At 71.1% G+C, this 55,828-nt stretch carries 53 protein-coding genes and 5 pseudogenes; 16 read left to right on the forward strand and 42 right to left on the reverse strand.

Annotated elements, in window-relative coordinates:
• A partial coding sequence (locus tag B277_RS04710; RefSeq protein ID WP_007925728.1) for a helix-turn-helix domain-containing protein occupies window positions 1-360 on the reverse strand: 360 nt, incomplete at its 3' end.
• 40 nt (window positions 361-400) lie between these two features.
• Window positions 401-1,003 (reverse strand): hypothetical protein, encoded by a 603-nt coding sequence (locus B277_RS04715; protein ID WP_128277054.1) that lies wholly within the window; start codon window positions 1,001-1,003, stop codon window positions 401-403.
• 85 nt (window positions 1,004-1,088) lie between these two features.
• On the opposite strand from B277_RS04715, the gene B277_RS04720 reads away from it, so the two are divergent.
• On the forward strand, window positions 1,089-1,481 hold the full coding sequence (locus B277_RS04720) for a hypothetical protein (protein WP_156811732.1): 393 nt from the start codon (window positions 1,089-1,091) through the stop codon (window positions 1,479-1,481).
• Window positions 1,482-1,502: 21 nt separating this feature from the next.
• Window positions 1,503-2,102 (forward strand): hypothetical protein, encoded by a 600-nt coding sequence (locus B277_RS04725; RefSeq protein ID WP_007925731.1) that lies wholly within the window; start codon window positions 1,503-1,505, stop codon window positions 2,100-2,102.
• Between the two features lie 363 nt (window positions 2,103-2,465).
• Here B277_RS04725 and B277_RS04730 read toward each other — a convergent pair whose 3' ends face one another.
• The 3 genes from B277_RS04730 to B277_RS15815 form a co-directional block, all read right to left on the reverse strand.
• A complete protein-coding gene (locus B277_RS04730) occupies window positions 2,466-2,810 on the reverse strand; it encodes an abortive infection family protein (protein WP_202948412.1) in 345 nt (114 codons plus the stop codon).
• Window positions 2,800-3,651 carry a hypothetical protein gene (locus B277_RS15810; RefSeq protein ID WP_156811733.1) on the reverse strand — a complete coding sequence of 284 codons (852 nt, stop codon included), beginning with the start codon at window positions 3,649-3,651 and terminating at the stop codon, window positions 2,800-2,802. The genes B277_RS04730 and B277_RS15810 overlap by 11 nt, the downstream gene beginning before the upstream one ends.
• 591 nt (window positions 3,652-4,242) lie before the next feature.
• A complete protein-coding gene (locus B277_RS15815) occupies window positions 4,243-5,544 on the reverse strand; it encodes a TniB family NTP-binding protein (protein ID WP_083853641.1) in 1,302 nt (433 codons plus the stop codon).
• Between the two features lie 1,097 nt (window positions 5,545-6,641).
• Between B277_RS15815 and B277_RS18815 the strand changes: the two genes are divergently transcribed.
• A complete protein-coding gene (locus tag B277_RS18815) occupies window positions 6,642-7,004 on the forward strand; it encodes a hypothetical protein (protein ID WP_007925741.1) in 363 nt (120 codons plus the stop codon).
• A 664-nt stretch (window positions 7,005-7,668) separates the two neighbouring features.
• On the opposite strand, the gene B277_RS04750 is transcribed toward B277_RS18815, so the two are convergent.
• The 3 genes from B277_RS04750 to B277_RS04760 form a co-directional block, all read right to left on the reverse strand.
• Complete coding sequence (locus B277_RS04750) at window positions 7,669-8,340, reverse strand: TnsA-like heteromeric transposase endonuclease subunit (RefSeq protein ID WP_420795264.1); 672 nt, start codon at window positions 8,338-8,340, stop codon at window positions 7,669-7,671.
• A gap of 277 nt (window positions 8,341-8,617) precedes the next feature.
• On the reverse strand, window positions 8,618-11,233 hold the full coding sequence (gene dnaB, locus B277_RS04755) for a replicative DNA helicase (RefSeq protein WP_007925744.1): 2,616 nt from the start codon (window positions 11,231-11,233) through the stop codon (window positions 8,618-8,620).
• 360 nt (window positions 11,234-11,593) lie between these two features.
• Window positions 11,594-11,869, reverse strand: a complete 276-nt coding sequence (locus B277_RS04760) for a DUF2277 domain-containing protein (protein WP_007925745.1) — start codon at window positions 11,867-11,869, stop codon at window positions 11,594-11,596.
• A 94-nt stretch (window positions 11,870-11,963) separates the two neighbouring features.
• Between B277_RS04760 and B277_RS18300 the strand changes: the two genes are divergently transcribed.
• Both B277_RS18300 and B277_RS18305 read left to right on the forward strand, forming a co-directional pair.
• Window positions 11,964-12,629, forward strand: coding sequence for an MFS transporter (locus B277_RS18300; protein WP_202865226.1), 666 nt, complete (start codon window positions 11,964-11,966; stop codon window positions 12,627-12,629).
• A gap of 84 nt (window positions 12,630-12,713) precedes the next feature.
• Entirely contained in the window at window positions 12,714-13,412 is a 699-nt protein-coding gene (locus B277_RS18305; RefSeq protein ID WP_337590130.1) for an MFS transporter, read from the forward strand.
• A 27-nt stretch (window positions 13,413-13,439) separates the two neighbouring features.
• Here B277_RS18305 and B277_RS04770 read toward each other — a convergent pair whose 3' ends face one another.
• The 3 genes from B277_RS04770 to B277_RS04780 are packed head-to-tail and all read right to left on the reverse strand — an operon-like array spanning window position 13,440 to window position 16,357.
• Complete coding sequence (locus tag B277_RS04770) at window positions 13,440-14,657, reverse strand: MFS transporter (protein ID WP_007925746.1); 1,218 nt, start codon at window positions 14,655-14,657, stop codon at window positions 13,440-13,442.
• Window positions 14,654-15,697, reverse strand: coding sequence for a LacI family DNA-binding transcriptional regulator (locus tag B277_RS04775; RefSeq protein ID WP_007925747.1), 1,044 nt, complete (start codon window positions 15,695-15,697; stop codon window positions 14,654-14,656). The genes B277_RS04770 and B277_RS04775 overlap by 4 nt, the downstream gene beginning before the upstream one ends.
• Window positions 15,698-16,357, reverse strand: coding sequence for a lysoplasmalogenase family protein (locus B277_RS04780; RefSeq protein ID WP_007925748.1), 660 nt, complete (start codon window positions 16,355-16,357; stop codon window positions 15,698-15,700).
• Between the two features lie 447 nt (window positions 16,358-16,804).
• On the opposite strand from B277_RS04780, the pseudogene B277_RS04785 reads away from it, so the two are divergent.
• Window positions 16,805-17,245, forward strand: a pseudogene (locus B277_RS04785) (glutathione peroxidase); the annotation flags it as partial.
• Window positions 17,246-17,386 (forward strand): annotated as a pseudogene (locus tag B277_RS19745) (sulfurtransferase TusA family protein); the annotation flags it as partial. It lies immediately after the preceding pseudogene.
• Between the two features lie 239 nt (window positions 17,387-17,625).
• Here the strand turns inward: B277_RS19745 and B277_RS04790 are convergent.
• The 3 genes from B277_RS04790 to cmtR form a co-directional block, all read right to left on the reverse strand.
• A complete protein-coding gene (locus B277_RS04790; protein ID WP_007925751.1) occupies window positions 17,626-19,068 on the reverse strand; it encodes an alkaline phosphatase PhoX in 1,443 nt (480 codons plus the stop codon).
• A gap of 383 nt (window positions 19,069-19,451) precedes the next feature.
• On the reverse strand, window positions 19,452-20,054 hold the full coding sequence (locus B277_RS04795; RefSeq protein WP_007925754.1) for a cadmium resistance transporter: 603 nt from the start codon (window positions 20,052-20,054) through the stop codon (window positions 19,452-19,454).
• Window positions 20,051-20,410: a Cd(II)/Pb(II)-sensing metalloregulatory transcriptional regulator CmtR gene (gene cmtR / locus B277_RS16555; protein ID WP_083853642.1), complete on the reverse strand. Its 360-nt coding sequence runs from the start codon at window positions 20,408-20,410 to the stop codon at window positions 20,051-20,053. The genes B277_RS04795 and cmtR overlap by 4 nt, the downstream gene beginning before the upstream one ends.
• Before the next feature lie 119 nt (window positions 20,411-20,529).
• Here cmtR and B277_RS16560 point away from each other — a divergent pair.
• A pseudogene (locus tag B277_RS16560) lies at window positions 20,530-20,922 on the forward strand (TniB family NTP-binding protein); the annotation flags it as partial.
• Window positions 20,923-20,960: 38 nt separating this feature from the next.
• On the opposite strand, the pseudogene B277_RS16565 reads toward B277_RS16560, so the two are convergent.
• The 4 genes and pseudogenes from B277_RS16565 to B277_RS04815 all read right to left on the reverse strand — a co-directional run.
• A pseudogene (locus B277_RS16565) lies at window positions 20,961-21,371 on the reverse strand (SRPBCC family protein); the annotation flags it as partial.
• Window positions 21,368-21,610: a helix-turn-helix domain-containing protein gene (locus tag B277_RS04805; RefSeq protein WP_337590128.1), complete on the reverse strand. Its 243-nt coding sequence runs from the start codon at window positions 21,608-21,610 to the stop codon at window positions 21,368-21,370. The gene B277_RS04805 and the pseudogene B277_RS16565, both read right to left, overlap by 4 nt.
• A 100-nt stretch (window positions 21,611-21,710) precedes the next feature.
• Window positions 21,711-22,997, reverse strand: coding sequence for an RNA polymerase sigma factor (locus B277_RS04810; RefSeq protein ID WP_007925764.1), 1,287 nt, complete (start codon window positions 22,995-22,997; stop codon window positions 21,711-21,713).
• Window positions 22,994-23,386: a YciI family protein gene (locus B277_RS04815; protein WP_007925766.1), complete on the reverse strand. Its 393-nt coding sequence runs from the start codon at window positions 23,384-23,386 to the stop codon at window positions 22,994-22,996. Before B277_RS04815 ends, B277_RS04810 begins: the two co-directional genes overlap by 4 nt.
• Window positions 23,387-23,518: 132 nt before the next feature.
• Between B277_RS04815 and B277_RS04820 the strand changes: the two genes are divergently transcribed.
• Window positions 23,519-24,133, forward strand: coding sequence for a DUF5701 family protein (locus tag B277_RS04820; RefSeq protein ID WP_007925767.1), 615 nt, complete (start codon window positions 23,519-23,521; stop codon window positions 24,131-24,133).
• Between the two features lie 277 nt (window positions 24,134-24,410).
• Window positions 24,411-24,491, forward strand: coding sequence for a multicopper oxidase domain-containing protein (locus B277_RS20225; protein WP_202865229.1), 81 nt, complete (start codon window positions 24,411-24,413; stop codon window positions 24,489-24,491).
• 9 nt (window positions 24,492-24,500) lie between these two features.
• Here the strand turns inward: B277_RS20225 and B277_RS04825 are convergent, their stop codons facing one another.
• Window positions 24,501-24,713, reverse strand: a complete 213-nt coding sequence (locus B277_RS04825; RefSeq protein WP_007925768.1) for a type II toxin-antitoxin system VapC family toxin — start codon at window positions 24,711-24,713, stop codon at window positions 24,501-24,503.
• Between the two features lie 204 nt (window positions 24,714-24,917).
• On the opposite strand from B277_RS04825, the gene B277_RS04830 reads away from it, so the two are divergent.
• Genes B277_RS04830 through B277_RS04840 form a run of 3 tightly spaced genes read left to right on the forward strand, consistent with a single transcriptional unit; the run spans window position 24,918 to window position 27,762 of the window.
• The gene (locus B277_RS04830; protein WP_007925769.1) at window positions 24,918-25,955 is read left to right on the forward strand and encodes a phytanoyl-CoA dioxygenase family protein; all 1,038 of its coding nucleotides are present in this window, start codon (window positions 24,918-24,920) and stop codon (window positions 25,953-25,955) included.
• Window positions 25,956-25,964: 9 nt separating this feature from the next.
• Entirely contained in the window at window positions 25,965-26,735 is a 771-nt protein-coding gene (locus tag B277_RS04835; RefSeq protein ID WP_007925770.1) for an SDR family oxidoreductase, read from the forward strand.
• Window position 26,736: 1 nt separating this feature from the next.
• Window positions 26,737-27,762: a Gfo/Idh/MocA family protein gene (locus B277_RS04840; protein ID WP_007925771.1), complete on the forward strand. Its 1,026-nt coding sequence runs from the start codon at window positions 26,737-26,739 to the stop codon at window positions 27,760-27,762.
• 21 nt (window positions 27,763-27,783) lie between these two features.
• Here B277_RS04840 and B277_RS04845 read toward each other — a convergent pair whose 3' ends face one another.
• Entirely contained in the window at window positions 27,784-29,007 is a 1,224-nt protein-coding gene (locus B277_RS04845) for an NAD(P)/FAD-dependent oxidoreductase (protein ID WP_007925773.1), read from the reverse strand.
• Window positions 29,008-29,195: 188 nt separating this feature from the next.
• Between B277_RS04845 and B277_RS04850 the strand changes: the two genes are divergently transcribed.
• Complete coding sequence (locus B277_RS04850; protein WP_007925775.1) at window positions 29,196-30,005, forward strand: alpha/beta hydrolase; 810 nt, start codon at window positions 29,196-29,198, stop codon at window positions 30,003-30,005.
• Between the two features lie 170 nt (window positions 30,006-30,175).
• On the opposite strand, the gene B277_RS04855 is transcribed toward B277_RS04850, so the two are convergent.
• The 11 genes and pseudogenes from B277_RS04855 to B277_RS04905 form a co-directional block, all read right to left on the reverse strand.
• Window positions 30,176-31,684 (reverse strand): CoA-acylating methylmalonate-semialdehyde dehydrogenase, encoded by a 1,509-nt coding sequence (locus B277_RS04855; protein ID WP_007925777.1) that lies wholly within the window; start codon window positions 31,682-31,684, stop codon window positions 30,176-30,178.
• 96 nt (window positions 31,685-31,780) lie between these two features.
• The gene (locus B277_RS04860; RefSeq protein WP_007925778.1) at window positions 31,781-32,794 is read right to left on the reverse strand and encodes a Gfo/Idh/MocA family protein; all 1,014 of its coding nucleotides are present in this window, start codon (window positions 32,792-32,794) and stop codon (window positions 31,781-31,783) included.
• A 98-nt stretch (window positions 32,795-32,892) separates the two neighbouring features.
• Window positions 32,893-33,780, reverse strand: coding sequence for an ATP-binding cassette domain-containing protein (locus B277_RS04865; protein WP_007925779.1), 888 nt, complete (start codon window positions 33,778-33,780; stop codon window positions 32,893-32,895).
• Complete coding sequence (locus B277_RS04870) at window positions 33,777-34,817, reverse strand: ABC transporter permease (protein ID WP_007925780.1); 1,041 nt, start codon at window positions 34,815-34,817, stop codon at window positions 33,777-33,779. The genes B277_RS04865 and B277_RS04870 overlap by 4 nt, the downstream gene beginning before the upstream one ends.
• Before the next feature lie 7 nt (window positions 34,818-34,824).
• Window positions 34,825-35,793, reverse strand: coding sequence for a substrate-binding domain-containing protein (locus B277_RS04875; RefSeq protein WP_040880840.1), 969 nt, complete (start codon window positions 35,791-35,793; stop codon window positions 34,825-34,827).
• A 72-nt stretch (window positions 35,794-35,865) separates the two neighbouring features.
• Window positions 35,866-37,831 (reverse strand): annotated as a pseudogene (gene iolD / locus B277_RS04880) (3D-(3,5/4)-trihydroxycyclohexane-1,2-dione acylhydrolase (decyclizing)).
• Between the two features lie 294 nt (window positions 37,832-38,125).
• Entirely contained in the window at window positions 38,126-39,094 is a 969-nt protein-coding gene (gene iolB / locus B277_RS04885) for a 5-deoxy-glucuronate isomerase (protein WP_007925784.1), read from the reverse strand.
• Window positions 39,091-39,990 (reverse strand): Cgl0159 family (beta/alpha)8-fold protein, encoded by a 900-nt coding sequence (locus B277_RS04890; protein WP_040880852.1) that lies wholly within the window; start codon window positions 39,988-39,990, stop codon window positions 39,091-39,093. Before B277_RS04890 ends, iolB begins: the two co-directional genes overlap by 4 nt.
• Entirely contained in the window at window positions 39,987-40,949 is a 963-nt protein-coding gene (gene iolC, locus B277_RS04895) for a 5-dehydro-2-deoxygluconokinase (protein WP_007925786.1), read from the reverse strand. The genes B277_RS04890 and iolC overlap by 4 nt, the downstream gene beginning before the upstream one ends.
• Window positions 40,949-41,869 (reverse strand): TIM barrel protein, encoded by a 921-nt coding sequence (locus tag B277_RS04900; RefSeq protein ID WP_083853643.1) that lies wholly within the window; start codon window positions 41,867-41,869, stop codon window positions 40,949-40,951. Before B277_RS04900 ends, iolC begins: the two co-directional genes overlap by 1 nt.
• 2 nt (window positions 41,870-41,871) lie before the next feature.
• The gene (locus tag B277_RS04905; RefSeq protein ID WP_007925790.1) at window positions 41,872-42,888 is read right to left on the reverse strand and encodes a Gfo/Idh/MocA family protein; all 1,017 of its coding nucleotides are present in this window, start codon (window positions 42,886-42,888) and stop codon (window positions 41,872-41,874) included.
• A 137-nt stretch (window positions 42,889-43,025) separates the two neighbouring features.
• On the opposite strand from B277_RS04905, the gene B277_RS04910 reads away from it, so the two are divergent.
• Window positions 43,026-43,766, forward strand: a complete 741-nt coding sequence (locus tag B277_RS04910) for a GntR family transcriptional regulator (RefSeq protein WP_040880854.1) — start codon at window positions 43,026-43,028, stop codon at window positions 43,764-43,766.
• 12 nt (window positions 43,767-43,778) lie between these two features.
• On the opposite strand, the gene B277_RS15825 is transcribed toward B277_RS04910, so the two are convergent.
• From B277_RS15825 to B277_RS04945, 7 genes are all read right to left on the reverse strand, one after another.
• Entirely contained in the window at window positions 43,779-44,525 is a 747-nt protein-coding gene (locus B277_RS15825; RefSeq protein WP_156811734.1) for a hypothetical protein, read from the reverse strand.
• Window positions 44,522-45,493 carry a vWA domain-containing protein gene (locus B277_RS04920; RefSeq protein ID WP_007925796.1) on the reverse strand — a complete coding sequence of 324 codons (972 nt, stop codon included), beginning with the start codon at window positions 45,491-45,493 and terminating at the stop codon, window positions 44,522-44,524. The genes B277_RS15825 and B277_RS04920 overlap by 4 nt, the downstream gene beginning before the upstream one ends.
• Window positions 45,490-46,473 (reverse strand): VWA domain-containing protein, encoded by a 984-nt coding sequence (locus tag B277_RS04925; RefSeq protein ID WP_040880857.1) that lies wholly within the window; start codon window positions 46,471-46,473, stop codon window positions 45,490-45,492. Before B277_RS04925 ends, B277_RS04920 begins: the two co-directional genes overlap by 4 nt.
• Window positions 46,473-46,946 (reverse strand): hypothetical protein, encoded by a 474-nt coding sequence (locus B277_RS04930; RefSeq protein ID WP_007925800.1) that lies wholly within the window; start codon window positions 46,944-46,946, stop codon window positions 46,473-46,475. Before B277_RS04930 ends, B277_RS04925 begins: the two co-directional genes overlap by 1 nt.
• Window positions 46,936-47,817 carry a DUF58 domain-containing protein gene (locus B277_RS04935; RefSeq protein WP_007925802.1) on the reverse strand — a complete coding sequence of 294 codons (882 nt, stop codon included), beginning with the start codon at window positions 47,815-47,817 and terminating at the stop codon, window positions 46,936-46,938. Before B277_RS04935 ends, B277_RS04930 begins: the two co-directional genes overlap by 11 nt.
• Before the next feature lie 7 nt (window positions 47,818-47,824).
• Window positions 47,825-48,784: an AAA family ATPase gene (locus tag B277_RS04940; protein ID WP_007925804.1), complete on the reverse strand. Its 960-nt coding sequence runs from the start codon at window positions 48,782-48,784 to the stop codon at window positions 47,825-47,827.
• A 145-nt stretch (window positions 48,785-48,929) separates the two neighbouring features.
• Window positions 48,930-51,005, reverse strand: coding sequence for a discoidin domain-containing protein (locus B277_RS04945; protein WP_051987881.1), 2,076 nt, complete (start codon window positions 51,003-51,005; stop codon window positions 48,930-48,932).
• A gap of 108 nt (window positions 51,006-51,113) precedes the next feature.
• On the opposite strand from B277_RS04945, the gene B277_RS04950 reads away from it, so the two are divergent.
• Entirely contained in the window at window positions 51,114-52,457 is a 1,344-nt protein-coding gene (locus tag B277_RS04950; RefSeq protein WP_007925807.1) for an MATE family efflux transporter, read from the forward strand.
• Window positions 52,458-52,539: 82 nt separating this feature from the next.
• Here B277_RS04950 and B277_RS04955 read toward each other — a convergent pair whose 3' ends face one another.
• The 4 genes from B277_RS04955 to rpsR form a co-directional block, all read right to left on the reverse strand.
• Window positions 52,540-53,175 (reverse strand): hypothetical protein, encoded by a 636-nt coding sequence (locus B277_RS04955; protein ID WP_007925808.1) that lies wholly within the window; start codon window positions 53,173-53,175, stop codon window positions 52,540-52,542.
• A 161-nt stretch (window positions 53,176-53,336) separates the two neighbouring features.
• Complete coding sequence (locus B277_RS04960; protein WP_007925809.1) at window positions 53,337-54,917, reverse strand: DUF3352 domain-containing protein; 1,581 nt, start codon at window positions 54,915-54,917, stop codon at window positions 53,337-53,339.
• A 182-nt stretch (window positions 54,918-55,099) separates the two neighbouring features.
• Entirely contained in the window at window positions 55,100-55,546 is a 447-nt protein-coding gene (gene rplI, locus B277_RS04965) for a 50S ribosomal protein L9 (RefSeq protein ID WP_007925812.1), read from the reverse strand.
• A 30-nt stretch (window positions 55,547-55,576) separates the two neighbouring features.
• Window positions 55,577-55,813 (reverse strand): 30S ribosomal protein S18, encoded by a 237-nt coding sequence (gene rpsR / locus B277_RS04970; protein ID WP_007925814.1) that lies wholly within the window; start codon window positions 55,811-55,813, stop codon window positions 55,577-55,579.
• Between the last annotated feature and the right edge of the window lie 15 nt (window positions 55,814-55,828).

Genomic DNA, 55,828 nt, shown 5'->3' on the forward strand with positions numbered 1-55,828 from the left:
CAGGGACTCGGGGTAGAAGGCCAGACCGAGCGCTTCCGAAGTCCCTGTGTGCTTGGCAGTCTCAGTGTCGGAGACGTACTTGTCCACAGTGCGCTTCGGTGCGTCTGCATAGGCACGTAGCCACGGGCGCGTGGACACCGGCTCGGCCCGCAACCCGGTCAGGTAGTCGGTCGTGCATGCCAGCGCGTTGGCGACGCGGTCGAGGGCGCCGGCTTCCAAGCTCTGGCGGCCGTGCTCGACCATGGACACCACGCCGGCGGGGATGCCGGCGTGGTCGGCCAGGTCGGCTTGGCTCAGCCCGTTGGCGTGGCGCAGCCGCTGGACACGCTGACCGATGTCGGCGGGGTTCGGGTTGATCACGTGGTGCGTACTCCTTGGTGACGTACTGGCATGGTGGTGCTCACACCGCGCCTGCTGCCCCGATGCCGTCCTCATCGTCCTCGTCGAACATGGGCAGACCCTCATCGGTGGGCTGGAACCCGCCACCCGAGGGGGGCGCACCCTCCAGGTGGTACTCAGGACCCAGGACGAGCTCGCCGGGGTTCCCCTCTCGACGGTCGATGATTGGGGCGACGAAGAGGTCGTCGACCTGGTTGTCGGCAGTAAGGGTGTAGGCCAGCACCCACGACTCCTGGGGCAGAAAGTTGTCGGTGTCGACGGAGAGGATCGCGTCACTACTGCTGAGGATGCGGAAGTGGTTCTCTTCGTCCTTGTGGGCCGACAGCACCCGGTATCGACGATCGCACCCCCGGTCAAAGCTCTGCACCGTGCGGACGCCTCCGTCGCCTGTCAGAAGTCCCAAGCCGACCCGACTGGTGGCGACGGTGACGGCCGCTTGCATCAGCGACCTCGCCAACCCAGATCGTGCCCGCTCTCCCTCCCGAAAAGCGGGATCCTGATCTAGGGCGGTCGTGATGTTGTGTCCCCGGGCGCTGAATTCATCGCGGATCCAGAAGGCCAGTCCGTCGAGACGGTTGCGCTCTTCAGGGGAGAGGTGTGACATACCCATGAGGATATTCCGTCGGATGTCACAGCGCAAGCGTGGTGTCTCGCGCGTGCCTTGAACCCTTGGGTCCTCATGGACGAACGTGATCCACGTCGGTGCGGAAGCACCGTGTCAGACTCCTGCTCCTGGCGATCGTGGTGGTGTGATGGAGCGGTTTGGACGTGAGGCGCTACGTCTGTGGAAGTTGAACACTCCGCAGGCTTTCGATGCCTTGCGCGACCCGGCCGCCTACTTCGCGCACATCGACGCTCACTACGTGGTCGTCCCCGAGCAGTTGGCGCGCGAAGACGCTGATCGTCACGGCGATCGACGCGAGTTGCGGTTCTGGATCGAGCAGCGCAGCCAGTCGCTGATGGAGACGACGCCGCTGCCCCCTGTCGAGGACACCTTCCTCGACGACCTCGGTGACGAGGTCGTCGATCCCCGGCGGCGGTTCCTGCACGACGGCATGCCCCACCGGCCGCACCGGCTGTGAGAGCTGCTGGAGGATCTCACCGTGCCTGCAGCGACCTTCCAGTACCACCTTCAGGCGTCGTACCAGACCCTCCCGCGGGCGGCTTGGGTCGAGCACGCTGGTCCGCGGCGTGACGTGTTCGCGCCTGAGGGTTCCGGCGATCGGGTCCGGGAGAGCAACGGCGGCCAGCCCGAGATCCGCTGCAGGCCCGAAGCGACCGTGCTCACCTTCCCGATGTCTGGCGTTGAGGACGCGTTCCAGGTCCTGGTACAGGCGACTGCCGGCGGGCGGGCATGGGCCAGCGGTGGCTTTATCGACCGTTCCGAGCGTGCCTTGGTGCTGCCCCCGTGGCGTGACGACGGGTCGGACCCCGACCCTGATGCGCTGGCCCTGATGGTGAGTGAGTGCGGCCAGCTGCAGCGGGGCACGGACTTCGTCGTGACAGATCACCGACCCCGCGTCGTGGACTTCCATACCGTCACCTGGATGGCCCACGCCTCGTCCCGGGAGCGAGCGGTCAAACCGTGGCTGCTACTCGACGTCGATGGGGTGCTGCTGCCGTACGGCACCACGACAGACATGATCAGCACCAGTCTGTTGCGCGAACTGGATCTGCTCGCCCAGTCGTACGACTTGGCGTAGGCGACCTCGTGGGGCGCCAGCGCCAACACGCTCCTGCGCGAGACCGGACGTTCACCGTGGCCGGTCGTGCACGGCCTACCCCGCCTGGGAGGAGACCCCGACGGGTACGACACACCCCGGGTGGCCCCCGGTGTTGGACTTCGTCGGCGACCGGCCTTTCGCGTGGGTCGAGGACGAGCTGAGCCGTCACGACGCCGCGGCGCTGGCAGCCGACCACGAGTGCTTGCTGTTACGCCCGAACCCGCGACGTGGCCTTGATCGTGGCCATCTGGACGCCTTGCGGGCTTGGGTCTCGCCCGCACCGTGACGTGTCGACCAGCGATCGAGGGCGAGCGGTTGCCCTGGTTCGGGTTGCAGTGACGGTCACCCTTTCTCGTGTTCGAGTCGGGCGAGCATGTAGTCGGCGACGGTGGCGGCTTCGCGGACGACGAGCATCGCGAGATCTTCAGATACCCCTGATGGCAGGGTCCGTCCGTGGCCGGTGCCTTGGAGGTTGCGTAGCGCGTTGATCTGGTCGGCGATGTTCCAGGTGGACTGGTGGATCGCGCGGATCGCGTTGGCGCCTGGGACGTTCGGGTCGACCTGCTGGGGCAGGACACCGAGGCGTTCGCGGGCGAGGTGCCACAGCTGGTTGTAGTCCATCTTCTCGTTGACCGGGAATCCCATCGTCGGGCGGGCCGGCAGGTTGCGGCTGGGGTCAGGAGACACGACGCTCACCGTGAGCACGGCCTAGTCTCGGGAGGGCGTCGACGGCGACCGTGGCGCTGAGCTGCAGGTGGTGCTGCCACCAGTCGCGCAGGAGCAGTCGGCCTTCGGGGTTCATGTCGTGGTCGAAGGCCAACAGCAGCCGAGGGGCCATCTGGGCGTGTGGTCCACCAGCCGGACGCCCGAGGGTGGCATCCAGCCACACCCAAGCCGCTGCCAGCCTCCCGGCATCGGGCGTGTGTGCCGCAGCGGCCGGCAGTTCCTCGATGACGCCGTGGGGAGTCATCTTGACGTTGCGCAGCGCCTCGCGGCGCTCCGCTAGCGGCGGCAGCCCTTCGTCGAGGAGGAAGGCCAGGTGGGCCGCCAGGCGGCGGTAGGTGTCCACGTCTTCGGTGATGTGCTCGGCGAGCCGGGCCACCTGAGGGTTGATCGTGGCTGCGTGCAACGTGTGGATGTCGCGGATCGAGAGGTCGCTGTTCCGGGCCTGGGCGACGAGTGTGGTCAGGGCGACTGCCTCTGCGGTGCGGATGGTGCGGGCCGCTTCGGGCAGCACGAGGGGGTCGTGGTTGCGGCGCATGGTCGTAGGGATGTGCCCGACGTGGATGCCGTGGTCCAGGATCAGGGAGAGCACGGCCTCGCACCCCGTGTGAGCGTCGGGCCATCGCGGCACCAGGTCCCTGGCGGGCAACCACGGGTCGCCCATGATGGCGATCTGGTCGGCGAGGTCACGGGCCGCGGCCTGTGTGGCGGAAGCGGCCCAGGTCAGCGCCAGGGTCGTCGCGCTGATGTACGGCGGCCTGGCAACGACCCGGCCCGGTTGCAGCCCCCAGCGCAGGAAATCCACCACGGCTCCACGCCAGAGAGTGGACTCTCCGGGTAGGAGTGGGGGCCAGTTGGTCCACAACGCGTGCTCGAGTCCGGCCATCAGAGATTCGAGTCGCGTCAGCCGGTCTCGAGCACGCTGGGACTCACCGGCTGAGCAGAGGGTGGCGAGCATCTCTCGGTGGACCGCCTCGATGTCGGGTCCCGGGTGGCTGGGGTGCGGGAAGTAGGCGTCGTGCAGGAAACAGCCGCAGTTGGGGCACAGCACGACAATGTTCAGCCGCGCGGCGACGGTCGCGATCTGGCACTGGGGGCAAGTGGCGGGTTGACCGGCATACCGTCGGCCGGTGCGGGCTCGCTCCGGCGCCATCCCCGGGTAGGCGCCACGCAGGGTCGCTGGCCTCAGCTCGTCCACGGCGGTCGAGGTGAGTGCCGCGACGCGGTGCAGCAGGTCATCCGGGGGCTCTTCCCAGACCCGCGAGTGGACCTGCAGGCCGGTCAGCTCGCGGACGGTGGTGTGGTTCGCGCTGGCGGTGCGTGCCAGAAGGGGCCGCGATGTCCTCGCCGGGTCGCAGGTCTGGACGAGCGGGCAGCGGTGGCGGCGCTGGCTCGATCATGCCGAAGCTCCTGACCTTGGGGCAGCGGTAGCGGAAGGGTCACCGACCGGGGCGGTCGCTCGCCGCCGCGTGGCGTGAGCGTCCGCGTTTCGTCGTTCGGCTAGCGCGGCCAGCGTGACGCCGGCGAGGTGCTTCTCGGTGATGGCCCAGGTTCCGTCCTCGATGGCGGCGGTCGTGGCGTCGCGCAGCAGCTGGAGCAGGTCGCGGTGGTAGCCGGCGCTGCGTTCGAGCCAGATGTGTGGCAGTTCCTTCCAGATGTGGTCGGGCCGACCGGCCGGAAGGTAGGGCTGGGCGTGCTTCGCACACTCACGCAGGAACTGTTGGAAGGCCAGCCTGTCGGCCTTCGTGGTGCCCGAATAGGGCGCGACGGGGATCTCGTAGGCCCGCCCGGTCACCTGCGGGTCGTCCATGACCGGATGTGTGTGCAGATTCGCGCCGGCGAGGATGACGGTAGCCCCGAGCTCGCCGACAGCGGTGACCACGGCTTTGAGGTGGTCCAGCGCCTCGCGGCCCAGTTTCAGTGAGGTTTTCAGCAGGTGCAGGTCGTCTACGATCAGCAGGCGGACACCGTGTCGTTCGAGGAGGTCGAGGTAGCGCACGCGTTTCTCGACACCGGGCGGGTAGCCCAAGGCCTGGACGATCTGCGCGTTGAACTTCGCCACCGTCGTGCCGGCCGCCAGGGACAGGAAGAGGACGGGCACGTGGTCGACCTCGAGGTTCTCGACTCTGCGTCCGGTGATGGTGCGGGCGGTGGTCGCGGGACGGACATCCGGGTTGGTGTGCGGGGCGACCAGGCGTCGGTGCGCCTCGAAGGCGACTTGGTAGAGCATCGTGGACTTGCCCAGAACGTTGTCGCCGGTCACGATTGCCACGTCCTTGGTCCCGGTCAGCGACTGCGCGTTGCCCTCGATCAGGGCAGTCAGGCGCTGCCGGATGCCGCGGTCGCGGTCGGAGTCGAAGTAGCGGCCCGCCAGGAAGCGGCGCACCTCGCTCGCGCGGGCGCGTCGCTGGCCGGACATGCCGTGGGCCTCGCAGGTGGTGATCATCGGCGGTGGCCCGATCGGCGGAGTGAAGGCCAGGGAGTGAAGCAGGTCGGCCTTCATTCTTGCTCCTCCAAGTTCGACCAGTCGGCGGCGTCGGTCTCCCAGGGCGCCCTGGTCGTCTTCGCCGGCGGTGCGGGGGCGCGACCGCGGGCGCGGCGCCCCGCCGGTCGATGGGGTGCGGCCGCCGGCGGCGGAGGCGGCCTCGCCGTGGTCGTGCTTGGACTGGCCCGAGCGCATGGCGGCGGCGGTGAGCATGTTGCCGTGCCAGTCCGCCAGGTCCGGGTCCCCCCCGCAACCGGTCGTACCCGTCAGCCGTGTTCAGGGTGGTCAGGACCTCTTCCTCGATGCTGTCGCGAGAGAGGTCTCGGTAGGCGCCGCGCTTCTTCATCAGGCCTTTCGCATGCCGCAACGTCAACCCGGTCATCGGTGCCCGCAACTCGTGCTCCCGGCGCCACGGCACCCGGATGATCCGGTCGGTGTCGGGGTGACGCAGCCAGTACGCCGAGACATCCCGAGGGTCGTAGTAGAACGGCGCCGCCTTCGCTCCGGCCCGGGCACGCTGATCACCGGTGTGCCCCGTTTGGTCAGGTGAGCGGAAGGTCCAGTCCCGCACGTTGCGGAACTCATCCAGCTCTCGGCAGTCGTAGTACAAGTCGTCGAACTCGACGCCGTTGGCGCCGATCTGGCCCCACCGGATGGGCATCGCGTCGTAGATCAGGTCCGCACGCTGGAGCACGTGGATGCGCCCCTGGGCGGCCATCAGGCTGTCGTAGACGTCCAGTGGGGTCAGCCTCATCCGGGCATCCTCGGCAGTGATGCTCTTGTCGGCCAGCACCAGGCTGGAGTGCGGGCTGCGGTGATATGTCGTGGCGATCCACTCCCGGATGTGCCGCTCCAGTTCCCGCGGCGTCAGCGCCGGGGCACCGCCGTGGAAGACCGGCTGACCGGCCTTGTCCAAGGTGATACGCCCGACCTTCGAGCCCCGCTCGGATACGTTGTGGCCCTTGTACCCAGGCGCGGCCTGGAAACAGGCCTGCAGGGTCTCCCAGAAGCGCTCCATGACCGCGTTGTCGGTCGGGTGCGCACCACGGGAGAGCAGCAAGTTGATCCCGAACTGGCGACACAACGCCCGAAAATGGGTCCCGGTGAAAATGCTGCCCCGATCCGCTCGGATCGCATCCGGCAGTACACCGGGGATGCCGTGCTCACCGACCAACGGCCGGCCCGCGAGCCCATCGATGCGTTCGGCTTCGGCCAGTGCATGCGGGAACAACCCGATGTGCTCCGGGACCCCGGCCCACCGCCAGTCATCCACCCGGGCCGGATCCACCGCCAGGCTGTAGGGCCGCAGGATGTCGACCAGCAGCAGGCCAGCCTCGAACCCGGTCGGGCTGCGGGGGAAGACCCTCGTCCCCACGATCACCCGGCTGGCCAGGTCGATCGCCGTCATCACCTCCACGCTGACCGCGGACCCGGTGAACGGGTCGAAGCAAAAGTTGTCCGCGCGGGTGACATCGATCGCCACCACCTGCCCCACACCGACCGTCGCGAACGACGAATACGAGGCAGTGGTCCGCAGCTTGTTCGTCTTGTGCGCCCGCGTCGTGCGTCCCAACGGCTTGACCACGTGCGCGATGTACCTGCGCAGCGTGTCCCGAGGCAGCTCCTCCATCACGAAGCCGTCCGCACTGAGCTTGGACAGGACCTGGCGGTAGATGTCCTTCTGCCGCTTTGCGGACTCCGTCCCGTCGAACCGGCCCACGACCCCCTTGCACACGTCCTTGATCTCCTCGTCCAACGAGTCGAACTGCGACCGGCCCTTCCGGCTGCGGCCATCGACCAGCTCGAACAGTCCCCCCGGTTCCCCGAAGTAGTCCCGGTGCCAGTTCCGGATGGCGTTGGCCGTCGGGGACCCGATCCGACCTGGCCGCGTCGAGCGGCCTGCCTCACGGTCACGACGGGCCTGACGATCCTGATCGTCCTCGGCTGCCAGCTGCTCGACCATTGCCGCGAGCTTGCGAGCCAGCGAGATTCCGTCTGCCGGATCGAACGGCCAGAATGGCTCACCCTCGCGCGCCAAGGCACGATGTCCCCGCGCGAAGCCCGTCTCGACGGTCAGGACGATCTCCTCGCGGTCGAGCGCCAACTGGCGCGCGGCCTCGCGGACGCTCTCGAACTTGTGCCGGAAGGGCCCCGCCACGGCGTCAACGCGGCCATCAAGCATCCCCACGGCCACCTCGAGGTCCTCGAACCGAATGTCGAGAACTTCGCCGTGGATGGTCTCGACGCGCACGCTCAGCGGGCGGACACCCACCACCAGCAGCGGGCGGCCATCTTCACCTTGGATGGTCGCGCCGTCGTGCAGCGCGACTCGCACGCTCACGACCGTCCCGCCCAGACCACGGGAGTGTCTTCGCTCCACCGGTCGGCAAGGTCCAACTCGACGTCGCCCCGCCAAGCCAGGTGCCACAGTGTCGACAACAGATAGCCGCCCTCATCGGCTGCGGCGATGTCCCCGAAGGTCGCGCCGGCGCCGTGGGTGATTTCGCGTAGGCGTGCCGTCGCGGCTGGCATCCACGGCTGCTGTCTGCGGGCCATCGACAGCCACCGCAGGTTGACCTCCTCCGCGCCAGAGAGTCCGGGAAAGACCCGGTGCCTCCACCCGCGGGTGGTGCACGCCTTAGCAGTCTTCTCGACCTTCCAGTTGAAGTCGATGTCCTGTAACTCGGCCGGGCGCGCATCCCACACCGTCACCGACCCGTCGACGCGCACGCTGAGCAGGTCGGGATAGTGCGACTTCTTCGGTGACCACCGAAGGAGGAACGGTTGGGCCACCAGCCACGAGACGTCCAGGTCGCGGTCGAGCATCATCATCAACTGATGCTCCAGGCCCGACTCCAGTGTCAGATCGTCCCCGATTGTCATCGAGAAGGCATGCACCGGAACATTCCGCGAGTACGTCGAGGAGCGAACCTTGCGGACCGACCCCAGCTGCCGCACATCTGGAGGTCCAGCACCCCAGTCCCAGCCAGAGACGACCTGTCCTTCCACAGCGAAGGACCACTCCGGGTCCGAAGATTGAGTTTCCGGCACCGCAACATCTACAGTGGACACAACGACTCCTCCTGCCACCCAGCCAAGGGATCAGGTAGTTGTTCACGAGGGCGTCCCGGGCCAACGGGACGCCCTCGAACTTTGTCTGCACAGCGACACTACCGAACGCTGGCGCTCCATTACCACGCCGTAGGCAAAACTCCTAACGACACGCCGCAATTGCCCGTAAACAATGTACAGAGCCGCTTGTACAAACTAGGCCCCCTCTCTACAACTAGAAGCCGGCCGAGTCCTTCGCCAGGTTCGAGAACCGCGCATAGTGCCCTTGGAAGCCGAGCACGATGTCGGCGGTCGGACCATTGCGGTGCTTGGCGACGATGACGTCGGCCTCCCCTTCGCGCTCGGACCCCGGGTCGCGATCGCGGTGGAGAAGTATAACCAAGTCTGCATCCTGTTCAATAGAGCCCGATTCTCTCAGGTCACTCATCGCCGGACGCTTGTCGGTGCGCTGCTCGGGGCCACGGTTCAGCTGCGAGATCGCGATGACCGGGACCTGCAGCTCCTTGGCCAGGAGCTTGAGCGCACGGGAGAACTCGGAGACCTCCTGCTGGCGGGACTCGACCTTCTTGCCGGAGGTCATCAGCTGCAGGTAGTCGATGACGATGAGCTTGAGGTTGTGCTGCTGCTTGAGGCGCCGCGCCTTGGCGCGGATCTCCATGAGCGCTAGGTTGGGTGAGTCGTCGATGTAGAGCGGGCTGTCGCTGATCCGGCCGACGACGCGGGAGAGCTTGCGCCAGTCGGGGTCGCTCATCTTGCCGCGGCGCAGGTGCTGCAGCTGGATGCTCGCCTCCGCGGCGAGCACACGCATGGTGATCTCGCTGCGGCTCATCTCGAGGGAGAAGATCGCGGTCGCCATCTGGTGGTGGATCGCCGCCGCGCGGGCGATGTCGACACCCAGCGTCGAGTTGTGCGTCGGGATCATCGAGCGACCAGCCAGGTAGAGGTGGGCCGGGTTGTCGACCTCTACGCAGCGCACGGGTACAGACTCGATGGGACGCACGTCCGTGATGAAGCGGGAGTTGCGCCGCTGGAAGGTGCGCGACCGCAGGTCCTTGTGGCGAATCGCCTTGCGCTCGAGCCAGAAGACGTCCTCGTCCGCGCTGAAGGTCAGCGTGTAGGCGATCGACGACCCCTGGCTGCGACCATGGACGGCCTTTTCGCTGACCCCGAAGCGGTAGCCCAGCCCGGCCACGAGGTCGCGCACATCCCCCATCAACCGTGCCGAGGTCGAGGTGAACTGGACGCACCCGACGTTGGTGACCGTGCCATCAGTGTCGAGCAGGCCCGCCAGGAGCGCGCGCCGCTGCTCCTCGGACGCCCTGAGGTAGTCCATCGGGATGTGCTTGTCGCCGAGCACACCGATCTTGCGCAGCAGCGCCTGCACCGTGCCGTGGTCGTTGTGGCACTCCTGGCACCGCCGCCTGCCCGACGACGGACGACCGCAGTCGGGGCACGTGGGGTCCGCCATGCGGGGCGTCCCCTTCGACTTGCCACCGCACGAGCGACCGCACGTCTTCACCTGTGACGTGTGCGGGACGAACTCGGCACCGCAGACCACGCACTCTCGCACCGCCACGTCCTCGACGGGCAGCCGGAGGGAGTAGCGCATGGCCGCGCTGGTCTTCGTCACCACGAGCCCCTGGCCCTCCAGGTAGGTGACGATCTCGGGGTCGTCAGTGGTGAACATCGCGCAGTCGCTGGTGCCATCTCCGAGCCAGGCACCGAGGACGTAGGGCGAGAGCGCAAGATCCGCCGCGGGCAGCTCGAGCGGCTGGGCCAGCGCGACAGAGTGGTTGAGGCGCGCGTCCTTGGTCGCGGTGCGGATGGTGGCCGCGATCTCCTCGGTGGTGCGGACCTCGGCGAAGGTGCGCTGGTTCTTCGTGCCGTTGCGCCCGTCGCGGGCGGCCTGGAAGGACTTGCGCGACGCGTGGGTGTCCGTCAGCCACTGATGCTGCGCATCCGCAACGATCACCGAGCCGTCCGAGAACTCGACCTCATAACAGGGGCGGTCGGTCATGACCTCCGTCGCGGCGACGACAGTCGTCGCCCGGCCCTCGGCGTCGATGAGCTGGTCACCGACGGCGACCTCGCCCATGGTCGTCCAGCCTGTCGGTGTGGGCAGCGCGGTGTCGAGGGCGAGCGCCTTGCCGATGGCCGGCCTGGCCGCGATGACGACCATCTGGCCCGGGTGCAGACCGTGCGTCAGCTCGTCGAGGTCGGTGAAGCCCGTCGGCACACCGGTCATCTCGTCGGTGCGACCGGCGGCGACCTCGATCTCGGTCATCGTCTCGTTGAGCGTGTCCCACAGGGGGGCGTAGTCCTCGCCGCCACGCTTCTCCGCGACGGTGTAGACCTCGGCCTGAGCCTGGTTGACGATGTCCTCGACGTCGCCGCCGCCCTGGGCGTAGCCCATCTGGACGATCTTGGTCCCGGCCTCGACGAGGCGCCGCAGCACCGCCCGCTCGGCGACGATCTGCGCGTAGTACCCGGCGTTGGCCGCGGTCGGCACCGACTGGATGAGGTCGTGCAGGTACGCCTGCCCGCCCGCGCGCTGCAGGTCGCCGCGCTTGCTCAGCTCGTCGGCGACGGTGATCGCGTCGGCCGGCTCGCCGCGGCTGTAGAGGTCGATGACCGCGTCGAAGATCAACTCGTGCGCCGGCCGGTAGAAGTCGTGCCCGCGCACCGCCTCACCGACGTCGGCGATCGCGTCCTTGGAGAGGAGCATGCCGCCGAGGACGGACTGCTCGGCGCCGACGTCCTGCGGCGGGAGCCGGTCGGCGGGCGGCCCGGACGCGTAGCCGTCGGTGTCCCCGTAGCTCCTCGCGCCCATGTCAGTCGTCGTCACCGCGTCGCCCTCCGTGTGCCTGCCCCGGACCCCGACGAAGGGGGGGGTCCGCACGCCCCGTCGAGGGGACGTCAGAGCAGGGTCGCACCCGTCGCCGACAACGCCAAACGGCCCTGTGGACAGTGCTGTGGACGGGGTGTGGACGACGCGCCATGCCACTGTGCACAGTCCGTGGACAAGTCTGTGGATCTCCCTCACACCCCGACGGCGACACCCCATCTGACCTGCGAGGATGCGGCGCGAAGCGTGTGGACCCGCAAAAAAATGCCGACCGGCAATCCACAGGCAACGACACGCCATAGGCCACAGATGACCCCCTTCGCGCAAGCTCGGAGCGCCCGGCGGTCAGCCGGTGCGCCCGTAGCGGATGCGGGCCCGCTCCCGGGCCTTCTCCGCCTCGAGCTCGCGGTCCTTCGGCGGGGCATTCGTCACGAGGTGGTCGAGCAGGTGCTGGGTCACCTGGGCGATCTCCTCGACGGCCTCGTCGAAGGCGGCCTGGTTGGCCTGGCTCGGCTTCGTCGACCCGCTCACCTTGCGCACGTACTGGAGGGCGGCGGCGCGCACCTCGTCAGTCGTGGCCGGGGGCTCGAAGTTGTGCAGCTGTCGGATGTTTCGGCACATGCCACCCAGTCTCCTCCTGCGGACCGACAGGGACACGCCCTTCGCGGTCAAGAGCATTTGGCCGCTGTCGGTGGCCTGGCGGACCATGGAGGACATGCCCACCACCGCGGCGGCGCCGCACCCCGTGACCACCCCTGCCCAGACGACGCTGATCCTGCGCGTGCTGACGGTGGCCACCTTCGTCGTGATCCTCAACGAGACGATCATGAACAACGCCATCCCGCGGCTCATGGACGACTTCCACGTCACCGAGACGTCGGCGCAGTGGCTGACGACCGCCTTCATGCTGACGATGGCCGTCGTCATCCCGATGACCGGCTGGCTCATGCGTCGACTGGCGACGCGGCGCACCTTCGCCGTGGCGATGGGTCTCTTCACCGTCGGCACGACGATCGCCGCGGCCGCCCCGAGCTTCGAGGTGCTCGTCGCCGCCCGCGTCGTGCAGGCGGGCGGCACCGCGGTGATGATCCCGCTGCTCATGACCACCCTCATGGACCTCGTGCCCGTCGCCGACCGCGGCCGCACGATGGGCAATGTCTCGCTCGTCATCGCCGTCGCCCCCGCGATGGGCCCGGCCGTCTCCGGGGTCCTGCTCGAGCTCGGCACGTGGCGCCTGATCTTCATCGCCGTGCTGCCGATCGCCGCGGCCTCCCTCGCCCTCGGCCTGCGCCTGCTGCCCGACACCGGCGAGCGCGAGGACAGCCGCCTCGACCTGCCGAGCGTCGCCCTGGCGGTCGTCGGCTTCGGCGGCATCGTCTAAGGTCTCTCGGGCCTCGGTGGCGGCCACGGCGGCGAAGGGGGTCCAGCTCCCGAGCCCGTCGTCGACCCCCTCCTCGCGGCCGGCATCGCAGCCCTCGCCCTCGCGGTCTTCGCCTGGCGACAGCTGACCCTCGCCCGCACCGGCGACCCGCTCATGGACCTGCGGGCCTTCCGCCACCGCAGCTTCACGGGCGCCTTCGTCACGATGTGCCTCGGCTTCGCCGCACTCATCAGCTCGGTCATCCTGCTGCCGATCCACCTGCAGCGCGGGCTCGGCCTGAGCACCCTCGACACCGGGCTGCTGCTCATCCCGGGCGGCCTGGCCATGGGCCTGCTCGGGCCGTCGATCGGACGGCTCTACGACCGCATCGGCGCCCGACCCCTCGTCGTCCCCGGCGCGGTCGGCATGACCCTGTCGCTGACGCTCTTCGCCGTGCTGCTGCCGCACGTCGGCATGTGGACCGTGCTCATCCTGCACGTGCTGCTCAGCCTCTCGCTCGCGCTGCTCTTCACCCCGCTCTTCACCGCGGGCCTGGGCTCGCTGCCGCACTCCCTGCACGCGCACGGCTCCGCGCTGCTCGGCTCCTCCCAGCAGGTCTTCGGGGCGGCCGGCACGGCGACGAGCATCGCCGTCATGACGCTCGTCGCGGGCGCCGACCCGACGACGGCGGAGCGCACCTCGGGCGTGCAGGCGGCCTTCGTCATGCTGGCCGTCGCCGCCGCGGTGACCATCGGCACCTGCCTCATGGTGAGCACGCCGGCCGAGGACCCGGCGGACGAGTAGCCGCGGAGGTGCGGACTCCCGGGCCGGTCAGCGCAGCCCGGGCGCGAGCGACGGCGTGCGTCGCAGCAGCGCGGCCAATGCCATGACGAGCACGAGCAGCGCCACCGAGAGGGCTACCGACCCCGCCCACCCGGCGCGCGTCCACGCGGCGCCGGAAACGGTGCCGAAGACCGCGGACCCGAGGTAGTACGTGAAGAGGTACAGCGAGGCCGCTTGGCCGGCGCTCGTCCCGCCGAGGTGGGCCCGCAGCGGCACCCAGCCGCTCGCGATGCCGTGCACCGCGAAGAAGCCGACGACGAGCAGCCCCATCCCCACGACGACGAGCGACAGCACGTCGGGCAGCGTGAGCAGTGCCCCGACGATCGCGACGGCCGCCCCGATCGGGATGACCGTTCGCCGCCCGTGACGGTCGGCGAGGTCGCCGAACCACGTCGAGCTGACCGTCCCCAGCGGGTAGACGAGGAAGACGAGGCTCGCCGCACCGATCCCCAGCGCGAAGGGGGGATCCGCCAGCCGGAAGCCGATGGTGTTGAAGAGTGCGACCATCGCCCCGAGCGAGCAGCCGCCGATGGCGTAGAGGGCGAGCAGCGCCGGGTCCGACAGGGCCCGGCGGGTCATCGCCGCCAGCGCACGCGGGTTGCCCGGCGCCGGCTCGAAGCCCCGCGAGACCGGCAGCGCGAGCCGCACGAGGACCGCGCACGCCAGGCCGACGAGCACTGTTGCGGCGATACCCCAGCGCCACCCGCCGCCCAGCTCCGCGCCGAATCCGGAGACGAGTCGGCCCGACATCCCGCCGAAGGCCGTGCCCCCGACGTAGAGCCCGGCGGCGCGCCCCTGGCTCGAGGGGTGCAGCTCCTCGCGCAGGTAGGCCGTCGCGACCGCGGGCAGCCCGGCGAGCGCGAAGCCGTCCGCAAAGCGCAGCGCGAGCAGCGCCTCCCAGGTCGGCGCGAGCGCCGAGGCGAAGCCGATGACGACCGAGGCCCCGAGCGATAGGTGGATCAGGCGGGTGCGTCCGACGACGTCGGAGAGCGGACCGGCGATGAGCAACCCGGCGCCGATGCCGAACATCGCCAGCGACACGCTGAGGGTCGAGGCACCCGTCGAGACGTCGAAGTCGCGCCGCAGGTCCGGCAGCAGTGCCTGCGTCGAGTACAGCAGGGTGAAGGTCGCGAGTCCCGCCGCGAAGAGCGACCAGACGATCCGCCGGTAGCCGCTGCTGCCCGGCAGGTAGCCCTCGTGCCTCACGCCGACCCCCGGACCATCCGCGCGGGGATGTTGTGCCGGGTGACGACCTGCACCCCCGACGCGAGTGAGGTCGGCGCCCCCGGGACCAGCCGGTGGTGCTGGAGCACAGCGGTGATCGCGGCGCGCGCGTCCTCGCGCAGGTCGTGGTGGAGCACGAGGTCGATCTCGCCCGTGCGCAGCAGCCCGAGGTTGTCGGCGTCGAGGTCGTGCCCGACGTAGACCGAAGGGGGGACCCTCTTCGCGCGGAGCGTCGCGAGTATCGCCCGGTTGGCGCCTCCGACGGAGTACACCCCGAGGGGTGCCGTGACATCCTCGAGCTCGGCGGCGACGACGGCCGCGGTCGCAGCGTCGAGCCCGTCGGCATCGGCGACCCGGCGCACCTCGACGTGCGGTGCGGTGGCGCTCATCTGCTCGACGAAGGCCTCGACCCGGGTCCGCTCCCCCACGAAGGAGGAGCGGCTCAGCGTGACGAGGACGCTCGCGAGATCGCCTCTGCCCCAGTGCTGCACGAGGTGCGCGGCGGTGCGGCCGGCCGAGACGTGGTCCGGCCCGGCATAGGCGATGCGCCGCGATCCGTGCACGTCGGTGACGAGGGTGACCGCGGGGATCCCGCGGTCGGCGAGGTCGTCGATCGCGGCCGCGACGGCCGGCTCGTCGGGGACCTTGAGGAGCACGGCGTGGCTGGTGCGCCCCCTGCGCCCGATGCCCTCGAGCGTGGCGACGACATCGTCGACCGTGCCCGACTCCCGCAGGTGGTAGCGGGCGCGCACGGCGGCCGGCCGCAGCCCGCTCAGCTGGGACTCCAGCGCCGCCGTGACCTCTCCGCTGAAGCGGTCGGGAGCCTGCATGACGACGTCGAGGACGAGCGAGCGGGCCCCGAGGCGCAGGGCGCTCGCCTGCCGGTCGAGCTCGGCGACCGCCTGCTCCACCGCGCGGACGGCGCGGGGACTGGCACCCGGCCGACCGTGGAGGACCCGGTCGACGGTGGCCTCGGACAGGCCGGCCTGCTCGGCGATGTCGGCGACGCGGTGGCTGCGCACTCAGCCCCGCAGCGGTCGGGCCGCCCGGTCGTGGTGCGCGATCGAGGCGACGAGGAGGAACTGGGCGAACACATAGGTGAGCATGACGAGCACGCTGTGGAGGGGCAGCTCGACCCCATCGAAGGTGCGCAGCGCGATGAGCCCGTCGGAGACGAGGAAGACCACGGCGCCGACCGTCGCGACCCGGTCGAGCCCGGTCGCGAGGACGGCCATGGTGACGATGGCGGCCCCGTAGACGAGGACCGGCCAGATCGCTCCCGTACGCAGCGCGGTGAAGACCAGCACGGCGAGCATCGCCACGACATAGGGGGCGACGAGGACCGGTCGGGTGCGCGCGATGCTCCGGTCGACGAAGGGCAGGAAGGCTGCGGCATAGGCGATCTGGGCGAGCAGGAAGGGCACGACCATCGCCCAGAAGCCGGCGTCGCTGCCGTCGTCGAAGAACCGCGGGAGCGTGTCGCCGAGCCACGAGAGGCCGAGCGCCGCGAGGGCCAGACGCGCGAGCTGCGACTTCGGGTCCGGGGTGGTGGTCCACAGCAGCCACGCGAGCACGGGCATGAGCAGCACCTGGGTGAGGTCGGCGAGCACACCCCCCGGAGCGACGCCCTGCGCGGCCAGGTGGACCAGAGTGACGACCACGAGGGCGGCGAGCGCAGGCATGGCCCGAGCCTACGGCCGCATCGGTCCCTGAGGAGGGCCCCCGGGCCCGTCTCGAAGGGCCCCTGAGAAGGGCCCCCCGGGCCCGTCTCGAAGGGCCCCTCCCTTCGAGACGCTCGGCCGTGGACGGCCTCACTCCTCAGGGAGGCGGGGGGCAGTCGGCCGAGGACGGCCTCACCCCCAGGGAGCGGGGGGCAGTCGGCCGTGGACGGCCTCACTCCTCAGGGAGCGGAGGACGGACACACGGCGGCAGGCGGCAGGGCGAAGGGGATGGCTGCGCACATCAAGCCGAAGTCGAGAACGGCAACGGCACCAGCGGACCAGGCAGGACTTCGGCGGGCGCAGCCGTCCCCCTTCGCCCCGCCCACCCGGGGACCGAGGGACGGGCATATCGTCGAGTCATGAGCCTCCTCGACGCCCCCCCTCGCCCGCCTCGACGGCACCCCCGGCACGCTGCGCGACCTCACCGGCGGCCGACCGGCGCTGCTCGTCAATGTCGCGAGCAAGTGCGGCCTGACCCCGCAGTACGCGGCCCTCGAGGCGCTGCACGAGGAGTACGCCCCGCAGGGGTTCACCGTCGTCGGGCTGCCGTGCAACCAGTTCGGCGGGCAGGAGCCGGGCACGGCCGAGGAGATCGCCGAGTTCTGCTCCGCCACCTACGGCGTGACCTTCCCGATGAGCGAAAAGGTCGAGGTCAACGGCCCCGGCCGCCACGCCGTCTACGCGGCTCTCGTCGACACCCCGGACGAAGGGGGCGAGAGTGGCGACATCCGGTGGAACTTCGAGAAGTTCGTCATCGACGCCGACGGCACGCCCGTGGCGCGCTTCAGCCCGCAGGTGGCGCCCGACGACGAGCGGGTCGTCGCCGCCCTTCGCTCCGCCATCGGCTGAGTGCACGCACCCGACGAGCCCGTCGCGCGGATCGACGGCGGGGACCTGTCGTGCGCGCGGCTACTCATCCTGCTGCGTGCGCGGGTCGCCGACCTGCCCCCCGGCAGCATCGTGCACCTGAGCACGACCGACCCGGTTGCGCCCATCGACCTGCCGGCGTGGTGCCGGCTCACCGGCCACGGGTACCTCGGCGTCGCCGAGCCCGGGCCGCCCCCCGGTCTACGGGGTGCGGGTGGGGGCCAGCCCGGTCGAGACGCGACCGGACCGGCCCTGGCACCCCATCGACCCCACGATTTCCGGGTGACCCGAGAAACCCGCGGTTCGCAAGGGTTTGAAACTCTTGCGAACCGCGGGTTTCTCTTGCTGAGCGCGAAGGGGGGTCAGCCGCGAGCCGACTCCCGCGCGTTGGACGGACGACCCCACGGCCCGGTGATCGCAAAGGTGCGACCGGGGTCGCCCTGGATGTTGGCGAAGAGGGTCGTGCCCGCGGCGTCGAAGGTCGGGCCGGCCCACTCGCTGTCGTCGACGAGGTTGAGCGCGAGACGGTAGGCCGTGCCCTGGTCGGTGACGCCGATGAGCTGCGAGGCGCCCTCGCCGTCCTCGGCGAGGACGAGCCCACCGTGGGGCGAGACGGTGATGTTGTCCGGGCCGTCGACGCCGGCGCCGTCCTCGTTGACCGCGAAGATCGTCGTGAGCCTGATCGTCTGCTTGCGGGGGTCGAAGAACCACACCTGGCCGTCGTGCTCGTGGAGCGAGCCGTCGTCGCTGCGGGCATAGCTCGAGACGACATAGACGCCGCCGTCGCCCCACCACTGACCCTCGAGCTTGCGCGCGCGGGTCACCTCGTCGTCGGCGAGCTGCTCACGGATCGGGGTCTCCCGGGCGTCACGGTCGGGGACCTCGACCCAGCGCACGGTGTAGGTGGTGTTGGTCTTCGTCGCCTTCGACAGGTCAGTGACGTGGGCGCCGTTGCGCTCGAAGGCGACGAGCGCCTCGAGGGTGCCGACCTCGACGGCGCCGTCGGCCGCGAGCGCGTGGAGTGCGCCCTTGCCCTGGCGGTAGCCAGCGGGCGGGGTCCAGCGGTAGAAGAGTCCGTTGGGCTCGTCGGCGTCCTCGGTGAGGTAGATCCGGCCGGTCGCCTCCTCGACAACGGCGGCCTCGTGCTCGAAGCGCCCGAGGAACTTCAGCGGGATGTTGGCCTTGCCGATGTTGGCCGCCTGGCTGGTCGGGTCGACCTCGAAGACGTAGCCGTGGTCCTGCTCGAAGGTGTAGCTGACGCCATCGTCCTCGTGGGTACCGGCGCGCTCGTCGGTCTCCTCGCAGGTCAGCCACGTGCCCCACGGCGTGATGCCGCCGGCGCAGTTGTCGACGGTGCCGGCCACGGAGGTGTAGTGCTCGAGCACGGTGTTGTCGGCGTCCACGACGAGGGTGGAGGTTCCCCCCTTCGCCCCGCGGTCGTAGACCAGTCCGTCGACGTGCGGGACGGCGCCGTCGTCGGCACCACCGATCTCGTGGTTGCAGACGATCGTCGAGCCGCCGCCAGCACGGGCGAAGGCACCCATCGCGTCCTGACTGCCGGCCACGGCGTAGCCGCCGACCGTGGTCGTGCCGGACTCGGCGAGGACCGTGTAGCTGAAGCCCTCCGGCAGGGCGAGCAGCTCACCGGCCGGACGAAGGGGGCCGTAGCCGGCGGCCAGGCGGGTGGTCTGCGCGGCGGTGGCGTGCGCGGCGAAGGGGGCCGAGCTGCCGGCGACGAGCAGGCCGAGGGCGCCGGCGGAGCCGCCGAGCAGGGTGCGGCGGTCGATGGGGGCTGGGGTGGACATGGGGACTCCTGGGATCGGTCGAGGGGACGCGCCGTAGTCCAGCAAGCAGGCGTTCGCCCGGGGCGACCCTCACGGGTCCCCCGGGCGAACGGTGGGTGAAACGTCGGCCGCGCTCAGGCGGCGAGCAGCTTGTCGAGCTGGCTGACCGCGGACGTCGAGCCCTCGACGACGCCCATGTCGAGCACCTTCTGCATGTCGTCGGCGGACTCCCACGTGGAGGTGTTGACCATGCGTGTGGCTTCGTTCGCTTGGTGGCGGGGTTTTTGCAGCGCTCCGTGGCGGTCTTGTTGCCGCGATCACGCAGGACTGGCTGCAGGTAGGTGTCGCGGTCTGAACCGAGAGGGGTGCGCCCGGTCGGGGCCGTTTGGATCGCTGCCGCTACGTCAGAGTCCGAAGGCTCCGCCGCTGACGAGGATCACGATGCCGAGGCCGATGAGAACGATGGGGAAGAGGATGTGCTCCCAGCGTTCGAGCACTTCGGCGATCGGGGGGCGGGTGGCGACGAACTTCGCCAGGGCCACCAGGACCGCGACGAGCGCGAGGAAGACGATGCAGTAGGCGACTACTGCGAGAGGTTCCACGCTGAGGAAGACAGGGGTGTAGACGCCGATGTTGTCGCCGCCGTTGGCAAGGGTGACGCCTGCGACTGTCCACACGCCGACCTTCTTGCCGGCAACCTTGGCCTCGTCGTCATCGTCGTCATCGTCTCCGCGCCAGGCCTGCCATGCGGCCCAGAGGCCGAGGCCCAGAGGGATGAGACCGAAGTACGGGATGGCTGCCGAGGGCAGGAATGCTCCGGCACCGATGGTCACCAGGACCGCGGCACCGAGGATGCCGACGAATCCGAGGTACTGGCCGGCCAGAATGCGGGCTGTAGTGCCGCGCTGGCCTGCCCCTCGCGCGAAGAAGAGGGAGAGCACGATGATGTCGTCGATGTTGGTCGCTGCGAACAGGCCCATCGCCTGCAAGACCGAGGTGAGGATCATGCGCCCTCCCCAGCTGCGTCGCATCCGGGAAGCGAGCAGGCGGGATCGATGCACGGGGCGTCTGCGTCCACTGCCAGGGTGGCATCGACCAGTGCCGTCAGCGCCTGCGCCAGGTGCGAATCGGCGATCTCATATCGTGTCCGACGACCCTCGGGCTCGGAGACGACGATCCCGCAATCGCGCAGGCATGCCAGGTGGTTGGACACGTTCGGGCGTGTCAGGTCCAGATCTCGGGCCAGTTCCGCCGGGTAAGCGGGATGGTCGAGCAGGGTCAAGATGATCCGGGATCGAGTGGGGTCGGCCAGTGCACGACCCAGGCGGTTCATCACGTCGAGACGCGAAGCAATAGTCAGCATGGACTGAACTATACAGCGCGCACTGAACACTCGGTCACAGGCGTCAGCCCAGATCGCATGCCCGCAAGGGGAACCCTCACCGGACACCACCGCTACTTATCGAGAGGAACGACGGCACGCCTGCCGCTCTGGAACTGCTGCGCGATCGCTACGACCGCGACGACATCGCCCTGATCCTGATCGGCATGCCCGGCCTGGAGAAGCAGTTCAGCCGCTACCCCCAGTTCTACAGCCGAGTCGGCTTCGCCCACCCGTACCGGCCCCTGGGACAAGACGAACTGCTGTTCGTCCTCGAGCGACACTGGCGATCCCTCGGCAAGACCCTCGACCCCGACGACTTCACCGACGCCCAAGCCATCGCAGCCATCGCACGGATCACCCGCGGCAACTTCCGGCTCCTCGAACGCCTCTTCCCCCAGATCCAGCGGGTCCTGAAGATCAACGAACTCGACACCATCACCAACGACGTCATCGAAGCCGCACAGAGCACCCTGGTCATCGGTGTCACCTGACCCCGCCACGAAGCGACCGAGGAACCCCGCCATTCAGCAGACGAAGTCACAACCATGCGCGCGCCACCGTCGACGGCGACGAACTCGACGACCATCGTCGAGGTCGGGGCGGTGTCGACGGGGTTGCCGTCGGCATCGGCGAAGTAGTCACGCAGCTCGAGCCGGCGCGGCTCGTCGACGGCGACGACGGTCCAGCCGCCGGGGAACTCCTCCCCCTCCGGGCTGGTCATGTGGTAGCTCACCGTGCCGCCGGGGGTGAGGTCGTGCTCGGTCACAGTGGCCGGGTAGCCCTCGGGCCCCCACCACTGCTCGAGCTGGCGCGGGTCGGCCCACACCTGCCAGCGGCGCTCGACGCTGACGGGGAACTCGGTCGCCATGACGAGGGTGCGGGTGTCGAGGTCAGTGGTGACGTCGATGATGGGCATGGTGACCTCCTGGGTGTGGGTCATGCGGTGGGGGTGGTGCTGTCGTTGGCCACCAGGGCGTCGATCCCCGCGACCCGGCCGTGCCACACGGCCTCGAGCTCGGCGAGCAGGGCACCGCCGGCACGCACGGCCTCGACGTCCCCGCTCGCCAGCGACTCTCGTCCGCTGCGGCGCTTGGTGATCAGCCCCGCCCGCTCGAGCACCGCCACGTGCTTCTGCACGACGGCGAAGCTCGTCGGGTAGTCGGCGGCCAGGGCGGACACCGAGTGCTCCCCGACCATATGGTTGTACGTTGTCAACCCCTCAGGAGTCCCGCGATTCTCGGGTGACCCGGAAATCCCCGGCTTCGCAAGAGTTTGGGACTCATGCAAAGCCGGGGTTTCTCGGGTCACCCGATAAACCCCGGCGGTGGCCAGCACGGCGGTTGAGGTAGCGCTGCTCGGGGATGCTCTGGGTGCGGCTAGCCGCGAGCAGGTATGCGGCACAGGCCTCTTCGCCTCGACCGGCCCGCTCGAGCAGGTGGGCGTGGACGGCGTGGACCCGGTGCCCCCGGGCCAGTGTCGGGTCCGCGAGCAGCGGTTCGAGCGCGGCCAGACCGGCTGCCGCCCCCTGCGCCATCCCGACGGCCGCGGCGAGGTTGAGCTCGACGACCGGCGAGGGTGCGATGCGCAGGAGGATCCGGTAGAGGACGACGATCTGCTCCCAGTCAGTCTCCTGCGCGGTCGGCGCCTCGCCGTGGACCGCCGCGATCGCCGCCTGCAGCTGGAAGGGCCCGACCGCCCCGCGCACCAGCGCCTCCTCGACGATCCGCACGCCGCGCGCGATGGCGTCGTGGTCCCACAGCGCGCGGTCCTGGGCGTCGAGCGGGACGAGGTCACCGGCCGCGTCCTGGCGGGCCGCCGCCCGCGCGTGGTCCACGAGCAGCAGGGCGAGCAGGCCGGCGGTCTCGGGGTCGCGCGGCAGCGCCCGGTGGAGGCGCTCGGCCAGGCGCAGGGCCTCGCGCTGGAGGTCGACGTCGACGAGCGCGTCGCCGGCGGCGCTCGTGTGGCCGGCGGTGAAGGTGAGGTAGAGGACGTGCCGCACCGCGTGCAGGCGCGCCATCGCGTCCTCCTGCGTCGGCGGGGCGAAGGGAGCCTCGCTCGCCCTGATCGTCGCCTTGGCCCGGCTGACCCGCTGCGCCATCGTCGCCTCGGGCACGAGGAAGCAGGCCGCGATCTGCGCGGTCGTCAGGCCGGCGACGGCCCGCAAGGTCAGGGCCACCCGGGAGGCATCGGACAGGTCGGGGTGGGCGCAGAGCATCGCCATCCGCAGGGTGTCGTCATCGGCCGGCGACCCGTCGACGACGGCTCCGGGGTCGCCGAAGGCGGCTCTGCTCCCTTCGAGCAGCCGTGCGGCAGAGCGGGACTCGACCTCCTCGCGGCGCTCGCGGGCACCCTCGGAGCGCTGGGTGTCGATGAGCCGGCGGGAGGCCACCCGGACCAGCCACGCCTTGGGGTCGTCGGGCCGGCCCTCGCGCGGCCACTGCTCCGCCGCGGCGAGCAGCGCCTCCTGGACCGCGTCCTCGCAGGCCCCGAAGTCGCCGCTGCGCCGCAGCAGCGCGGCGAGGACGTCGGCGGTGTGCTCCCTCCAGACGCCCTCGGCCGAGGTCACTGTTCCTCGCCGCCGGGCCACATCGTCGGACGGATCTCGATCGTCTCGCCGGGACCCGCGAAGGCCCGACCGAGCTCCTCGGCCCGCTCCCGGTCGACGACGTCGACGAGGAAGAAGCCGGCGAACTGCTCCTTGGTCTCGGCGTAGGGCCCGTCGGTCGCGATCGGCTCGCCGTCGGCCCAGCGGTAGAGCCGCGCCGTCGCCGGGTCGCCGAGGGCCTCGCCGCCGAGGAGCTCGCCCGCCTCCTGCATCTCGGTGAGCAGCTGCTCGAAGTCGCGCTCCATCTGCTCGCGCTGCTGCGCCGGCAGCGCCTGGTGCGCGGCGACGAAGTCGCCCGTGGGATGCCCCCAGGGCTGGGGCGTGGAGTGGACGAGGATGACGAACTTCATGGTGGTGCCTCCTGCCGCCGGGGCGGCCTCGGGATGCGGCCTGCTGGCCATGACACCACGGACGTCGGAGCCGCGGGGCGCTCTTCGACATGCTCGGGGAAGGAATGGCGGCCGGGGCGCGTTCCGCCACCGATGACTGCCGATGCCGCCGCCGAGACCGCCCGCCTCATCGCCCTCGGGGTCCACGACCTCGCCGGCCTCACCGCCACCGCCTTCGCCGACCTTGTCCCCGACGCCCCGGAGGGCGACGGCGTGCTCGTGGTCTCCCCTTCGCTCGTCCCGGCGGCAGACCTCGCCCCGCTGCTGACGAAGGGGGACCAGCCCGGGTTCGTCGTGACGGACATGACCGACCTGGCCGACTTCGTGCCGCGGCCCGACGAGGTCGTGCCCGATGCACCGCTCTACTGGATCACCGACATCGAGCGCGGTGACGAGATGGCGGGCTGGTCACCCGACGAGGCGCTGCCGGCGATCCGCGAGCGCGGCCGCCACCCGCTCACGGTGAGCGAGGGCATCAGCTGGCTGCTGCAGGAGCCGGAGCGGCTCGAGCGCAACCGGTGCTTCATGACGATCGCCTCCCGCAAGCCGAAGGCCAAGGGCCTGGACGCCCGCACGCCCGCCATCTGGATCAGCAACGGCACCGGCCGCGACGGGCGTGAGCGCAAGGGCGCGCCCAAGGTCGGCTGGTGCTGGGCGGGCAACCGGCACACCTGGCTGGGCTTCGCCTCGGCGGCCGCCCGCCACTGACGGCGTGCACACAGCCCTCAGTCGGCGTGGGGAGCGACATTGGCGACGATCGCGTCGTGCAGCCACTGCGCCGTGCCGGGCTCGATCTGCTCGTAGTGCTCGGTGTGGCCGGGTCATCAGGCCGAGGTCGGTGCCGACCTGGACGAGGTCGCCTCCGGTGTCGAGGGCCAGCTCGAGTCGACGATCGGTGCAGGCGTTGAGGATGCGCAGCCGGTAGCGGGCGGCGTCGACGTCAGCCCGACCTCGCGCGCCGAGGTGCTCGTGCCGATCGAGGGCTATCGCGGTCGCTTACGTCCTGCACTGCCACAACCTCGAGCACGAGGACCGGATGATGATGGCCGACTTCTCGGTGGTGTGAGGGCCCGCGTCACACCACGGGCACCACGTCCGTGTGGGTGAAGTCGTCTCCCGTGAAGAGCACGGGCTCTCCGGTCGTGGCGGCCAGGGCATAGGCGAAGCAGTCGCCGAAGTTGAGCCCGGCCGCGTGACCTGACCCCCTGCCGTAGTCGCGGTAGGCCGCTCGCGCAGCGGCGACCTGCTGCTCGTCCACCGGCACCGCGTCGAGGCGCAGGTCGGCCACGAGTCGGTCATCTGAGGGGTTTTTGAGGTCTTCGACCTCGACGCGACCCGGCCGGACAGTGAAGGGTGGAGCACATGACACCGACGTCCACCCCCCTTCGCCGGACGACTGCGGCAGGCCGACTGCCGGGTCGAGGACCTGCGGAAGCTCCTCGAGACCCAGCCCGACCCGCAGCTGACCTTCACCGACCGCATCGAGCAGCAGGTGCCGATCTACGACGCCGCCATCCTGCGAGCGGCCATCGCCACCGAGGAGGGTTGTGCCGCAGTCGAGTTCGAGCTCGCGCACGTCCTCGCCGACGGCCCCGGCATCTTCGTCATGGCCGGCGCGCTGGCCCACCCCGTCGTCGACCGGGTCTCCGCGGCCTTCGAGGCGATCATCACCACCGAGCGTGCGAAGGGGGGCGAGGTCGGCGACCACTTCGCCGCCGGCGGCGTCAACGACCGCATCTGGAATGCGCTCGAGAAGCTCGCGGTCGACCACCCCGAGGACTTCGTCGACTACTACAGCGACGACCTCGTGGCCCTGGCCGCCCGCGCCTGGCTCGGCCCCGGCTACCAGGTGACCAGCCAGGTCAACGTCGTCAACCCCGGCGGCGTCGGGCAGACCGTGCACCGCGACTACCACCTCGGCTTCACTTCTCCCGAGGTCACCGAGCGCTACCCCGCGCACGTGCACGCTCTCTCCCCCGTGCTCACCCTCCAGGGCGCGATCGCCCACTGCGACATGCCCGTCGAGACCGGGCCGACGCTCTACCTCCCGCACTCGCAGAAGTACCCGCACGGCTACCTCGCCTACTGGCTCGACGAGTTCCAGGAGTACTTCGGCGAGCACCACGTGCAGCTGCCCCTGACGAAGGGGGATGCCGTCTTCTTCAACCCCGCCCTCTTCCACGCCGCCGGGTCCAACACGACGAGCGACGTGCGGCGGATGGCCAACCTGCTGCAGATCAGCTCGGCCTTCGGCCGCGCCATGGAGGCCGTCGACCGCGAGCGCATCGTCACCGCGATCTACCCGACGCTTCTGTCCCGCACGGCTGCTGGTGTCGGCGTCGACCACGCGGTGAGCGCGAGCGCGGAGGGCTACGCCTTCCCGACCAACCTCGACCTGGACCAGCCCGTCGACGGCATGTCGCCCCCTTCGCAGGCCGACATCGTGCGGCAGGCTCTCGCCGACGGCGCCACACCCGCCGACCTCACCACCCGACTCACCGGGCACGCCGCTGCCCGCCGCACCTCCTGAAGGAGCCCGATGCAGCAGCTGCTCACCGACAAGGTCGTCCTCGTGGCGGGAGGCACGTCCGGCGTCGGCGCCGGGATCGCCCGCGCCGCCGTCCGCGAGGGCGCGACCGTCGTCGTCTCGGGGCGCCGACCCGAGCCGGGCGACGCCCTGGCCGCCGAGCTGGGCGAGCGTGCGAGCGCCGTCACCGGCGACGTCTCCGACCCCGAGCAGGCGAAGGGGGTCGTCGCCGCCACGATCGAGCGGCACGGCCGCATCGACTGCCTCGTCAACTGCGCCGGGCTCACCGACCGCGGCTCAGTCCTCGACACGACGCCCGAGCTCTTCGACGCGCACATCGCGACCAACCTGCGCGGCCCCTTCTTCACCATGCAGGCCGCGATCGCCGACATGACCGCCCGCTCGGCGCCGGTCACGATCGTCAACATCGCGAGCATCAGCGCCCAGGGCGGCCAGCCCTACCTCGCGCCCTACGTCGCGGCCAAGGCGGGCCTGCTCGGGCTGACGAAGAACGTCGCCCACGCCCACCGCTTCGACCGGATCCGGGTCAACGCGCTCAATATCGGGTGGACGCAGACCGAGGGCGAGGACGCGACGCAGCGCCGCTTCCACGACGCCGGCGACGACTGGGTGGAGCAGGCGGGCGCCCGCCTGCCCATGGGCAGGCTCGGGCAGGTCGACGAGATCGCGGACGCGGTCGTCTTCCTGCTCTCGGACCGCAGCGGGGTCGTCACCGGCTCCGTCATCGACTGGGACCAGCAGGTCATCGGAGGGCAGGACTGAGATGCGCATCGGACTCATCGGCCTCGGGCGCATCGGCGCCTTCCACGCCGACACCCTCGCCGGGCTCGACCACGTCGACGAGCTCGTCGTCACCGACCCGGTCGCCGCGGCCGTCGAGGCCGTCACCGGCCGGATCGGCAACGCCACGGCGGTCGCCGACCCCGACGCGCTGCTCGCCTCGGGCGTCGACGGCGTCGTCATCGCGGCGGCCACCAATGCGCACGCCGACCTCATCCGCGCGGCCGTGGCGCAAGGAGTCCCGACCTTCTGCGAAAAGCCGGTCGCCGGCACGATCGCCGAGTCGCTCGCCGTCGAGGCAGCCGTCGCCGGCAGCGACGTGCCGGTCCAGATCGGGTACCCGCGCCGTTTCGACCCGGCCTTCGTCGCCGCGCGTGACGCGGTCCGATCCGGCGAGCTGGGCCGGGTGACGACCGTCCGCTCGACGACCCTAGACCCCGCCCCGCCGCCGGCGGCCTACCTCGCCGTGAGCGGGGGCATCTTCCGCGACTGCTCCGTGCACGACCTCGACGCGGTGCGCTGGGTGACCGGCCAGGAGGTCGTCGAGGTCTACGCCACCGGCGCGGTCGACCCCGACGCCCCGGCCGAGATGTACGCCGCCCACGGCGACCACTCGACGGTCTCGGCGCTGCTCACCCTCTCCGACGGCACGATCGGTGTCGTGTCCAACACCCGCACCAACGGCCGCGGCTACGACGTGCGGCTCGAGGTCCACGGCATGGCCGACGCGGTGGCCGCGGGTCTCGACGAGGGGCTCCCCCTTCGCTCGACGACGCCGGGCGCGACCTGGCCCGCGGGCCCGGCCCACGGGTTCTTCATGGACCGGCTCGCCGAGGCCTTCCGCATCGAGCTCGGCGTCTTCACCCGCGTCGCGGCCGGCGAGGTCGACAACCCGTGCACCGTCGCCGACGCCATGGGCACCGCGTGGGCGGCCGAGGCCGCGACGCTGTCGCTGGCCGAGCACCGGCCCGTGACGATCGACGAGATCCGCGCCGCCAGCGGCGCCTGAATCACCGCAGGGAGCCCTGAGTCACCGCAGGGAGCGAAGGGCGACCCCCGGGTCCGCGAGTGCCGCGGGGTCGGGGGTCGCGTGCGTCGCGATGAGCTGCTCGGCGACGCGGATGTCCTTGGCGACGACCGGGCCCCGGCCGAGCGAGGTGGCTGCGACGAGCCGCCCCCCGGCGTCGAGACCGAAGTGGATCAGCGATCCGTCCTCGCGGCGACGTACGACCTCGTCGACGGCGGTCGTCGGCAGGCCGGCGGTCTGCAGCATCTGGTCGTACTGGTCGGACCAAAACCAGGGGACGGCGACGTGCGGCTCCTGCCCACCCGTCATCGACGCGGCGACGGTGACCGCCTGGTCGTGGGCGCTGCGCCAGGACTCGACGCGCACCCGGTGACCGCTGCGGGCGTCGGGGAAGGCCGCGCAGTCCCCCGCTGCCCAGACCCGCGGGTCGCTCGTCCGCAGCTGCTCGTCGACGACGATGCCGTCCTCGACGAGCAGCCCTGCCGCAGCGGCGATCTCGGTGTGTGGGGCGGCTCCGACACCGGCGACGACCGTGTCCACGTCGAGGCTCTCGCCGGTGGAGAGACTGGCGCGCAACCCTCCCTCGTGCCGCTCCACGGCGGTGACGGTCGTGCCCGTGCGCACCTCGACCCCGTGCGCCGCGTGCAGCGCGACGACCCGCTCGGCGACGACCGGCGGGACCATCCGGGCCAGGGCACGCTCGGCGGCCTCGACGACGACGACCTCCATGCCCCGTTCGCGGGCTCCCGCCGCGATCTCCAGGCCGATGAAGCCCGCACCGATGACGAGCAGCCGCCCGCCCCTGCTCACGAGGTCACGCAGCGTGGCGGCGTCGGAGTGGGTGCGCAGGTAGTGCACGTGATCGAGGCCCAGCCGGCGCGGCCCAGCGCCGGTCGCGAGCAGCAGCCGGTCGTAGGGCACGGGCCCGTCGGTGGTCTCGACGGTCCGCGCCTCGCGGTCGATGCCGGTGACGTCCACCCCGAGACGAAGGGCGACCCCCGCCTCGGCCAGCGCCTCCGCCGTCCACGGGTGGACCAGCTCGGCGTCGTCGGCGGCCAGGGCCGCCTTGGAGAGGGGCGGGCGCTCGTAGGCGATGACGTCTTCACGGCCGAGCAGGGTGATCGCGCCGGTGAAGCCGCGCTCGCGCAGCGCCATCGCCGCCCGGGTGCCGCATTCGCCGGCACCGACGACGACGATCCGCTCCGGCCCGCGCGTGCTCTCGCTCATGACCCGACCTTCGCACAGGGTCCGACGGCGGTCACGCGCGCGCCACGCGGCGACGTCGAGGACATGTCACCGCTCGACGAGAGTGCCGTGTGCTCCGGGATCGCTCGCCGCTGGCCGGACATCCGCCCCCTTCGACCGGCTGCGCTGACAGACTGGAGCCGGACACCGACGTCACGCAGGAGGACCCCGTGAGCACCATACCGCCCGAGGACATCGACACCCAGGGCCACGCCGGCCTGCTCATCGGCTCGCAGTGGAGCCCGCCCGGCGACCCGACGTGGGTCGCGGTCATCGCGCACGGCTACGGCGAGCACATCGGGCGCTACCAGTGGGTGGCCGAGCGGCTCACCGCCGACGGCGCCGTCGTCTACGGGCACGACCACGTCGGCCACGGGCGCAGCGAGGGCGAGCGGGTGCTGATCGAGGACTTCGAGCGGGTCGTCGACGACCTGCACCTGCTCGTGCAGCGTGCCCACGTAGAGCACCCCGACCTGCCGCTCGTGCTCATCGGCCACTCGATGGGCGGCATGATCGCCGCCCGCTACACCCAGCGCCACCCCGAGACGCTCACGGCAACGGTGCTCTCCGGCCCGGTGCTCGGCTCGTGGGAGCCGACCGCCCTGGCCGACCTCGACGAGATCCCGCCGACGCCGATCGACATCACGACCCTGAGCCGCGACCCCGACGTCGGGCGTGCCTACGAGGCCGACGAGCTCGTCTGGCACGGCGACTTCACGCGGCCCACCCTCCTCGCGCTGCGCGCCTGCCTCGAGACGATCACTGCGGGTGGGCGCCTGCAGGTCCCGACGATCTGGCTGCACGGCGCCGACGACCAGCTCGTCCCGATCGACCGCTCCGACGAGGGCTGGGCACACATCGCCCCCGACGGCGCCCCGTCGAAGCGCTACCCCGGCGCCCGCCACGAGATCTTCAACGAGACCAACCGCGAAGAGGTCCTCGACGACGCCCTCGCCTTCGTGCACGAGCACATCGGCTGATCGAACTCCCGGTCGAAGGGTGGACGGGGTCGAGCCTGACGGCGTTGGTGTCACCTGGCCCCCCGGAGAGAGGCAACCGGGTGACACCAACGCTGCCGGGTGACGATAACGCTGCCAGCCAGGCCGCTCACCCGCCCTCGCTGACGCTCGGTCGGCGCGCCGCGCCGTCGTCAGTCGTTTTGCGGGAACCCGAGGTTGAGGCCCCCGTGGCTCGGGTCGAGCCAGCGCTGGGTGACCGCCTTGGTGCGGGTGAAGAAGTGCACGCCCTCGATGCCGTGGGCGTGCGTGTCGCCGAAGAGGCTGTTCTTCCACCCACCGAAGGAGTAGTAGGCCATCGGCGTGGGGATCGGCACGTTGATGCCGACCATCCCGACCTCGACCTCGTGCTGGAAGCGTCGCGCTGCCCCACCGTCGTTGGTGAAGATCGTCGTGCCGTTGCCGTAGGGGTTGTCGTTGATCAGCTGCAGGCCCTCGTCGTAGGAGCCCACCCGCACGACCGAGAGCACCGGGCCGAAGATCTCGTCCGTGTAGATCGACATCTGCGGCGTCACCCGGTCGAAGAGCGTCGGCTTGAGGAAGAAGCCCCCACCCAGGTCGCCCGCACCCTCGCGCCCGTCGATGACGAGCTCCGCGCCGGCCTCGACGCCCTCCTCGACGTAGCCGGTGACCTTGTCCAGGTGCGCCCGGGTGACGAGCGGCCCCATGTCGGAGTCGCCCATGCCGTCACCGGTGCGCAGGGTGCGGGTGCGCTCGGCGATCTTGGCGACGAGCTCGTCGGCGATCGTGTCGGTCGCGAGCACGACCGAGATCGCCATGCACCGCTCCCCCGCAGCCCCGTAGCCGGCGTTGACCGCGGCGTCGGCGGCCAGGTCGAGGTCGGCGTCGGGCAGGACGAGCATGTGGTTCTTCGCGCCGCCGAGCGCCTGGACCCGCTTGCCGGCGGCGACCCCGCGCTCGTAGACGTAGCGCGCGATCGGCGTCGACCCGACGAAGGAGACCGCCTTGACGTCGGTGTGGTCGAGCAGCGCGTCGACCGCCTCCTTGTCGCCGTGCACGACGTTGACCACGCCGTCCGGCACTCCGGCCTCACGCCACAGGTCGGCGATGAGGTTGACCGCGGTCGGGTCCTTCTCGCTCGGCTTGATGACGACGGTGTTGCCCGTCGCGACGGCGATGGGGACGAACCACAGCGGCACCATGGCCGGGAAGTTGAAGGGCGAGATGATCGCGACGACCCCGAGCGGCTGGAGGATCGAGTAGGCGTCGATGCTCGTCGAGACGTTTTCGGAGAAGCCACCCTTGAGCAGCTGCGGGATGCCGCAGGCGAACTCGACGACCTCCTGGCCGCGCGAGATCTCCCCCTTGGCGTCCTCGTAGGTCTTGCCGTGCTCGGCGGTGATCGCCTTGGCGATCTCGTCCTTCCGCTCCTCGAGCAGCTGACGGAAGGCGAAGAGCGCCCGCACGCGACGGGCGAGCGAGATGTGGCCCCACTCCTGCGCCGCCGCCTTGGCCTTGGCCACGACCTCGTCGACGGTCTCGGCGCTGGCGAGGTCGAGGGTCCCGGTGACCTCGCCGGTCGCGGGGTTGTAGACCTCGCTGGTCCGGCCGGGCTCCCCCTGCCACGACTGGTGACCGACGAGGTGGGTGATGCGACCGGGCGCGGTCGGGCTGGCGCTCATCTGTGCCCTCCTTTGGGCAACGGTGACTTTGTCCTGACATATTAACAACTGGTCGGGGTGAGCGGTACCCCCTTCATCCGGGCGAAGGGGGGTGGCTCAGGGCAGGGCGACGCCGACCGGTCGTCCGCTCGCGAGGGACTCCATCCCGGCGGAGCAGACGAGCGTCGAGAGCCAGCCGTCGCGGCTCGTGGCCCCGACGACCTCGCCACGGAGGGTGGCGTCGACCCAGGCTTGGACCTCGAGGTCGTAGGCCCGCTCGAAACGGACGCGGTAGTCGGGCGCGATCGGGCCACCCCAGCTGCCCGCGGCGCCGTCGACCCCCTGCGGACCGACGGTCGTCGTGTACATCTCGCCCCACGGTCGGCCGATGATCGCGCTGCCGTCCTCACCGACGGCCTCGACACGGACCTCGTAGCCGGTGCGGCTGCTCACGAAGACCTCGTTGGTCACCACCGCCCCGGACTCCATCCGGAAGATCGAGACCTGCGGGTCGACCACCCCGTCGAGGGCGTGCCGCGTCGGGGTCGGGCTGATGACCTGGATCGAGACGATCTCCTCGCCGAGCAGCCAGCGCGCGCAGTCGACCTCGTGCACGAGGCTGTCGCGGACGATCATCTCGGAGCGGAAGTCGGGATTGGGCACGGACAGGTTGCGGTGGGTCTGGTGGAGCAGGAGCGTGCGCCCCATCCGGCCGGAGCCGAGCAGCTCGTGCAGCCGGGTGTACTCGGGGTCGAAGCGCCGCATGAAGCCGACCTGGACGAGCGGGCGGCCGACCGCCCGCTCGGCCTCGATGACGCGCAGCGAGGAGGCGCTGTCCATCGTCAGCGGCTTTTCGCACAGCACGTGCACGCCCCGCTCGAAGCACGCGAGCAGCTGCTCCTCGTGGACCGACCCCGGCGAGGCGAGGACGACCGCATCGACCTCGGGGTCGACGATGAGGTCGAGCGGGTCGGCGTGCACCCGCACCGGGCCGCCGACCCCGCCGAGCTCGTCGGCGAGCGCCTGGGCCCGCTCGACGTCGGGGTCGGCGACCGCGGAGAGGCGGGCCTCCACGATCCGCGACGCGAGCCGCCGCGCGTGGTCGGCGCCCATCGTGCCGACCCCGACCACCCCGACGCGCAGCCCGGCGCGACGGCCCCGGCCACCCTCCGGTCCCTGAGAAGCGAGGCCGCCTGCGGCCGCAGCGTCTCGAAGGGCAGGACTCGACGTCACTGCGACGTCTCCTCCTGCACCTGCGGCTTGCCGGGCCCGGCGAGCTGCCGCACCTCCGGGTCGGCCGGGTCCACCCGCTTGCCGGGGTCCACGTCACCGAGCTCGTGCTTGAGCGCGTCGAGCTCCTGCCCGCCGGCCATCTCCGCCGTCAGCTGGTCGAGCGTCAGCTCGTCGCGGTGGGCGTCGAGGGTGAGCCGGCCGAGCTTGAGGATGAGGAAGTGGTTGCCCACGAGGTAGGCGTGGTGCGGGTTGTGGGTGATGAAGACGACTCCCAGACCGGCGTCGCGCGCCTTGGCGATGTACTTGAGCACGACGCCCGACTGCTTGACGCCCAGGGCCGCGGTCGGCTCGTCGAGGATGATGACCTTGGCCCCGAAGTAGATCGCGCGGGCGATGGCGATGCACTGCTTCTGACCACCCGACAGACCACCGACCGGCCGGTCGAGGTCGCCGATGTGGATGCCCATCTTCTGCAGCTCTTTGTCGGCGATCGACCTCATCCGGGCCGCGTCGAGGAAGGGCCCCTTGCGCAGCTCGTTGCCCATGAAGAAGTTGCGCCACACCGACATGAGCGGCGCCAGCGCGAGGTCCTGGTAGACCGTCGCGATGCCGAGCGCCTGCGCGGCACGCGGCGACGCGAGGCTGCGGCTCACCCCGTTGACCTCGAAGGTCCCCGTGGTGTGCTCGTGCAGCCCGGCCATGATCTTGATGAGCGTCGACTTGCCGGCACCGTTGTCACCGAGGACGCAGGTCACCTCGCCGGGGTAGACCTCGAGATTGACGCCCTGCAGCGCATTGACGTTGCCGTAGGACTTGCCGACGTCCTTCATGCCGACGAGGGGCTCGACGTCGGCCGCGCGCCGCGGCGTGGTCTGGGTGCTCATCGTGCGTCCGCCTTCTTCTTGACGTAGAGGTTGACGAGGGTCGCGAGCAGGAGCATCACGCCGAGGAAGGTGAAGAACCAGTCGACGTTCCAGCCCGCGTAGTTGATGCCCATGCGGGTCATGCCGAAGATCAGCGCGCCGAGGGCCGCGCCGACGACCGACCCGTAGCCACCGGTGAGCAGGCAGCCACCGACGACCGCGGCGATGATGTAGATGAACTCCTGGCCGACACCCTCGCCGGACTGCATCACCTGGTACGAAAACAGCAGGTGCATGCCGAGCATCCAGGCGCAGAAGCCGACGGTCATGAAGAGCCCGATCTTGACCCGCGTGACGGGGACACCCACGGCGCGGGCGGCGGCGGCGTCACCGCCGACGGCGAAGATCCAGTTGCCGATCCGGGTCCGCTGCAGCACGAGCGAGCCGATCACGACCATGACGAGCCAGTAGACGACGAGCGACTTGATGGTCACCGGACCGACGGAGACGCTCCATGCGAAGACCTGCTGCGCAGAGGCGTAGCCGTCCATGTCGGAGATCGTCGGCGTCGAGACGGTGCCGCCGACGAGCCGCGTCACGGCGAGGTTGGCACCCTGGAGCACGAAGAAGGTCCCGAGCGTCACGAGGAAGCTCGGCAGTCCGGTGCGCATGAGCAGCCAGCCGTTGAATGCCCCGACGAGCAGCGAGAAGAGCAGCGCCGCGAGCACCCCGACCCAGACGTTGAGCCCGAAGTTCCATGCGGTGAGGGCCGCGCAGATCCCCGATGCCGTCGCCGCGACACCGGTCGACAGGTCGAACTCGCCTCCGACCATGAGCAGCGAGACGCCGACGGCCATGACGCCGATGGCGGAGGCCTCGTAGAGGATCGTGCCGGTGTTGCCCAGGCTGCGGAAGGACGGGGCGACGGCGAGGAAGAGGGCCATGACGGCCAGGGCGCCGATGAGCGCTCCGACCTCGGGCCGGGCGAAGAGGAGGCCGGCCCTCCCCTTCGCCACGACTCGGTCGTCCGCCTCGGGTGCGGCGGTCTGTGCGGTCATCCCCGGATCAGTCCTCGAGCAGCAGGTCGACGTTCTTGTCGTCGACGAAGGCGGGCCCGGTGAAGCTCGGCTCGCCGCCGCCGACGGAGGCGCCCTTGTTGACGCGCAGCCACAGCGAGTCGACGGCCTGGTAGCCCTGGACGTAGGGCTGCTGGTCGACCGCCCACTCGATGCCGCCGCCCTTGATCTGCTTGAGCGCCTCGTCGTTGAGGTCGAAGGTCGCGACCTTGGCCTCGCTGCTGGCCTCCTTGACCGACTTCTGCGCGATGAGGGCGAAGGGGGCGCCGAGCGTCAGCACGTGCGTGATGCTCTTGTCCTGCTGCAGCTTGGCGGTGATCGTCGACTGCACGTTGGCGGTGTCGGTGCCCTTGACGTAGATCTTCTCGGACTTGTCGAAGGTCTCGGCGACGCCCTTGCAGCGGGCCTCGAGCCCGACGTGGCCCTGCTCCTGGATGACGCAGAGGGTCTTGCCCGCCTTTTCCTCGGTGAGGCGCTCGCCCGCGGCCTCGCCGGCGAGCTCGTCGTCCTGGCCGAAGAAGGACAGGGCGCCCATGTCCTTCCACTCGTTCATGCCGGCGTTGAGCGCGACGACGGGGATGTCGGCGCCGACGGCCTTCTCGACGTTGCCCTTCATCGCCTCGGGCTTGGCGAGGGTGACGGCGATGCCGTCGACCTTCTTGTCGACCGCCTGCTGGACGAGGTTGGCCTGCTGGGCACCCTCGGGGTTGGCGGTGTACTCGAGCTTGACGTTGTTCTTCTTGGCGGCGTCCTCGGCACCGGCGCGCACCTGGTCCCAGAAGGTGTCACCGGGCTCGGCGTGGGTGATGAAGGCGACGGTCATCTCGGGGGTGTCGACACCACCCGCGCTGCCTCCGCCCTCCTCGGTCTGCTTGCCCCCGGATGAGGAGCATGCGGCGAGTGCGAGCGCGGCCATGGCCGACGTCGCGGCGACGCTGACGCGTGAAAAACGGGACATGGGTTCTGCCTTTCTCATCATCCGTCGCTCCGTTGCGGCGGAAGGGTGCGGTGCCCGGGCGGGCACCTCTCTTCAGTTGTGAGTCTGGGGGCTCGCGTCGTCGACTCGCGGGATCTCCGCCGGGTCGAGATGCGAACGTTGTCGGCTCTTGTGCTGCTCGTAGGTGGCTCGCGCCTCGCGGGTGCTGTCGAGCTCGCTCACCTCGCCGACGGGCACGTCCCACCACGAGCCGGAGTCGGGCCCGAAGACCATCGGGTCGGTCTCGACGTGGATGACGACGGGCCCGCCGTCGGCCGGGGCTGCTTTGGCTTCGCGGATGGCGGCTTCGAGCCCGGCCCGGTCGTGCACCTCGATGACGTGGGCGCCGAGCGAGCGCGCGTTGGCGGCGAGGTCGACGGGCAGCCGGTCGCCGTCGAGGCGCCCCCCGTCGCCGCGGCCCCGGTAGGCCGTGCCGTACCGCTGGCTGCCGAGGGACTGGGAGAGCGACCCGATGGAGTGGAAGCCGTGGTTCTGCACGAGGACGACGATGACCTTGGTCCGCTCCTGGACCGCGGTGACGAGCTCGGTCGGCATCATGAGGTAGCCGCCGTCGCCGACCATCGCGAAGACGTCGCGGGTCGGGTCGGCCCAGCGGATGCCGAGCGAGGCCGGCACCTCGTAGCCCATGCAGGAGAAGCCGTACTCGACGTGGTAGCCGCGTCGGTCGCGGACCCGCCAGGTCTTGTGCAGGTCGCCGGGCATGGAGCCGGCGGCACACAGCACGACGTCGCGGGGGTCGGAGAGCTCGTTGACGAGCCCGAGGACCTCGCCCTGGGTGAGCAGGCCGTCGGCGAGCGCGTCGGTGATCTGCGACGAAGGGTGGTGGGCCGCCTCGACCTGCGCGTCCCAGTCGGCACACAGGTCGGCCTGCTCCTGCCGGTAGTCGTCGTCGACGGACCAGCCGTCGAGCGCGGCGGTCAGCGCGGTGATCGCCTCGCGTGCGTCGCCGACGACGGTGAGACCGGAGTGCTTCACCGCGTCGAAGGGGGTGATGTTGAGGTTGACGAAACGCACCCCGTCGGCGGCGAAGGCCGTGCGGCTGGCGGTCGTGAAGTCCTGGTATCGGGTGCCGATACCGATGACCACATCCGCTTGTGCCGCAACGGCATTGGCTGCCGTCGTGCCGGTCGACCCGACCGCTCCGAGGAGCTGCGGGTGACCGTGCAGGAGCGATCCCTTGCCAGCCTGGGTCTCCCCGACGGGGATGCCGGTCGCCTCGCACAGCGCGGCGAGCGCGTCCTCGGCGCCGGAGTAGTGGACCCCGCCGCCGGCGACGATCATCGGCCGCTCGGCGGAGCGGATGATCTCGGCGGCGGCCGCGATGCGGGGGGGCCTCGGCCGGGGGCCGGGCGACGTGGTGGGTCCGCTCGGCGAAGAGCTCGACCGGCCAGTCGTAGGCCTCGGCCTGGACGTCCTGCGGCAGCGAGATCGTCACGGCGCCGGTCTCGGCGGGGTCGGTGAGCACCCGCATCGCCGCGAGGAGGATCGCGGGCAGCTGCTCCGGGCGCCGCACCTCGTCGTAGAAGCGCGAGAGCGGGCGGAAGGCGTCGTTGACCGTGAGGTCACCGCCGTGCGGCTGCTCGAGCTCCTGGAGGAGCGGACCCGCCGCGCGGGTGGCGAAGGTCGAGCTCGGCAGGAGCAGGACCGGCAGCCGGTTGATCGTCGCGAGCGCGGCGCCGGTCAGCATGTTGGTGCTGCCGGGGCCGACCGAGGCGGTGCAGGCCCAGGTCTGCAGGCGGTCACGCTGCTTGGCGTAGGCGACCGAGGTGTGCACCATGGCCTGCTCGTTGCGGGCGAGGACGTAGGGCAGGTCGGGCCCGCCCTCACCGGCAGCGAGCTCCTCCTGGAGCAGCGCCTGCCCGACGCCCGCGACGTTGCCGTGGCCGAAGATGCCGAGCACCCCGGCGAAGAGGCGCTGCCGCTCCCCGTCCCGCTCGCTCCACTGCGCCCCGAGGAAGCGCACGAGCGCCTGCGCCACCGTGAGCCTGACCGTCGTCATCGCTGCCACCTCTCCGAACCATCGCGCCGCCCGCTCCCTGAGGAGGTCGCTCCGCGACCACCCCCACCGCTCCCTGAGGAGGGCCCCCCCGGGCCCGTCTCGAAGGGTCCCTGAGGAGGGCCCCCCCGGGCCCGTCTCGAAGGGTCTGTCCCTTCGAGACGCTCGGCCGCAGACGGCCTCGCTCCTCAGGGACCGTGGGCACCTTCGGCCGCAGACGGCCTCGCTCCTCAGGGACCGTGGGGACCTTCAGCTGCAGACGGCCTCGCTCCTCAGGGACCGTGATGGTGGCGACCCTCATCGTCCGCCTCCGATCGGCAACCGCGGGTCGACCTGGCCGCCGACCCAGCTCTCCCGGATCGCGCCGTGCGCCGGGTCGTCGCAGATGAGCCAGGCCCGCTCCGGCCCGGGGCCGGCCATGACGTTGAGGTAGTAGAGGTCGGCGTCGGGCGCGGCCATGGCGGGCCCGTGCCAGCCGTGGGGCACGAGCACGGTGTCGCCGGTGGTGACCTCGACGAGCACGTCGATGGGCCTCCCTTCGGCGCCGTAGACCTGCTGGTAGCCGACCGGCTGGCGGCCGTCCTCGCGGTCGGTGCCGCGGGTGACCGGGGCGCGCCCGGCGGCGGCATCGCCGACGGACTGCGTCTCGAAGTAGTAGATCTCCTCGAGCTCGCTCTCCTGTCCGGGGCGGTCGGTGTCGTGCTTGTGCGGCGGGTAGGAGCTCCAGCCGCCGGCCGGGGTGATGACCTCGCAGGCGAGGATCTGCTCGGCCTCCACCAGGGTGTCGGGCATGCCGAAGCCGCGGACCTCGCGGCTGCACATGCCGGCGCCCCGCAGCTCGACGGGCACCCGGTCGGCGGGCACGAGGACGACCTCACGGCCGCCGCCGGTCGAGTCCTCGACCCGGGCGCCGCACAGGGCGACCCGCGCGGGCGCGCTGCCGGGGTTGGTGATCGTCAGCTCGCTGCCCGCGGGGGCGTAGAGGGTGTCGGTCGGCCCGGCGAAGACGCTCGGCCGCCCGGTCAGGACGTGCTCTTCACCAGCCACGGCCACCGTCGCGCCGCCCATGAGCGGCACGACGACGCCCTCCTCCCCGCAGAGCGTGTGCCCGACCTGCTGCCCGGGCTCGAGGACCGCGATGCGCAGGGAGGTGTGCTGCCAGCCGTCGACGGCGTCGGTGATCTCGACGGCCCAGGGACCGCCCTTCGGCGCGAAGGGGAGGTACCACCGGTCGTTGTCTGCCCCGGTGCGCGGGGTGTGGCTCATGCGGCACCTCCGTGGACGAGGTCGGCGGCGATGTCGACGGCGGCGGCGACGTCACCGTCCGGCGGGTAGAGCAGGGCCCGGCCGACGACGAGCCCGCGGACCTGCGGGATCTGCAGGGAGCGTCCCCAGGCCGCGTAGGCGTCGCGGGGGTCGCCCTGCGGGTCACCGCCGAGCAGGAGCGACGGGAGGGTCGTGCTGTCCATGACCCGCTCGAGCTCGTCGACGACGGGCAGCTTGAGCCAGGTGTGGGCGCTGCTCGCGCCGAGGCCCGAGGCGACGGTGATCGAGTGGATCGTCGAGTCCGGGTCGAGCAGGTTGACGACCTTGCCGTCGCGGCGGGTGGACCAGAAGGGCTCGACCATCGCCATGGTCCCGTGCGCGGCGAGCTCGGTAACCGCGCGTGCGCTGGCCTCGAGGGTCGCGACGCTCGCCGGGTCGTCGAGGTCGATGCGGGTGAGCATCTTGCCGCCGTCGATGCCCCGGGCGACGATCTCGGCGGCGGTGTGGCCGGTGAAGCGGTCGTCGAGCTCGAAGGCGGAGCCCTGCAGCCCGCCGCGGTTCATCGAGCCGATCGCGACCTTGCCCTCGAGGGCGCCCATGAGCAGCAGGTCGTCGAGGACGTCGGGCGTGCCGAGCACGCCGTCGACGCCGGGTCGGGACAGCGCGGTGGCCAGGCGGCGCAGCAGGTCGGAGCGGGAAGCCATCGCCAGCCGGTCACCGCGCACCCCGAGGGCGCCGCGGGCCGGGTGGTCGGCGGCGACGAGGAGCATCCGGCCGTCACCACCGAGCAGGGGGCGGCGCTCGCGGGCGGCCCAGCCGCGGGTGATGGCACCCGGGTCGGTGGCCCGGGTCGTCGTCAGGTCGGCGACCGAGGTGCGGGCCTGCTGCGTCGTCATGCCGTCGCTCCCTTCGCCGCCCACTGCGCCAGGCCGGCCTCGACCTCGGCGGTCGTCGGCATGGCCGTGCTGCACTCCAGGCGTGAGGCGACGATCGCCCCCGCGACGTTGGCGAACTCGAGGATGCGCCGCAGCTCCCAGCCCTCGAGGAGGCCGTGGACGAGGGCGCCGCCGAAGGCATCGCCCGCTCCCAGCCCGTTGACCACCTCGACGTCGAAGGGGGGCACCTCCACCCGCTCGTCGGCGGTGGCGGCGAGCACCCCCTTCGGCCCCTGCTTGACGATCGCCAGCTCGAGGCCGCGCTCGAGGAGGGCGTCGGCGGCGCGCTGCGGGTCGGTCTCGCCGACCGCGACCTCGCACTCCTCGCGGTTGCCGACGGCGATCGTCACGTGCTCCAGAGCTCGGCCGACCTCGCGGGTCGCCTCGCTCGGGTCGGCCCAGAACATCGGCCGGTAGTCGAGGTCGAGCACCGTGTGCTCGGCGCGGCCGCGGGCGGCGAAGGCGGTGTGGTGGGCCGCGCGGGAGGGCTCGGCGCTCAGACCGGTCACCGTGGTCCAGAAGACGCGGGCGGAGCGGATCTGCTCCAGCGGCAGGTCGGCGTCGGTGAGCATGAGGTCGGGGGCCGTCGGCCACCGGTAGAAGTACAGCGGGAAGTCGTCCGGCGGGTGCACCTCGCAGAAGGTCACCGGGGTCGGTGGGCCGTCGCCGACGATGGGGGTGATGTGGTCACCGGCGACACCGAGGCGCTCGGCCTCGGCCCGCACGTACCGGCCGAAGGCGTCGGCACCGGTCTTGGTGATGAGCGCGGTCGAGCGCCCGTACCGCGCGGCGGCGACGGCGACATTGGTCGCGGAGCCACCGAGGAACTTCTCGAAGGTCCGCACCTCCTCGAGCGGCACCCCGTGGTCCAGGGGGTAGATGTCCACCCCGGTCCGGCCCATGGTGATGAGATCGTGCATCAGCCCCGCCTCCCCAGGGTGGCGAGGTGGTCGACCGAGGCCCGCACGTCGGCGACGGGGTCTGCCGCACCGGCCGGCGTCGCCGGGTCGGCCGGGTCACCGGCGAGGATCGTGTCCTGCTCGAGCACGTACCAGCCCGCGTAGCCGGCGCCTTCGAGCGAGTCGACGATCGCGGCGACGTCGACGTCGCCACGGCCGAGGGCGACGTACATGCCGGCGGCGACGGCCTCGGTGTAGGTTGCCGAGCCCTCCTGCACCTTGCGGGCCCAGGCGAGGTCGACGTCCTTGAGGTGCATGTGGGCGATCCGCTCGGGGTGTTCGCGGGCGACGCGCACGGGGTCGCCACCCCCGATGAGGAGGTGGCCGGTGTCGAGGCACAGCCCGATGCGTGAGCCGGCGAGCACGCGGTCGGTCTCCTCACCGGACTCGACCATCGTCCCGACGTGCGGGTGCAGGGTGGCCGTGAGGCCCTGTGCCGCAGCGGCATCCGAGATCCGGTCGAGGTTGGCGACCAGGGTGGCCCACCCCCCTTCGTCGAGCTCGGGACGGGCGTCGTAGCCCTCCGCACCGGTCGCGGCGGCGATGACCACGGTCGTCGCCCGGGCCGCGACGAGACCGGCCATCGCCGTCTCGACGGTCGGCAGGGGGTCGATGCTCGGGTCGTGCAGGACGACGGGGACGAACTGGCCGACCGCGGCCAGGCCGTACTGCGCGAGCGTGTCCGCCTTGGCCTGCGGGTCGTCCGGCAGGAAGCCGTCGGGGCCGAACTCGGTCGCCGCGATGCCGAGCTCACGCATCTGCGTCAGCACGGTCTGCGGCTGATGCTGCCACCCCCAGCCGAGGACCTCGCACACCCCCCACGAGATGGGGGCGGCGGCGATCCGCTCGGTGATCGGGGGGCGCACGGTCGGGTCGGTCATGGTCACAGTCCTCGGATCTCGGTCAGGGCCACCGGGCGGCGCTGGGCGCGCGAGAGCTCGCAGGCCTCCGCCACGCGGAAGGCCTCGAGCGAGTCGGCGATGGTGCACGGGCTCTCGAGGCGGCCGGCGGCCACCTCGCAGAAGGCGGTGAGCTCGGCCCGGTAGGCGGGCTGGAAGCGCTCCATGAAGGACCACACCTGCGGGCCGCGGGGGAAGTCGACGTCCGGCTCGGCGCTGACCATCGCGAGCGAGTGGTCCAGGCCGGCGGTGACCGTGCCGCGCTCGCCCATGACCTCCATGCGCACGTCGTGGCCACCGCCGTTGTACCGGGTCGTCGACATGAGGACGAGCGTGTCGTCGTCGAGGGTGAGCACGGCGGCGCCGGTGTCGACGTCGCCGGCCGCGGCGAAGAAGTCCGCGCCCTTGTTGGCCCCGACGGCGTAGACGGAGGCGATCTCGTGGCCGGTGACGAAGCGGATCGCGTCGAAGTCGTGGACCCCGCAGTCGCGGAAGATGCCGCCGGAGGTAGGGATGAACTCGGCTGGCGGCGGTGCCTGGTCGTGCGTGTTGGCGCGGATCGTGTGGACGAAGCCCAGCTCGCCGGAGGCGACGGCATCACGTGCCCGGGCGAAGCCGGCGTCGAAGCGTCGCTGGTGCCCGATGTGCACGGGGGTCTCGCTCGCGGCGTCGAGGCGGGCCAGCTCGATGATCTCGTCGAGGTCGCCGGCGACCGGCTTCTCGCAGAAGGTCGCCACGCCGGCGTCGATGCCGCGGCGGATCCACTCCGCGTGGCCGTTGGTCGCGGTCGCGACGACGAGACCGTCGATGCCGGCCTCGAGCAGTTCCTCGGGCCGGCACGTCTCGACCGCGGCGCCGGTCCCCCGGAGGCGGGCCGCGACCTCGGCCACGACGTCGGCCCGGGCGTCGGTGACGACGAGGGTCTCCACGGCCGGCAGGGCCACGAGGGTCTCGGCGTGGAAGGCGCCGATGCGGCCCAGGCCGACGAGTCCGATCCGCATCCGCGGCACGCTCCTTTGCGCGAGGGGCACGTGAGTGATGCGGGACACTCTGGCCCACTCCCTTCGCGCCTGTCAATAGTTTGTCAGGACATATTGACGTATGGCTGTCCTGCCGTCGTGCGCGTATGCTCCCCGGCATGTCAGCGCAGCAGCTCGAGGTGGTCATCGACCGCGAGTCGCCGGTGCCGCTCTACCACCAGCTCGCCGAGCAGCTGACCGCCGCCGTCGACGACGGACGCCTCCAGCCGGGCGATCCCTTCGAAAACGAGGTGGCCCTCGCGACCCGCCTCTCCCTCTCCCGGCCGACGGTGCGCCGCGCGATCCAGAAGATGGTCGACCAGGGCCTGCTCGTGCGCCGCCGCGGCCTCGGCACGCGGGTCGCCAACCGCAAGGTGCACCGCAAGGCGCGCCTGTCCTCGCTCTTCGACGACCTCGAGGCCGAAGGGAGACAGCCGCGCACCGAGATCGTCGAGCTCGAGATGGGCACCGACGAGCGGGCCGCTGCGGCGCTCGACCTCGAGCCGGGGACCGAGATGCTCTCGCTCGTGCGGGTGCGCTCGGCCGGCGACCAGCCGCTGGCGATCATGCACAACTGGCTGCCGCCGGCCCACGCGGACATCACCCGTGAGGCCCTCGAGGCCCAGGGTCTCTACGCGCTCCTGCGCCGTCGCGGGGTCCGGCCCGTCGTCGCCCGCCAGTCGATCGGCGCGCGGATGCCGACGGCCGCCGAGCGCCGCGCCCTCGGCCTGCGCTCGGGCCAGCCCGTGCTGACGATGACGCGGATGGCCTTCGACGCCTCCGGCGCCGCGGTCGAGTTCGGCGACCACGCCTACCGGGCCGAGGACTACACGATCGACCTCATGCTCGACGAGCGCTGACGCCCCCGCCCGTCACCAGGGCTTGTCGACGCCCCCGGAGTTGCCCTCGTCCTGACCCTCTGCCTGGCGGCGCTCGCTCTCGGCCTCGTCCTGACCGGTCTTGTTGCGCTCCTCGAGCTCCTTCTGCTTCGGGTCCTTCTCCTCCTCGCCCTCTTCACCCTCGGACTCGTCGTCCTTCGTGTCCTCGGGGTCCTCCGGCTCCTCCTCGGGCTCCTTCTTGCCGGTCTGCTCCTCAAGCTTGTCCTTCTGCTCCTGCTGCTTGGCGCCGGCCTCGCCCTCGTTGCCGTCGTCGGACCCGTCGAGGCAGCCCTCGGGGCCCTCCTCGATGAGCGTCAGGGCCTCCTCGGCGAAGGCCTTCTCCTGGTCGGCGTCGCCGGCCTCGTTGGCCTGGTCGGCCTGCTGGGAGATCGTGATGACGAGGTTGGTCCGCACGGTGCAGTCGTCCTGCGGGTTGCCGGTGCGCGAGAGCGCCAGCTCGAGGTCGCGCCGACCCCCCTCGAGGTCACCGGACATCGACTTGCCCGTCCCCTCGACGAAGGGAGCACGCCACCGCTCGACGAGGTTGAGGATGCCCAGCCGCTCGGCGGCCCGGACCACGCCGGGCCCGTCGCCCGCGGCGTGCGCGTCCTGGGCCGAGCCCATGTGCAGGGGCAGGGTGAGGAAGCGCGCGGCGAGCACGAGGAGCACGATCGCGGGCAGCACGGTGCCCCAGACGAGGCGCCGCCGACGGCGCAGCCGGGGCTCGAGGGTCGCCATCACGACTCCACCCTTCGCAGTCGGCCGATCTCTCGGGTCATGGTGAAGAGGTCGACGAGGAGGAGCACGCACGCGATGACCGCTGCGACCCACACGAGCGAGGTGTAGGTCTCGATCTCGGTACCGGCGCCGTCGACGGTCGTGCCGGGGTCGGCCTCCTCGAGCGCCGGGCCGATGTCGCCGCCGGCCCGGTGGGTGTAGGGCACCCCGAGCTGCTCGGCGATCTCCTCGAGCTTGGCCTCGTCGATCTTGCTCACCCCGGGGTTGCCCGAGGCATCGGTCACGTCGTCACCGGTCGAGCCGTCGGCATTCGTCGTCGCCATCCGGCCTCCCTCCTCGGTGCCGTAGCCGAGCACGGCGCCACCGTCGACGAGGTCGGCCACGTCGAAGGGGGTCCCCGGCTCGGACGAGGTCTGCTCGCCGTCACCGAGGTAGAAGACGATGCGGGCCCGCTCGGGCTGGCGCTCCTTGACCCCCTCGAGGGTGGTGCGCAGGCGCTCATCGGCTTCGGTCACCGAGGAGCCGCCCGAGTAGAGGCTGTCCTCGGCGCGCAGGTTGTCCGTCGCGGTCCGCAGCGCCTGGGTGTCGGTCGTGAGCGGCATCGTCACGCGGGCCGTGTAGTCGAAGGTGATGATGGAGAAGCGGGCACCGGGCATCTCCTCCTGGATCTTCGCGATGTCGTCGCGGTAACCGTCGAGGCGGGTCGCGCCGTCGACGTGGTCGCGGGCCATCGCCGAGGTCGTCGTGTCGACGACGAAGAAGACGTTGACGTCCGAGGCGGCCTGACGCGCGATGCCGCCGGTGGTCGCCGGGCCGAGCAGGGCGACGACCATGGCGAGCGCTGTCGCCAGCCGCAGGCCCCACCGCAGCCGGTGGCGCGAGTCGGCGGCGAGGCGCCAGCCGGTGAAGCCGACGAGCAGCAGACCGAGGAGCACGACGATCGGCCAGGGCAGGAGCGGATGCCAGCTCATCGGCGCCACCTCCACAGGACGGGGTAGAGGACGAGCAGGCCGAACACCGCCAGGGTCACCCACACGGCGGGCAGGTCGGTGCGCACGGTGATCGGGGCGCTGTCGGGCAGGCGGGCCGCCTCGAGCTCCTCGATGTCGCTCGTCACCTCGGCGGTCGCGCCGGGCTGGTCGAGCCCCCAGGTCCGCCCGCCGGTCTTCTCCGTCGCGGTGACGAGCTCCTGGTGGTTGCTGCCGAAGTCGTAGGGGTTGAGCCCGTAGACGCGGATCTTGCGCTCGGTCGCCAGGTCGGCCGCCTCGTCGAGGGTGTAGACGCCCTCGCCGTGCACCTCGTTGTCCGTACCGAGGATGATCGCGCGCGGCCGCTCCTGGTCGAGGTGGTCGAAGTTGAAGACGCAGCTCGCCAGACCGTCACCGACCTGCGAGCTGGCCATGATCCGCTCGTTGAAGGTGCCGTCGGTCGGGCTGTACTGCCCGCCGCCGAAGGTCGTGAAGCCCTCGGCGTAGCCGGTCAGCTGCTCCTCGACGAGCTCGTAGTCGTCGGTGAGGGGGAAGGCGGTGACCGCCTGGTTGTTCCACAGCACGAGCCCGATGCGCTCGCCGCGGAAGCTCTTGACGATCTCGGCGAAGTCCTCGAGCACCGCCTTGTCGGTCCGGATCATCGACCCGGAGACGTCGAGGCAGAGCATGATGTCGCGGTTGTTCTTCTCCGGCTCGATCGTCTCGGTCGTCGCGGGTCGCCCGGCGGCGACCGCGAGGGGCAGGACGGTCAGGCCGATGATCGCGGCGATCCCGAGCAGCCGGGTGCGCTGCCGGGCGACGGCGGCACGGTAGGCGGGCAGTCGGGTGAGCCGGCGGGTGTGGGCGACGAGGACGGCCGTGCGGGCCGCCGTGTCGCGCCCGGCGAACCACCAGCCGAGGGCCGCGACGGCGCCGATGGCCAGGACGATGAGCAGGGTGAGCCACCACCACGTCAGACCCATCACGACCACCCCCCGACGACCTCGCGGGCCGCGCCCGCTGACGCCTCGAAGCTCGGCCGGTCGGCCTCGGCCGCCCCGAACTGCCGGGGGTAGAAGGTCTCGATGAGCTGCGCGAGGTGGGCCGGGCCGCGCTCACGCAGGTCCTGCGCGGTCATGGTGTCGGCACGCAGCCCGCTCGCCTTGGCGACGAAGCCGCGCACCACCTTCGACAGCTCGTGGTGACCCCGACGGGCGGTGATCTTGCCGCCGCCGACGGCCGAGTCGATCTCGTCGATCCGACGCAGGGCGTCCCGCCGCAGCTTGGTCAGGGCGGAGGGCGGCAGTGAGCCGCCACGCTCCTGCGGGTCCGGCGTGCGCGTGAAGAGCCAGATGCAGACGCACCAGATGATCAGGGCGAAGATGATGAAGCCGCCGAGGAGCGGCCAGGTGATCGCGTAGTCCTGCGGGGCGAGGTAGATCGGGTCAGCGTCCACGGCGCCTCTTCTCGAGCATGCGCACGATCATCGGCACGACCTCGTCGGTGTGCCCGGCGCGCGCGGAGGAGACGTCGGTCCGCCGCAGCATGGTCTCGACATCCGCCCTCCGGGTGGTCTCCGACCGGCCGAACTCCTCCGCCAGGAGGCGGTCGGTGGCCAGCAGGTCGGGCAGCGTGTGGTCGGCGGCGACATCGCGCACGAGGGTGTCCTCGGCGACGCCGAGGGGGTCGAGGTCGGCGACGTCGACCCACAGGACCTCATGGCGCAGCCGCAGGCTCCGCAGCAGGTCCTCGACCTCGCGGGGCTCGACGCCGTCGTCGGCGATGATGAGCAGGACCTTGCGCCCGCGGACGTTGCGGCTGACGTGCCGCAGCAGTCCCGGCAGGTCCGAAGGGGGTGAGTCCGGCTGGGAGAGGGCGATCGTCTCCTGCAGGATGTGCTCGAGGTGCCCCTCCGAGTTGCGCGCTCGGGTGGCGTGGATGCGCCCCGGCCCGCCGCTGATCATCGAGACGTCGTCGCCGTGGCGCACGGCGAGCCACCCGAGGACCCCTGCGGCGAGCACGGCGATGTCGCGCTTGGGCTCCCCGCCGGCGGCCGTGGCGGCCATCTCCCGGCCGGCGGGCATGATGACGACGAGGGAGAAGTGGCGCTCGGCGACGTAGCGCTTGATGAGCATCGAGCCGTGCCGGGCCGAGGCCCGCCAGTCGATGTCCCGGATGTCGTCACCGACCGCGTACTCGCGCAGGTCGTCGAAGTCCATCGACCGTCCCTTGTGGACAGAGGCGTACCCACCGTCGAGCAGCGCGACCGACCGGCGTCGGACGTGGATCGACAGCTTCCCCTTGACCTTGTGGACCAGTCGCGTCATGGCCGCCCTAGGGGGTGCGGACGGCGCGCACGACGGCGTCGATGATCGTCTCGACGCGCACGTCGTCGGCGGTGGCCTCGTAGGTGAGGAGCACGCGATGGCGCAGGACGCGGTGGGCCAGGTGGCGCACGTCCTCGGGGATGACGTGGTCGCGGCCCTGGAGCAGGGCGGAGGCGCGCGCGGCCTTGGCGAAGGCGATGGAGGCACGCGGGCTGGCGCCGATCTCGACGTAGCGCGCGAGCTCGGGCGGCATGACCTTGCCCGGGGTGCGGGTTGCCGAGACGATGAAGGTGATGTAGTCGAGGACCGCCTTGTCGAGGTAGACCGAGCCGGCCAGACGCTGCAGCTCGCGGGCGTCGGCGACGTCGATCATCGCCCGGTCCGGTTGGTCGAAGACGCCGGAGTCGATGCGGCGCACGACCTCGGCCTCCTCCGCGGGGCTCGGGTAGTCGAGCAGGTCCTTGAGCATGAAGCGGTCGAGCTGGGCCTCGGGCAGGACGTAGGTGCCCTCCTGCTCGATGGGGTTCTGCGTCGCGAGGACGAGGAAGGGCTCGGGGACCTTGAAGACCTGACCGCCGATGGAGGTCTGCCGCTCCTGCATCGCCTCGAGCATCGCCGACTGCGTCTTGGCCGAGCTGCGGTTGATCTCGTCGAGCAGGACGAAGTTGGCGTGGACCGGGCCGAGCTGGGTGACGAACTTGCCCTGGCTCGCGTCGTAGACCTGGGTGCCGACGATGTCGCTCGGCAGCAGGTCGGGCGTGCACTGGATCCGCTTGAAGGACCCACCGATCGCCGTCGCGAGCGCGTGCGCCGCCGTGGTCTTGGCCAGGCCGGGCACCGACTCGAGGAGCACGTGGCCGCTCGTCAGCAGACCGATGAGGAGGGTCTCGCGCAGACGCTTCTGCCCGACGACCTTCGTCTCGAAGCCCTTGTCGACCGCCGCGACGAGGCTGCGGGCCCGCTCCATCTGGTCCTTGCTGATCCTGCTCGTGGGCGGCACGAGGCTCCCCCTTCGATCGGTGGTCGATGTCGCGGCCACTCTACGGAGTGACGCGGCCCGCGGCACTGGGGAGCACTCCCCCCGAGACCGGCCGCGACATCGCCCCCTTCGCTCAGCTCGTCATGACGACGTCGTGCAGGGAGACGCCGTACCGCGTGGCGCGGCGGTCGGTGACGATCCGCACGTGCCGCGCCGAGGCGCCGGGCAGGCGGATGGTGTCGATGCCGCCGTCGCTGTCCTTGACCGTCTTGACGGTGGTCCACGACCGGCCGTCGAGGCTCGTCTGGACCCGGTACGACGAGGCGTACGCCGCCTCCCAGTCGAGGGTGATCCGACGCACGAGGCGCGGGGTGCCGAGGTCGGCGGCCCACCACGCGTCGTCACCCCAGGCGCTCGCCCACCGGCTCGTGGCGCTGGCGTCGATGGCATTGCCGGCCCGGTAGCTGCCCGCGAGGCTCCACTGGGTCGAGCTCGCGGTGGCCACCGCCCCCGTCGTCAGGTCGGAGCCCTCCTGCCAGCCCGTCGTCGCCGCCCAGGTGCGCAGGTAGGACTCCGGGCCGCGCAGCAGGTCCTGGACGACCTGCTCGCCCCGGGTCCCGCCGTGGGTGCGCATGTCCTGCACCCAGTCCGGGATCATCCCGTAGTGCGCGACGCCGTCGCGGTTGTAGTCCCAGATCCGCTGGCCGGTCACCTGGCGGTCGACGGTGCCCGACCCGGTGACGGTCGGGAAGGGGTACTTCAGCGGCTTCTCCGCGGCGTCGTCGCGGGGCGGCGGGGTGCCACCGAAGCCGTTCATGTCCATGCCGAAGCCGTAGCCGACGCCGTACTTCTGCCGCACCGGCCGATCGGCGTGACCCTCCTCGACGAAGTCCTCGGCACCGTGCCCGTACTGGGCGATGAAGCCGCCGAGCCGGTAGACCCGCTCGGTGAACTGCTTGTCCATCCACGAGTGGCTCGAGATGACGCCCGGGTAGCCCTCGGCCTCGAGGATCTCCATCGTCCGCTTGGCGGACTTGACGCTCTGGTGGTCGATCTCGACCATGAGATCTCGCTCCATCATCCCGCGCAGCGCGTACTCACCGAGCGAGGTCAGCCCGCGCTTGTTGCAGTGCGGCCCCTTGGGATAGATCGGCAGGACCTGCACCGGCAGGTGCTTGGCCACCTCGGGCGGGATGACCCCGCCCTCGACGGTGTTGTCGTGCAGGGAGGTCGGGCAGGACTCCACCTGCCAGAACTGCCCGGTGCTCAGGAAGTTGCCGGCGTTGACGACGATGCCCTGGGTGCCGGAGTCGAAGCGGACCCCGCACAGCGCGTTGTCGAACTTGTGGCACAGGTACATCGAGCGGATGCCGAGCTCCTTGGCCTCGTCGAGGCCGGCGTCGATCTGGGCCTTGGTGCAGTGCGCGATCCCGATGGTCTGCCCACAGCCGAAGGGAGCGGACACCTCCATCCCGAGGATGACGGCGAGCTTGCCCTGACGGATGTACTCGCGGGCCTCCTGGGCCGAGTAGGCAATCCGAAACCAGCCCTTGCCCGGGCCGCCGTGCCGCGCGTCGATGAAGGCCTCGAGCTCCTTGGTCTTCTTCACCTGCCGGCGCACGACGTCCATGTCGTTGCACGAGCTCGTGTTGACCTGCGTCGGCAGGGAGCAGAGCACCGAATTGTTGACGGTGTCGGCGACCATGATGCGCTGCCCTCCACGCCAGGCCCGCTCGACCCAGCGGTAGTACATCTGCTGGTGGGTCAGCGAGGACCACTTCGGCGCATCGGCGAAGGAGGGGTAGAGCGTGGTCGAGTGGGTGTCCAGCGGGCCCTTGCCCTCGAGGTGGGTGAGGTTTTCGATGAGGCCGGTCCGCCCGTCGCTGCCATGGCTGTGGCAGTCGGTGAGGGCGTCCTGGATGCCGAGCTCGCTGAAGGTCTTGCCACACACGATGTCCCCGCCGAATCCTTCGTCGGACATCAGGTGGGTGTGCGCGTCGATGAGCCCGCGCACCTCCCCCTGCGGCGTCGCCGTCGACGGGGCGCCCGTGACGTTGACCTCCGAGTCCTTGGCCTGCGGGGCGCTCTGCTCGTACCAGGGCTTGGTCCCGGCACCGGCTCCCGGGGCGAGCAGTCCGAGGACGAGCGCGAGCACGAGCAGGGCGAAGGGGGTCCCTCTGCGCCTGGTCCTGCGGCGGGGTGTGGTCATGGCGGTCTCCGATCGGTGGCGGCGGGTGGGGCCCGGCCTCCACAGGCTACCGACGAGTAACACTTTGGTCTACCGGTGAGTAACTTCGCGGCTCCGTAGGGTGCGTGGGTGCACTCCCCCGACCCGGCCCCGCGCGTCGGCCCCCGCGAGGTGCTCGGCCTGGCCGTCCCCGCCTTCCTCGCGCTCGTCGCCGAGCCGCTCTTCCTCATGGTCGACGCGGCCGTCGTCGGGCGTCTCGGCGTCGTGCCGCTCGCCGGCCTGGGGGCCGCGAGCTCCGTCCTCCTCACTGCCGCAGGCGTCTTCGTCTTCCTCGCCTACGGCACGACGAGTGTCGTCGCCCGTCAGTTCGGCGCCGGGTCGCGGCGCGGGGCCCTCGAGACCGGCGTCGGCGGCGTCTGGCTCGCCGGAGGCCTCGGGGTGCTCGCGGCCCTCGTCGTCGGTCTGGCCGCCCGACCCCTGGCCCACGCCTTCGGGTCGTCGCCGGCCGCCCTCGACGAGGCCGTCGTCTACCTGCGCATCAGCGCCCTCGGCCTGCCCGCGATGCTGCTCGTCCTCGCCGCCACCGGCATCCTGCGCGGCCTGCAGGACACCCGCACCCCACTGGCCGTCGCCACCCTCGGCTTCGGCGCCAATGCCGTGCTGTCGGTCGTGCTGGTCCTCGGGCTCGACCTCGGCATCGGCGGTGCCGCCTGGGGCACGGTCATCGCCCAGTGGGGCATGGCCGTGGCACTGCTCGGGGTGGTCCTGCGCGAAGGGAGGGCCGCCGGGGCCTCCCTCCGGCCGCACGTCGGGCGGGTCGCGGCCGCCGCCCTCGACGGCGTCCCCCTGCTCGTGCGGACCCTCGCGCTGCGGGCCGTCATCCTCCTCACCGTCGCGACCGCCGCCGACTTCGGTGACGTGCCGCTCGCCGCCTACCAGGTGACGACGACGGTCTGGTCGCTCCTCGTCTTCGCCCTCGACGCGCTCGCGATCGCCGGCCAGGCCCTCACCGGGGCCCAGCTCGGCAGCGGCGACGCGCGGGGGGCACGTGAGGCGACCGCCCTCATGGTCCGGTGGGGCGTGTGGGGCGGGGTCGCCCTCGGCCTCGTGCTGCTGGCGCTGCACCGTGTGCTGCCGATCCTCTTCACCGACGACCCCGCCGTGCGCAGCGCGATCGCCGCGGGGCTGGTCGTCATCGCGCTCGGGCAGCCGCTCGCCGGCTACGTCTTCGTCGTCGACGGGGTGCTCATCGGGGCCGGCGACGGCCGCTGGCTCGCTGGGTCGATGGCCCTCGTGCTGCTCTCCTACGTGCCCGTCGTCGCGGTGACCCGGGCGGTCGGCGGAGGCCACGGGCCGGAGGCCGCCGTCATCGCGCTGTGGGTGGCCTTCACCGTCTTCATGCTCGTGCGGGGCGCCTTCATGGCCTGGCGCATCCGAGGCGATGCCTGGGCCGTCACCGGCGCCACCCGCTGACCCCACCTGCACATCTCCCTAGGGAAATACCCATCCACGTACACATTTCCCTAGGGAAATTCGGCCCCACCTGCGCATTTCCCTAGGGAAATGCACCCTCAGACGACGCTGGGGCGGGTGCTGTCGGCGTAGGAGTACCAGCCTGGGCGGCCAGGCCCTCGGCCACGCGGCGGCGGCCGGCGGCGCCCTCGGCGGTGACCACCGCGAGCTCTGCGGGGCGCAGCGGGGTGAGCGGGAGGACCCGCGCGCCGGAGCCCTCGAGGTCGAGGTCGACGGGCCGGCCGGGCAACTGGACACCGATGAGCGCGCCGAGACGGCCGTCATCGACCCAGTCGGCCGGGGCGTGCTCGCCCGACAGCTCGACGGAGAGCAGGTCGTGGGCGTCGAGTGCCTCAGCGAGGCTCGCCGCAGCACCGGCCACGGCACCGGCCGCCTCCTCGAGGGCGGCGGTCAGCCACCGCCCCTCGCCGGTGGGCCCGGAGAGCAGCTCGCGCCCTTCGACGTAGAGCTCGACGCCCAGACCGCCGGAGCCCGCGCTCAGGCCGTCGGTGCTGACGATGCCCGTGTGGGTCGTCGTCACGAGGACGTAGGACGAGGCCCCCGTCGGCCACAGCCCGCCCTCGTCGGCGTCGCCCAGCGCGCCGTGCTGCGCCCCGACGGAGCCGACGGCCCGCCAGAAGTCGGCTCGACGCTCACCACTGCGGTCGGTCTGATCCATGGAAGTCACCCCTGCATCCTGCCCGCTGCGCGGGGCGGGCGAAAGTCAGGCCCCCCCGCCCCGTCCACTGGACGACGCCCCATGACGAAGGGGGGCCCCGCCGGTCGTCGGCGGGACCCCCCTTCGTCATGGGGCGTCACAGCGGGCCGCCCGCAGCGGGCTCACTTCGTCGTCAGACGGAGGGTGAACTCGGCCTGGTCGCCCTCGCCCCACATCGCGAACCCGACGGCCGACAGCGGCTCGAGGTTGGCCCTGGTCTCGTCGTCCATGTCGGAGCCGAAGGTCTCGACGATCTTGCTGATGTCGGCGTAGGCGACGGTGCCGGCCTTGTCGGCGTCCGGGACGGCGTCCTTGAAAGCGTCGGAGTCACCCAGCCCACTGCCACCGGCGACCTCGTCGGCGTAGCCGGCCGGCGTCGCGACGACGGTGCGGCCATCACCCGCGTCCTTGACCTCGAAGGCCGGACCGCTGGAGTAGCCGGAGGGGCTGCCCTGCGTGCTCCCGACGACCTTGTCGATCAGGCCACGGTCGCCATTGCTGACGAAGGCCACCTTGGGCTCGTCGGCGTCCGGACCGAGCGCGACGGTCGTGTCGCTGCCGACCGCCTTGGCGACGTCCTCGGGCACGGACAGACCGGTCTCGCTCGTGAAGTCGTCGAGGCCCTCCTGCCACTCGTCGCCGAGGCTCTCGCGGGCCGCCTTGTCGATCTCGGGCCAGGCCTTGCGCAGGGACTCGTCGAGGCCGGCGACCGAGAAGGCCGCGAGCGTGCTCGTCGGCAGCTTGCCGATGGAGGTCCCGTCACCCGCGGGCACGCTGCCCTCGGGCAGATCGTTGACCCGACCGGCGATCTCGAGGGTCGGCCCGTCGAAGCGCAGCGCGGCGGCGTACCGCCCCTGGGACTGACCGCTACCCGTGACGTCCTCGCCGATTACCGACTCGAGCTCGGCGGCCCTGGTGCCGTCCATCCACGCCGTCGCGATGCCGTCCTCGCCGAGGTCGGACATGTCCTGCGAGAAGCCGTCGGCCTCCGAGAGCGGGGCGGACGCGGCCTCGTTGACCGCCTTGTCGACGACCCCCTGGTCCTCGCCGCAGAGCACCCACTCGGGCTGGACCGAGCAGTAGGTGCCGTCGCCGGCGAGCTTGCCGATGCCCTGGGTGGCGGCGTCCTGGTCGGTGCTGGCCAGGGCCATGACGACCTCGGGCTCACCGCCGTCGGTCCCCGGGAGCAGCGCGACGCCGACCCGCTGGCCGAGCCACGGCTCGACGTCCTGGGCGTAGTCGACGCCCTCGAACTCGCCGTCCTCCTGCAGCTCCTCGAAGATCTCCTTGCGCAGGTCTCCGTCCTCGTCCATGTCGGCCAGCGGGTCCTGGGCACCCGGGAACTTGCGGGCGAAGCGGAAGGCATCGACCTTCTGGTCCGCGGCGGGGTCCAGATCGAGCTTGGCAAAGGCGAAGGCCGAGGCCGGCAGCGCCTCCTCGGGCTGGGGGCCGCCCCCGTTGATCTTGCTGTAGGCGAAGAGCGCGCCACCGCCGAGGAGGCCGAACGAGAGGACACCTGCGGTGCCGAAGGCGAGCCACTTCAGGCCGGAGCCGGAGCGCGGCGTCGGCTGCTGGGGCGCCTGGCCCCACTGGCCGGCGGGCTGGCCGTAGGGCTGCTGGTACATCGGCTGTCCCTGGTAGGGCTGGCCGTAGCCGGGCTGCTGGCCGTAGCCGGGCTGCTGGCCGTAGGGCGGCATGGTCATGGTGGGCTCCCCGCTCGTCGTGATGTCTTACCAAGACCTTACGGTCGGCGACCGCCCCACGGACATGGGGAGGACTACCCATGAGATGACGACGGCGCCGCCCCTGGGGAGCTCACGCAGGACGCATGACGAAGGGGGGCGACCCACCACACGGTGGATCGCCCCCCTTCGAGCGGGTGTCGTCAGCCGGCGACGATGTCGAGGCTGATCTTCGCCTGGACCTCGGGGTGGAGACGCACGAGCGCCTCGGCCGGGCCCACCGACTTGATCGGGGTCGGGATCTCGATCGTGCGACGGTCGAGCTCCGGGCCACCGGCGGCCGCGACGGCCTCGGCGACCTCGCGGCTGGTCACGGCGCCGAAGAGGCGACCGGACTCACCGGCGTGGGCGCTGATGGTGACCGACTTCGACTCGAGGTTGCCCTTGATCGACGTCGCCTCCTCGAGGGACTTGCCAGCGCGAGCCGCACGGCCGGCGGCGAGCGCCTCGACCTGCTTCTGCGCACCCTTGGTCCACTGCTCCGCGAGACCGCGGCGGTAGAGGAAGTTGCGGGCGTAGCCCGGCTTGACGTCGACGACGTCACCGGCGGTACCGAGGCCGGAGACCTCGTGGGTGAGGATGACCTTCATGTCTGCTCCTGAGTTCTTCGCGGCCGCGGATCAGCGGTTGGACGAGGAGTAGGGCAGCAGCGCCATCTCCCGGGCGTTCTTGACGGCGGTCGCGATGCGACGCTGCTCCTGGACGGAGACGCCGGTGACCCGACGGGCGCGGATCTTCCCGCGGTCGGAGATGAACTTGCGCAGCAGGTTCGCGTCCTTGTAGTCGATGTTCTCGACCTTCGCCGCCTTGAGCGGGTTGGCCTTCTTCTTGGGCTTGCGCACTACGGGCTTGGCCATCGTGGTGCTCTCCTT

Origin of the sequence: Janibacter hoylei PVAS-1, from assembly GCF_000297495.1 — a bacterium.
Classification (GTDB): Bacteria; Actinomycetota; Actinomycetes; order Actinomycetales; family Dermatophilaceae; genus Janibacter; species Janibacter hoylei.

Excerpts from the sequence above, each read along its gene's own strand:
- B277_RS04715 (WP_128277054.1), bottom strand. The coding sequence starts at position 1,003 with ATGTCACACCTCTCCCCTGAAGAGCGCAACCGTCTCGACGGACTGGCC.
- B277_RS15815 (WP_083853641.1), bottom strand. The coding sequence starts at position 5,544 with ATGCTCACCGCCGCCGCCATGCGCTCGGGCCAGTCCAAGCACGACCAC.
- B277_RS18815 (WP_007925741.1), top strand. The coding sequence starts at position 6,642 with ATGTCGACCAGCAGCAGGCCAGCCTCGAACCCGGTCGGGCTGCGGGGG.
- dnaB (WP_007925744.1), bottom strand. The coding sequence starts at position 11,233 with ATGGGCGCGAGGAGCTACGGGGACACCGACGGCTACGCGTCCGGGCCG.
- B277_RS04760 (WP_007925745.1), bottom strand. The coding sequence starts at position 11,869 with ATGTGCCGAAACATCCGACAGCTGCACAACTTCGAGCCCCCGGCCACG.
- B277_RS18300 (WP_202865226.1), top strand. The coding sequence starts at position 11,964 with ATGCCCACCACCGCGGCGGCGCCGCACCCCGTGACCACCCCTGCCCAG.
- B277_RS04780 (WP_007925748.1), bottom strand. The coding sequence starts at position 16,357 with ATGCCTGCGCTCGCCGCCCTCGTGGTCGTCACTCTGGTCCACCTGGCC.
- B277_RS04790 (WP_007925751.1), bottom strand. The coding sequence starts at position 19,068 with ATGTCCACCCCAGCCCCCATCGACCGCCGCACCCTGCTCGGCGGCTCC.
- B277_RS04795 (WP_007925754.1), bottom strand. The coding sequence starts at position 20,054 with ATGATCCTCACCTCGGTCTTGCAGGCGATGGGCCTGTTCGCAGCGACC.
- cmtR (WP_083853642.1), bottom strand. The coding sequence starts at position 20,410 with ATGCTGACTATTGCTTCGCGTCTCGACGTGATGAACCGCCTGGGTCGT.
- B277_RS04815 (WP_007925766.1), bottom strand. The coding sequence starts at position 23,386 with ATGAAGTTCGTCATCCTCGTCCACTCCACGCCCCAGCCCTGGGGGCAT.
- B277_RS04820 (WP_007925767.1), top strand. The coding sequence starts at position 23,519 with ATGACTGCCGATGCCGCCGCCGAGACCGCCCGCCTCATCGCCCTCGGG.
- B277_RS04835 (WP_007925770.1), top strand. The coding sequence starts at position 25,965 with ATGCAGCAGCTGCTCACCGACAAGGTCGTCCTCGTGGCGGGAGGCACG.
- B277_RS04840 (WP_007925771.1), top strand. The coding sequence starts at position 26,737 with ATGCGCATCGGACTCATCGGCCTCGGGCGCATCGGCGCCTTCCACGCC.
- B277_RS04845 (WP_007925773.1), bottom strand. The coding sequence starts at position 29,007 with ATGAGCGAGAGCACGCGCGGGCCGGAGCGGATCGTCGTCGTCGGTGCC.
- B277_RS04855 (WP_007925777.1), bottom strand. The coding sequence starts at position 31,684 with ATGAGCGCCAGCCCGACCGCGCCCGGTCGCATCACCCACCTCGTCGGT.
- B277_RS04865 (WP_007925779.1), bottom strand. The coding sequence starts at position 33,780 with ATGAGCACCCAGACCACGCCGCGGCGCGCGGCCGACGTCGAGCCCCTC.
- B277_RS04870 (WP_007925780.1), bottom strand. The coding sequence starts at position 34,817 with ATGACCGCACAGACCGCCGCACCCGAGGCGGACGACCGAGTCGTGGCG.
- B277_RS04875 (WP_040880840.1), bottom strand. The coding sequence starts at position 35,793 with ATGTCCCGTTTTTCACGCGTCAGCGTCGCCGCGACGTCGGCCATGGCC.
- iolB (WP_007925784.1), bottom strand. The coding sequence starts at position 39,094 with ATGAGCCACACCCCGCGCACCGGGGCAGACAACGACCGGTGGTACCTC.
- B277_RS04890 (WP_040880852.1), bottom strand. The coding sequence starts at position 39,990 with ATGACGACGCAGCAGGCCCGCACCTCGGTCGCCGACCTGACGACGACC.
- iolC (WP_007925786.1), bottom strand. The coding sequence starts at position 40,949 with ATGCACGATCTCATCACCATGGGCCGGACCGGGGTGGACATCTACCCC.
- B277_RS04900 (WP_083853643.1), bottom strand. The coding sequence starts at position 41,869 with ATGACCGACCCGACCGTGCGCCCCCCGATCACCGAGCGGATCGCCGCC.
- B277_RS04905 (WP_007925790.1), bottom strand. The coding sequence starts at position 42,888 with ATGCGGATCGGACTCGTCGGCCTGGGCCGCATCGGCGCCTTCCACGCC.
- B277_RS04910 (WP_040880854.1), top strand. The coding sequence starts at position 43,026 with ATGTCAGCGCAGCAGCTCGAGGTGGTCATCGACCGCGAGTCGCCGGTG.
- B277_RS04920 (WP_007925796.1), bottom strand. The coding sequence starts at position 45,493 with ATGAGCTGGCATCCGCTCCTGCCCTGGCCGATCGTCGTGCTCCTCGGT.
- B277_RS04925 (WP_040880857.1), bottom strand. The coding sequence starts at position 46,473 with ATGGGTCTGACGTGGTGGTGGCTCACCCTGCTCATCGTCCTGGCCATC.
- B277_RS04935 (WP_007925802.1), bottom strand. The coding sequence starts at position 47,817 with ATGACGCGACTGGTCCACAAGGTCAAGGGGAAGCTGTCGATCCACGTC.
- B277_RS04940 (WP_007925804.1), bottom strand. The coding sequence starts at position 48,784 with ATGGAGCGGGCCCGCAGCCTCGTCGCGGCGGTCGACAAGGGCTTCGAG.
- B277_RS04945 (WP_051987881.1), bottom strand. The coding sequence starts at position 51,005 with ATGACCACACCCCGCCGCAGGACCAGGCGCAGAGGGACCCCCTTCGCC.
- B277_RS04955 (WP_007925808.1), bottom strand. The coding sequence starts at position 53,175 with ATGGATCAGACCGACCGCAGTGGTGAGCGTCGAGCCGACTTCTGGCGG.
- B277_RS04960 (WP_007925809.1), bottom strand. The coding sequence starts at position 54,917 with ATGACCATGCCGCCCTACGGCCAGCAGCCCGGCTACGGCCAGCAGCCC.
- rplI (WP_007925812.1), bottom strand. The coding sequence starts at position 55,546 with ATGAAGGTCATCCTCACCCACGAGGTCTCCGGCCTCGGTACCGCCGGT.
- rpsR (WP_007925814.1), bottom strand. The coding sequence starts at position 55,813 with ATGGCCAAGCCCGTAGTGCGCAAGCCCAAGAAGAAGGCCAACCCGCTC.